This is a genomic window from Bittarella sp. HCP28S3_D9 (assembly GCF_052065655.1).
GTDB classification, from domain to species: Bacteria; Bacillota; Clostridia; order Oscillospirales; family Ruminococcaceae; genus Bittarella; species Bittarella massiliensis.
Genome location: NZ_JBQHTP010000002.1, coordinates 1 through 57328 on the forward strand (window position 1 = coordinate 1; position 57328 = coordinate 57328).

At 64.3% G+C, this 57328-nt stretch carries 51 protein-coding genes and 1 other annotated feature; of the genes, 20 read left to right on the top strand and 31 right to left on the bottom strand.

Features of this window, described 5'->3' with window-relative positions:
* On the bottom strand, window positions 1-1094 hold a 1094-nt coding region (locus ACTNAU_RS01435), incomplete at its 3' end, for a hypothetical protein (protein ID WP_441097316.1).
* Between the two features lie 845 nt (window positions 1095-1939).
* Here ACTNAU_RS01435 and ACTNAU_RS01440 point away from each other — a divergent pair.
* Together ACTNAU_RS01440 and ACTNAU_RS01445 are read left to right on the top strand one after the other, a co-directional pair.
* On the top strand, window positions 1940-3175 hold the full coding sequence (locus ACTNAU_RS01440; protein WP_441097317.1) for an RNA polymerase sigma factor: 1236 nt from the start codon (window positions 1940-1942) through the stop codon (window positions 3173-3175).
* A 191-nt stretch (window positions 3176-3366) separates the two neighbouring features.
* Complete coding sequence (locus tag ACTNAU_RS01445; protein WP_216401859.1) at window positions 3367-3894, top strand: CarD family transcriptional regulator; 528 nt, start codon at window positions 3367-3369, stop codon at window positions 3892-3894.
* Between the two features lie 720 nt (window positions 3895-4614).
* On the opposite strand, the gene ACTNAU_RS01450 is transcribed toward ACTNAU_RS01445, so the two are convergent.
* From ACTNAU_RS01450 to ACTNAU_RS01470, 5 genes are all read right to left on the bottom strand, one after another.
* On the bottom strand, window positions 4615-5481 hold the full coding sequence (locus ACTNAU_RS01450) for a pentapeptide repeat-containing protein (protein WP_256135060.1): 867 nt from the start codon (window positions 5479-5481) through the stop codon (window positions 4615-4617).
* Between the two features lie 21 nt (window positions 5482-5502).
* On the bottom strand, window positions 5503-5832 hold the full coding sequence (locus ACTNAU_RS01455) for a PadR family transcriptional regulator (protein ID WP_185916233.1): 330 nt from the start codon (window positions 5830-5832) through the stop codon (window positions 5503-5505).
* A gap of 402 nt (window positions 5833-6234) precedes the next feature.
* Window positions 6235-7407, bottom strand: coding sequence for a SpoIIE family protein phosphatase (locus ACTNAU_RS01460; RefSeq protein WP_021658153.1), 1173 nt, complete (start codon window positions 7405-7407; stop codon window positions 6235-6237).
* On the bottom strand, window positions 7404-9110 hold the full coding sequence (locus ACTNAU_RS01465; RefSeq protein ID WP_441097318.1) for a [Fe-Fe] hydrogenase large subunit C-terminal domain-containing protein: 1707 nt from the start codon (window positions 9108-9110) through the stop codon (window positions 7404-7406). Before ACTNAU_RS01465 ends, ACTNAU_RS01460 begins: the two co-directional genes overlap by 4 nt.
* A 4-nt stretch (window positions 9111-9114) precedes the next feature.
* Entirely contained in the window at window positions 9115-9369 is a 255-nt protein-coding gene (locus tag ACTNAU_RS01470) for a (2Fe-2S) ferredoxin domain-containing protein (protein WP_044991830.1), read from the bottom strand.
* Window positions 9370-9629: 260 nt separating this feature from the next.
* On the opposite strand from ACTNAU_RS01470, the gene ACTNAU_RS01475 reads away from it, so the two are divergent.
* The 4 genes from ACTNAU_RS01475 (at window position 9630) to ACTNAU_RS01490 (ending at window position 14019) form a co-directional block, all read left to right on the top strand.
* The gene (locus ACTNAU_RS01475) at window positions 9630-9902 is read left to right on the top strand and encodes a hypothetical protein (protein ID WP_143161616.1); all 273 of its coding nucleotides are present in this window, start codon (window positions 9630-9632) and stop codon (window positions 9900-9902) included.
* 7 nt (window positions 9903-9909) lie between these two features.
* A complete protein-coding gene (locus ACTNAU_RS01480; RefSeq protein ID WP_185916236.1) occupies window positions 9910-11394 on the top strand; it encodes a 4Fe-4S dicluster domain-containing protein in 1485 nt (494 codons plus the stop codon).
* A gap of 620 nt (window positions 11395-12014) precedes the next feature.
* Window positions 12015-13004: a nucleoside hydrolase gene (locus tag ACTNAU_RS01485; RefSeq protein ID WP_256135062.1), complete on the top strand. Its 990-nt coding sequence runs from the start codon at window positions 12015-12017 to the stop codon at window positions 13002-13004.
* A 37-nt stretch (window positions 13005-13041) separates the two neighbouring features.
* Window positions 13042-14019, top strand: coding sequence for a nucleoside hydrolase (locus ACTNAU_RS01490; protein WP_441097319.1), 978 nt, complete (start codon window positions 13042-13044; stop codon window positions 14017-14019).
* 651 nt (window positions 14020-14670) lie between these two features.
* Here ACTNAU_RS01490 and ACTNAU_RS01495 read toward each other — a convergent pair.
* The 4 genes from ACTNAU_RS01495 to ACTNAU_RS01510 form a co-directional block, all read right to left on the bottom strand.
* Window positions 14671-15516 carry a hypothetical protein gene (locus tag ACTNAU_RS01495; protein WP_441097320.1) on the bottom strand — a complete coding sequence of 282 codons (846 nt, stop codon included), beginning with the start codon at window positions 15514-15516 and terminating at the stop codon, window positions 14671-14673.
* Between the two features lie 154 nt (window positions 15517-15670).
* Window positions 15671-16648: a nucleoside hydrolase gene (locus ACTNAU_RS01500; protein WP_441097321.1), complete on the bottom strand. Its 978-nt coding sequence runs from the start codon at window positions 16646-16648 to the stop codon at window positions 15671-15673.
* Between the two features lie 29 nt (window positions 16649-16677).
* On the bottom strand, window positions 16678-17781 hold the full coding sequence (locus tag ACTNAU_RS01505; RefSeq protein WP_441097322.1) for a BMP family ABC transporter substrate-binding protein: 1104 nt from the start codon (window positions 17779-17781) through the stop codon (window positions 16678-16680).
* A gap of 466 nt (window positions 17782-18247) precedes the next feature.
* Entirely contained in the window at window positions 18248-19339 is a 1092-nt protein-coding gene (locus ACTNAU_RS01510) for a BMP family ABC transporter substrate-binding protein (RefSeq protein WP_441097323.1), read from the bottom strand.
* A gap of 696 nt (window positions 19340-20035) precedes the next feature.
* Here ACTNAU_RS01510 and ACTNAU_RS01515 point away from each other — a divergent pair.
* The gene (locus tag ACTNAU_RS01515) at window positions 20036-21415 is read left to right on the top strand and encodes an ADP-ribosylglycohydrolase family protein (protein WP_441097324.1); all 1380 of its coding nucleotides are present in this window, start codon (window positions 20036-20038) and stop codon (window positions 21413-21415) included.
* Window positions 21416-21738: 323 nt separating this feature from the next.
* On the opposite strand, the gene ACTNAU_RS01520 is transcribed toward ACTNAU_RS01515, so the two are convergent.
* Window positions 21739-22299 (bottom strand): TIGR01440 family protein, encoded by a 561-nt coding sequence (locus ACTNAU_RS01520; protein WP_185916244.1) that lies wholly within the window; start codon window positions 22297-22299, stop codon window positions 21739-21741.
* 12 nt (window positions 22300-22311) lie between these two features.
* Window positions 22312-22773, bottom strand: coding sequence for an S-ribosylhomocysteine lyase (locus tag ACTNAU_RS01525; RefSeq protein ID WP_216401955.1), 462 nt, complete (start codon window positions 22771-22773; stop codon window positions 22312-22314).
* Between the two features lie 720 nt (window positions 22774-23493).
* Here ACTNAU_RS01525 and ACTNAU_RS01530 point away from each other — a divergent pair.
* On the top strand, window positions 23494-24255 hold the full coding sequence (locus ACTNAU_RS01530) for an ABC transporter ATP-binding protein (RefSeq protein ID WP_185916245.1): 762 nt from the start codon (window positions 23494-23496) through the stop codon (window positions 24253-24255).
* Complete coding sequence (locus tag ACTNAU_RS01535) at window positions 24252-25070, top strand: ABC transporter permease (RefSeq protein ID WP_021660676.1); 819 nt, start codon at window positions 24252-24254, stop codon at window positions 25068-25070. Before ACTNAU_RS01530 ends, ACTNAU_RS01535 begins: the two co-directional genes overlap by 4 nt.
* Window positions 25071-25234: 164 nt before the next feature.
* Here ACTNAU_RS01535 and ACTNAU_RS01540 read toward each other — a convergent pair whose 3' ends face one another.
* The 3 genes from ACTNAU_RS01540 to ACTNAU_RS01550 form a co-directional block, all read right to left on the bottom strand.
* Window positions 25235-25720, bottom strand: coding sequence for an SAM-dependent methyltransferase (locus ACTNAU_RS01540; RefSeq protein WP_441097325.1), 486 nt, complete (start codon window positions 25718-25720; stop codon window positions 25235-25237).
* A 212-nt stretch (window positions 25721-25932) separates the two neighbouring features.
* A complete protein-coding gene (locus tag ACTNAU_RS01545) occupies window positions 25933-26349 on the bottom strand; it encodes a methyltransferase family protein (RefSeq protein WP_441097327.1) in 417 nt (138 codons plus the stop codon).
* Between the two features lie 983 nt (window positions 26350-27332).
* On the bottom strand, window positions 27333-27893 hold the full coding sequence (locus ACTNAU_RS01550) for a DUF3795 domain-containing protein (RefSeq protein ID WP_441097328.1): 561 nt from the start codon (window positions 27891-27893) through the stop codon (window positions 27333-27335).
* Window positions 27894-28078: 185 nt separating this feature from the next.
* Between ACTNAU_RS01550 and ACTNAU_RS01555 the strand changes: the two genes are divergently transcribed.
* The 3 genes from ACTNAU_RS01555 to ACTNAU_RS01565 all read left to right on the top strand — a co-directional run bounded on the left by ACTNAU_RS01555 (window position 28079) and on the right by ACTNAU_RS01565 (window position 31978).
* Window positions 28079-29116, top strand: coding sequence for an ABC transporter substrate-binding protein (locus ACTNAU_RS01555; protein ID WP_185916249.1), 1038 nt, complete (start codon window positions 28079-28081; stop codon window positions 29114-29116).
* Window positions 29117-29965: 849 nt separating this feature from the next.
* Window positions 29966-30538: a TetR/AcrR family transcriptional regulator gene (locus ACTNAU_RS01560; protein WP_441097329.1), complete on the top strand. Its 573-nt coding sequence runs from the start codon at window positions 29966-29968 to the stop codon at window positions 30536-30538.
* Window positions 30539-30640: 102 nt separating this feature from the next.
* Window positions 30641-31978, top strand: coding sequence for an MATE family efflux transporter (locus tag ACTNAU_RS01565; RefSeq protein WP_441097331.1), 1338 nt, complete (start codon window positions 30641-30643; stop codon window positions 31976-31978).
* A 97-nt stretch (window positions 31979-32075) separates the two neighbouring features.
* Here the strand turns inward: ACTNAU_RS01565 and ACTNAU_RS01570 are convergent, their stop codons facing one another.
* From ACTNAU_RS01570 to ung, 5 genes are all read right to left on the bottom strand, one after another.
* Window positions 32076-32225 (bottom strand): hypothetical protein, encoded by a 150-nt coding sequence (locus ACTNAU_RS01570; protein WP_216401872.1) that lies wholly within the window; start codon window positions 32223-32225, stop codon window positions 32076-32078.
* A 78-nt stretch (window positions 32226-32303) separates the two neighbouring features.
* On the bottom strand, window positions 32304-33107 hold the full coding sequence (locus tag ACTNAU_RS01575; protein WP_441097333.1) for a hypothetical protein: 804 nt from the start codon (window positions 33105-33107) through the stop codon (window positions 32304-32306).
* Window positions 33101-33805, bottom strand: a complete 705-nt coding sequence (locus ACTNAU_RS01580) for an ABC transporter ATP-binding protein (RefSeq protein ID WP_185916253.1) — start codon at window positions 33803-33805, stop codon at window positions 33101-33103. Before ACTNAU_RS01580 ends, ACTNAU_RS01575 begins: the two co-directional genes overlap by 7 nt.
* A gap of 1 nt (window position 33806) precedes the next feature.
* The gene (locus tag ACTNAU_RS01585; RefSeq protein ID WP_044993078.1) at window positions 33807-34172 is read right to left on the bottom strand and encodes a GntR family transcriptional regulator; all 366 of its coding nucleotides are present in this window, start codon (window positions 34170-34172) and stop codon (window positions 33807-33809) included.
* Between the two features lie 920 nt (window positions 34173-35092).
* Window positions 35093-35785 (bottom strand): uracil-DNA glycosylase, encoded by a 693-nt coding sequence (ung, locus tag ACTNAU_RS01590; RefSeq protein ID WP_441097334.1) that lies wholly within the window; start codon window positions 35783-35785, stop codon window positions 35093-35095.
* Between the two features lie 220 nt (window positions 35786-36005).
* Here ung and ACTNAU_RS01595 point away from each other — a divergent pair, with 220 nt between their 5' ends.
* From ACTNAU_RS01595 to ACTNAU_RS01605, 3 genes are all read left to right on the top strand, one after another.
* Window positions 36006-37232 (top strand): LCP family protein, encoded by a 1227-nt coding sequence (locus tag ACTNAU_RS01595; protein WP_185916255.1) that lies wholly within the window; start codon window positions 36006-36008, stop codon window positions 37230-37232.
* Window positions 37233-37380: 148 nt separating this feature from the next.
* Window positions 37381-38346 (top strand): NAD(P)-dependent oxidoreductase, encoded by a 966-nt coding sequence (locus ACTNAU_RS01600; RefSeq protein WP_441097335.1) that lies wholly within the window; start codon window positions 37381-37383, stop codon window positions 38344-38346.
* 113 nt (window positions 38347-38459) lie between these two features.
* A complete protein-coding gene (locus ACTNAU_RS01605; protein WP_441097336.1) occupies window positions 38460-39347 on the top strand; it encodes a DMT family transporter in 888 nt (295 codons plus the stop codon).
* Window positions 39348-39785: 438 nt separating this feature from the next.
* On the opposite strand, the gene ACTNAU_RS01610 is transcribed toward ACTNAU_RS01605, so the two are convergent.
* The 7 genes from ACTNAU_RS01610 to ACTNAU_RS01640 all read right to left on the bottom strand — a co-directional run bounded on the left by ACTNAU_RS01610 (window position 39786) and on the right by ACTNAU_RS01640 (window position 48080).
* A complete protein-coding gene (locus ACTNAU_RS01610) occupies window positions 39786-40469 on the bottom strand; it encodes a TIGR00266 family protein (protein WP_185916258.1) in 684 nt (227 codons plus the stop codon).
* 134 nt (window positions 40470-40603) lie between these two features.
* Window positions 40604-42208 (bottom strand): hypothetical protein, encoded by a 1605-nt coding sequence (locus tag ACTNAU_RS01615; protein ID WP_441097337.1) that lies wholly within the window; start codon window positions 42206-42208, stop codon window positions 40604-40606.
* On the bottom strand, window positions 42178-43059 hold the full coding sequence (locus ACTNAU_RS01620; protein ID WP_185916260.1) for an ABC transporter ATP-binding protein: 882 nt from the start codon (window positions 43057-43059) through the stop codon (window positions 42178-42180). Before ACTNAU_RS01620 ends, ACTNAU_RS01615 begins: the two co-directional genes overlap by 31 nt.
* On the bottom strand, window positions 43049-45118 hold the full coding sequence (locus ACTNAU_RS01625; RefSeq protein WP_441097338.1) for a hypothetical protein: 2070 nt from the start codon (window positions 45116-45118) through the stop codon (window positions 43049-43051). Before ACTNAU_RS01625 ends, ACTNAU_RS01620 begins: the two co-directional genes overlap by 11 nt.
* A gap of 79 nt (window positions 45119-45197) precedes the next feature.
* Window positions 45198-45368, bottom strand: coding sequence for a hypothetical protein (locus ACTNAU_RS01630; protein WP_441097339.1), 171 nt, complete (start codon window positions 45366-45368; stop codon window positions 45198-45200).
* A gap of 529 nt (window positions 45369-45897) precedes the next feature.
* Window positions 45898-47799, bottom strand: coding sequence for a hypothetical protein (locus tag ACTNAU_RS01635; RefSeq protein ID WP_441097340.1), 1902 nt, complete (start codon window positions 47797-47799; stop codon window positions 45898-45900).
* 50 nt (window positions 47800-47849) lie between these two features.
* Window positions 47850-48080, bottom strand: a complete 231-nt coding sequence (locus ACTNAU_RS01640; RefSeq protein WP_441097341.1) for a hypothetical protein — start codon at window positions 48078-48080, stop codon at window positions 47850-47852.
* A 14-nt stretch (window positions 48081-48094) separates the two neighbouring features.
* Here ACTNAU_RS01640 and ACTNAU_RS01645 point away from each other — a divergent pair, with 14 nt between their 5' ends.
* From ACTNAU_RS01645 to ACTNAU_RS01665, 5 genes are all read left to right on the top strand, one after another.
* Complete coding sequence (locus tag ACTNAU_RS01645; protein WP_021660698.1) at window positions 48095-48229, top strand: hypothetical protein; 135 nt, start codon at window positions 48095-48097, stop codon at window positions 48227-48229.
* A gap of 188 nt (window positions 48230-48417) precedes the next feature.
* Window positions 48418-48825 (top strand): NusG domain II-containing protein, encoded by a 408-nt coding sequence (locus ACTNAU_RS01650; RefSeq protein ID WP_441097342.1) that lies wholly within the window; start codon window positions 48418-48420, stop codon window positions 48823-48825.
* 118 nt (window positions 48826-48943) lie between these two features.
* Entirely contained in the window at window positions 48944-49834 is an 891-nt protein-coding gene (locus tag ACTNAU_RS01655) for a YitT family protein (protein WP_441097343.1), read from the top strand.
* Window positions 49835-50151: 317 nt separating this feature from the next.
* Window positions 50152-50757, top strand: coding sequence for a pentapeptide repeat-containing protein (locus tag ACTNAU_RS01660; RefSeq protein ID WP_441097344.1), 606 nt, complete (start codon window positions 50152-50154; stop codon window positions 50755-50757).
* 14 nt (window positions 50758-50771) lie between these two features.
* The gene (locus ACTNAU_RS01665) at window positions 50772-51377 is read left to right on the top strand and encodes a sugar O-acetyltransferase (protein ID WP_441097345.1); all 606 of its coding nucleotides are present in this window, start codon (window positions 50772-50774) and stop codon (window positions 51375-51377) included.
* A gap of 78 nt (window positions 51378-51455) precedes the next feature.
* Here ACTNAU_RS01665 and ACTNAU_RS01670 read toward each other — a convergent pair whose 3' ends face one another.
* The 4 genes from ACTNAU_RS01670 to ACTNAU_RS01685 form a co-directional block, all read right to left on the bottom strand.
* Window positions 51456-53957 (bottom strand): AMP-binding protein, encoded by a 2502-nt coding sequence (locus tag ACTNAU_RS01670; protein WP_441097346.1) that lies wholly within the window; start codon window positions 53955-53957, stop codon window positions 51456-51458.
* Window position 53958: 1 nt separating this feature from the next.
* Window positions 53959-55371 carry an alpha-isopropylmalate synthase regulatory domain-containing protein gene (locus ACTNAU_RS01675; protein ID WP_441097347.1) on the bottom strand — a complete coding sequence of 471 codons (1413 nt, stop codon included), beginning with the start codon at window positions 55369-55371 and terminating at the stop codon, window positions 53959-53961.
* 100 nt (window positions 55372-55471) lie between these two features.
* Window positions 55472-55728: a binding site (T-box leader), on the bottom strand.
* Window positions 55729-55804: 76 nt separating this feature from the next.
* Window positions 55805-56566 carry a GntR family transcriptional regulator gene (locus tag ACTNAU_RS01680; protein ID WP_441097349.1) on the bottom strand — a complete coding sequence of 254 codons (762 nt, stop codon included), beginning with the start codon at window positions 56564-56566 and terminating at the stop codon, window positions 55805-55807.
* 127 nt (window positions 56567-56693) lie between these two features.
* Window positions 56694-57314 carry a VanZ family protein gene (locus ACTNAU_RS01685; RefSeq protein WP_441097350.1) on the bottom strand — a complete coding sequence of 207 codons (621 nt, stop codon included), beginning with the start codon at window positions 57312-57314 and terminating at the stop codon, window positions 56694-56696.
* Window positions 57315-57328 lie beyond the last annotated feature (14 nt).

Sequence of the window (57328 nt, forward strand, 5' to 3'; positions counted from 1 at the left end):
CCCGCGTTCCCCGCCGCGTCCACCGCCCGGTAGAGCCCGTTTTGGTCGACGGAGACCCTCTCGCTGGCCTTGCCGTTGCCCTTCTCCGCCCCCTCGGTGGGCAGGGCGAAGATCTCGGCCGCCACCCACTTCTCGGATGCGGCGTCGTACCGCTCCAACTTCCAGATGCCGGAGAGGCCGTCCGTCAAGGTCACCGCCTGGTCCCCTTCATCCAGGGTCAGGGTCGGGGCGTCCTTGTCCACCTTGATGACGTCGTCGTTTCGCACCGACTTGGCCCCGTTCTCGCTGTTTTCCGCCTGCAGGGCCACCGGCGTCTTGGTGTTGCTGTCGTAGACCACCGACTCCCCCTTGCCGGTGAGGGTGGCGTGCACCGTCCCCTCCTCCGGGTCCTTGATGTAGAACTGGTTGAAGTCCCCGGGGTAGAAGGTGATGGCCACGTCCGTGTTGTTCCACCCGTTCTCATTGGGGCTGGTGCGGGTGTAGTGGTAGTCCTTCCCCGCCTCCCCTTCTGGGTCCTCCGGGTCGGCCGGGGTCAGGGGCTGGGCCGGGATCAGCTCGGCCCCCGAGTACTGCTTGGAGCCGAAGAAGTCGTCGCTCATCCGCTGGCCCACCGTGACCGCCTTGCCGTCGGGGTTGTCGATCTTTGCCTTGTAGGTGATGACGTTCCCCGCCGCCGTGCAGCCGAAGGGGATGCCCTCCCCCGACACGTCGTAGGGCTGGCCGGAGGCGTTCGTCACCGCCTTCCCGTCCACCGTCACCGTCTGCTCATCCCCCGTGAGGATGTCCAGGCCGGCGGTGGGGTACTTCTTGACCTTTTCGTCGTCCTCCGGCACCAGGGTCAGGTGGTCGTAGACGATCTCGTTGCCCGCGTCGGGGTGGGTGTTCTTCACCGTGGCGCGGACGGTGACCACGTCCCCGTCCTGCAGGGCCAACTTCTCCTCGTCGCTCATGGTGTTCCCGTCTTCGTCCAACAGCTCGGTGCTCACGAACTGCGGCGTGTAGTGGGTGTAGCGGGCGGAGACAAAGGTGCCGCCGACGCTGTAGACCCTGTCCAGGCTATTGTGGTTGGCTTTTGGCCAGCCACACACACCCATAATGGAAAGGATAGCCTTCTCCTCGTTTTTATGGGGTGTCTGATAGCTGCATTCCGTTCCCCCAAAATTGATTGTCAGAGTTGAGGTCGCTGCTTTATAGCTTACAATAAGTCTCTGCTTTCCGTTGAGCAGACTGTCGCTAAGCTTAGTCGTTGCACAGATGGTGTGGTCGACATTGGTTGGGAAAAATGTTATTTGCGTTCCAGCATTGTATGTCAAATGAGCAACGCGCGCAAAAAAGCAATATGTAGAGCCAGACATCAACCCTATGTTGAGGGTGGTGTAGGTCATTTTATCCATATACTCAATTGAAAAATCCCCTTCAAACTGCCAATCCGCGCGAAGAGAAACCATATTTTTACTGTTTACACTACTGATAACCCCATAGTCGTTGGAATACGCCGATGACCAGTGCGGTATGGCATAACTGGTATCTGCCAGGTACATATCATTTCCACTCACGTATCCTCCTGGAAATCTACCACTGTCATAGTCAAATATCTCTTCCAGGGTGTCGCTCCCCACAAACTCTGAGGAGCTGTCGTCGCCGGAAGGATCTCCCTCCCCCTCTGCCAGGACCTGCAGCGGGACCAGGTTTACACAGAGGGCAATGGCCAGCGCCAGGGCGGCCAAACGCGTCCGCTTTTTCATCTTCTCGCTCCCTTTCCCGCCGCCGGGGGACCGGCAGACGGATTTCTTTACTCATAGGAGGCGGCAAAATCGGCCCCACTGTCACCCATTTGCAAACTTTTTGAAATTATTTTTTCTGGCAAACATTTCTTCCCCGCCCCGCCGAAATCTGTGCTACAATGAATGGCGAAATTTGACGAAAGGGGGCGAGGCAGATGTCCACACTCAACCACCGGCAGCTGGGGGAGCTCCTGGTGCGCGCGCGGGAGGGGGACGAGCGCGCCTTCGACCAGCTCTACCGGGCCACCGCCGACATCCAGTGGAAACAGGCCTACGCCATGCTGCACGACGCCGGGCTGGCGGAGGACGCGGTGCAGGAGACCTACCTCACCCTCTACCGCCACATGGGGCAGATCGACAGCCCCAAGGCCCTGGTGGCCTATCTCAACCGCACGGCCTACCGGGTCTGCCTGCGGCTGGCCCAGCGCCAAAAGCAGGTGCCCCTGGACGCCGCCCCGCCGGAAACCCAGCCGTTGGCCGCCCTGCCCGACGACGACGCCCGCCACCTGCCCGAGGAGGCCGCCATCGAAAGGGAGGAGGTGCGCGCCCTCCTCTCCGCCCTGGAGGAGCTGGACCCCCGCCAGCGGGAGGCGGTCTTGCTGCACTACTACCAGCGCCGCACCGTGGCGGAGATCGCCCAGGCGATGGACTGCTCCCCCTCCACCGCCCAGAGGCTCCTCAACCGGGCGCGGGGGCGGCTGCGGCAGCTGCTGGGCCTCCCCGCCCTCCTGGTGGGGCCGGCGGTGGGCCGGGCGGTGCAAAAACTCCCCTCCCCCACCCCGCAGCCCCCCAAAAGGGGGCGTGCGCTCCCCCTTCCCCTGGCGGCCCTCCTCGCCCTCGCCCTGGGGGGCGCGGCCTTTGCCCTGGGGCGCAGCGGCGGCCCGACCATCACCCGGGCGACGGCCGCTTCCGGCTGGCGCGCCCAGCCCTGCCCCGTCACCATCTCGGTGGCCGGGGCGACCCCCGACCAGGTGGTCCTGGTGGGGCCGGACGGACGCTCCACCCCGGCGCGCCGCCAGCCCGATGGCAGCTACCTGGCCCTGGCGGAAGAAAACGGCCTCTACACCGCCCTCGCCCGCACCGGGACAAAGGAGGCCCGGCGGGAGGTCTCCGTTCAAGCCGTCGACCGGGCGGGCCCCCGCCTCCTCTCCACCCGGATGGAGGGGGGCCGGGCCGTCTTTTCCCTGGCGGACGAGGGGGCGGGGGTGGACTGGTCCAGTGCCGCCCTCACCGGCGAGGGGGGCGCCTCCTTCGCCCTCCTCCGGGTGGACGAGGCGGCGGGCGAGGTGGTCTTTTCCGCCCCCGGCGGCCGCTACACCCTCGCCGTCTCCGACCGGGCGGGCAACCGCTCCACCGGCCCGGTGACCCTCTCCTTTCCCGAAGGGGAATAGGCGTTTTCCCCTGTTTTTGGGCCGCCGCAGAGAATGTGCACTTTTTCGCTACCATCGGCGGCTGAAACGTGGTAAAATAGAGTTGGGAAAGCGCGCCGTTTCGGCCTGGGCGACAGTCCGGCTGCCGGGGGGCGCGCTTTGGCGCAGCCCGAAGGGGGCTCGCCTGGCCCGTTCGGAGAAAAGGAGAGACCATGTTTCAAATTGGGGAGTACGTTGTTTACGAGAACACCGGCGTCTGCCGGGTGGAGAAGGTGGGCCCGCCGGTCGGCATCCCCGTGTCCGACAAGGAGCGGCTCTACTACGAGCTCTCCCCTGTGCGGGGCACGGGCACCATCTTCATCCCGGTGGATGCCGGGGCCTTCATGCGGCCCATCATCACCCGGGAGGAGGGGCTGGCCCTGTTGGCAAAACTGCCCCAGCTGCGGGCGGAGCCCTGTGCCGACCGGGACCAGCGCACCCTGGCCGAGCACTACCACAGCTTCTTCGAGTCCCACGACTGCGAGGACTTGGCGCGGCTGATCTACTCCATCCGCTCCAAGAGCGAGGAGACCCTCGCCCAGGGCAAAAAGCCGGGCAAGGTGGACTTACAGTACCAAAAGCGGGCGGAGGAACTGCTCTGTGAAGAGCTGGCCACCGCCCTCGGCACCACCTTCGAGGAGATCGAAGCCGCCATCCAGGACGAGTTTGAGGGCGTCCCCAGCGGGGATGCCGCCCAGTAAGAAATAGACGGGAAGACAAAAGAGAGGAGAGCGGACGCCGCCCTGCATGGGTGCGCCCGCTCTCTTTTTTTGCCGTGTACCTCCCCACCGCCGCCGGCAGGGGCGACCTGCCCCCTACCGGCAGCCCCAGGCTGGAGCCGCTCCGCCCCGCGCGCAGCCCCACCGGGGAGCGAACACCGGCCCACCCCCAGATGTCGGTTGGGGCCGTACGGCTGCACAAGTCGCGCGGCCGCAAGGGGGGGGGGGGGGGGACCTCTGTCCCCGCCCTCTTGCAGGCGGCAGCAGGCCGCCCTTCCGTCCACTCGGGCCGCCGCCCCCAGTCGACCGCGCCTGGACGGGTCGCACTCCGCCTTCTCCCGCAACGGGCCGTTTCACCCCGCCCTTTCGGCAGCCGCAGGGAGTGAAATTCGAGCGCACCCCGCACACAGAGAGCGGGGACGACCTCCCCCACTCCGCGCCCGCACAAAAAAGCGGCCGCCGCAGGCGAACCGGCAATTTTGCCGTCAAACACCCCACCCGCGCCGCCCGTTCAACCGCTGGAAAGGCCGCCCCCGGCAAGGGCAGCCGGACGCCCGTCCACAGGGCGGCAGTCCCCCGGCGGTCCCGGCCCTCCAACCCTCGGCAAGGCCGTCTCCCTCGCCTGCAAACGCCTTCCAGTCCACGGGGGCAGTCCGCCCCGCGCGCGGCCCCAACGGGGAGCGGGCAACGGCCCGCCGCCCTTTACAGGCAGATGGCCCCGGTCAGGTTTGCCCCCACCCCCCGCAGGGAGTTGTAGGTCAATTTGTCCATCTGCGCGCCGTCAAAACAGATGGTCTTGATGGCGGTGTAGTACTTGTTGGTCAGGGCAAAGGGCGGCTGAAAGGAGACGCTTTGCAAGACCGCCCCCCGGAAGGAGGTTCGCTTCAGATCCGCCCGGCCCAGCGAAACCCCGCGGAAGGTGACCCCCTCAAAGGAGAGCCCCCGCAGGCCGGCGCCCTGAAAGTCGCCCCCCTCGACCACACAGCCGTCCCACTCGGCCCCGCGCAGGTCGGACATCGAGAAGCTGCAGTCCACCAGCCGGGTCTGCCCAAACCGCGTCCCGCCCAGGTCGGACTTGTCAAAGCGGGTGCGCACCAACACAGCCCCGCGGAAGCTGGCCTCCCGCAAATCGAGGACGGTGAAGTTGCAGTCGGTGAGGTCGGCCCGGTCGAAGTTGGCCCCCCGCAGGCTGCTGGCCTTAAAGGAGCCGCCGGTCAGGTCGGCCCCCGAAAAATCAGCCCCCTTGAGGTCGCTGCTGTCAAACTTCCCCCCGCGCAGGGCGAGCCCGGAAAAGTCGCTGTCCCGCAGCGAGCTGGCGCTGAAGTGGTTCAGCACCTGCCGCCGCAGGGCGCCGGTGAGCGCGGCCATCTCGCCCAGGGTCTCCTCGATGTCGCCGATGCTGTCGAGGGTCTCGACCAGGGCGGTGGCCTCGTCCTTGCCCTGGGCCACCAGCTCGTCAAATCGCTCGTCCAAATCGGCCAGGAGGTCGCTCTTGAGCTCCTGGGCGCTCTCCGCCCCGGTGTAGGGGGCGAAGAGACCGTCTATATAGGCGCTGATTTTTTCCTTCATATCGCCACTCTCCTTTTCTCTTTAAAGCAGGTTTTCCAAAACGCGCTTGGCGTATTCCCAATTGCCCTTGTTGCGGGCATAGGTCTCCCTGCCCTTCTCGGTGATTTGAAAGTATTTGCGGCGCCCGCCGCGGCTCTCGTCCCCCCAGTACCAGGTGATGTCGCCGTCCGCCTCCAACCGGCGGAGGCTGGAGTACAGGGTGGCCTCTTTGAGCTGGTACTGTCCGCCTGACCGCTCGCCGATCTGCTTGATCATCTCGTAGCCGTAGCGGTCGCCCTCGGTGAGGAGCCGCAAAATCACGGTGTCGGTGTGGCCCCGCAGCAGGTCGGATGTCAATTTGTTCTCGCCCACAAGCTCACCTCCTGTCCCCATCATACAGCACAGTACTGTGTCTGTCAATGTACTTTGTCAGATTGCTATCCTTTTCCAGCTCCCGCCGACCAGACCGGCGCAACCGCCGTGGGAGGGGCGGCCCGCACCGGCCCCCAAAAGAGCAGCGCCGGCGCATCCCCCCAAGGGGCGTCGACCCCTTCATCGCACTTGCCCCACCGCCAGCGGACCAGCCGTTTAGGGCGCCATCTCGCGCCATCTGTCGCCCAAAGGGTCCCCTCCTGTTTGTCCCCTCGGCCCCCCTTCTCTCGGGAGGCCCCGCATCCGACTCCCCCGGCAAAACCGGGGATCTTGGGCGCAAAAGCCACCAAAAAAGGGGGGCGGCAGAGGCCCGATCGCCCCTGCCGCCCCCCATCTCGGCGGTCAAAAATACTCGATGGTGACCCGCTTGCCGGTCTTGCGGAGCTCCTCCGCCAGCTCGCCGATCAGGCTGAATTTCAGCCCCAGGGAGACGGGCATCCCCGGGTTCTGGTGCGCCTCGTTGAGGGCCTGCCCCACCAGAAAGTGCACCTCGGTGGACTCCTCCATCAGCACCCTCGTCAGCTTGGTGGCGCCGTCTTTTTTCTTGTAGTTGATCAGCTCGTGCTCCCCCCCGGTCTCGTTGAGTTCGCGGATGTTCTCCAGCGCCTTGCGCAGGGTGAGCACCCCCTCGGTCACCAGGTCGACCCCGGGGAGGAGGGCGGTGGGCGGCAGGGCCGGGTTGTCGTAGTCCAGCAGTACCTTCAGCTCCCGCCCGGTGACCCGGCTGACGATCTGCGAGGTGGTGCCGCCGCAGACCACCTTCAGCCCCTTGGAGTACATCAGCCGGTTGACCACCGTGGCGTCCAGCTCCTTCTTGGCGGGGGGGCCCACCATCACGGTGACCGCCCGCCCCTCCCGAAAGCGGATGGCGCAGACGGTGGAGTCGTCCCCCGGCTTGTTCATGTACAGGGTGTTGACGGTGGAGACCATCTTCTTGGCCATCACCCGGGGGGAGATGTCCTTCTCCATGGCCTCCTCGGCGTACTTGACGATGTTGTCGTACTGCCAGCCCAGATCCAGCAGGGAGCCGACCCCGGCGTGGACCACCCCGTCGGAAAACATCACCAGCATGTCGTCCACCTGGGCCTGAAAGGAGGAGGTGTAGATGATCTTCCCGTCGATCTCCACCACCTCCCGCTCCAGCTCCATCAACTTGCCGTCGCGAAAGTAGATGATGAGGGGGTTGTCAAACTCGGCGGTGTAGATCCAGCCGTCGGGCTTGACCTTGACGATGGTGAAGGTGGAGTAGGCCAGCCCCCGCTCAGAGCACTTGGGCAGGGTGGAGGCGATGGTCTCGACGCACTCGGTGAGCTTGGCCCCCTCGGCCATCATGGTGGCGATGATCTTGCTGGTGAGGGTGGAGAGGATGTTGGCCTTGACCCCGCTGCCCAATCCGTCGGCCAGCACGGCGTAGAAGCCGCCCCCCTGGTCGCGGATGAACTCCACCTTGTCGCCGCACAGCTCCTCGCCGTAGTGGTTGATGCTCTCATAGGCGGCGTCGGCAAAGAATTTCATAGGGCACCGTCCTCCCCCTGTTCCATGCTCTTTTTCAGGCTGGTGAGGGCCACCTTGGTCTCGGCGGTGGTCTCCCCCAGCAGGGAGGCGATCTCCTGGGCCACCCGCATCTGCTTGTCAATGACCTTCTGGGCGGTGTCCACGGTGTGCATCCGCAGGGCCTCCAGCTTTTTCTTGTTCTCGTTCTCGGCGGTCATGTCCTTCATGAAGACGATGAACATCCGGTTCTCGCGGATGTAGATCACCGTCTCCTCCACGCTGACGCCCTCGCCCACCACCACTTCGTTCTTCATGGCCGGGCGGCCGCTCTCCCTGGCGCGGTCAAAGGTGTCGTCGCCGAAAAACTCGGGGATGATCTGGCCGACGGCGCTCTCCCGGCGCAGCCCCATCATCTCCTCGGCGGCGGGGTTCAGGTCCAGCACCTCCAGCTCCTCGGTCAGGGCGATGGTGCCGTTGGGGGAGTGCTGAATGACAGTGGAGGAGATGTTCTCCGCCTTCTCCCGCAGGTAGGGCAGGCACATGTTGACGTCGGCCTTCCCCCGGTAGACGGCAATGGCCTTGTCCCGGCAGGTCTCGTAGCCGCAGCCGCCGCAGTTGAGCTCCTGCTCGGGACTGGTCTTGCCGATCTGGGCGAGGATGGCGCGGATCTCCTCCTCGGTAGGGATGGGCTCGGCTTTGGGGGCCCCCCGGAAGAGCCGCAGGTGATCCAGTTCACAGGCGGCCGAGGGGGCGGGCCGGGCGTCCCGGGGCTTGGGCTGGTCGTCGATCTCCATCCGCCCGCGGAAGCTGGAGATCCCCGCCCGGCGCATCACCGGGCCGCCCAGGCAGGCCCCGGCGCACATGTTGGCCTCGATGAAGAGGCCGGTGGGGCGCTCGCTCTCCAGCCAGGAGAAGAGCTCCATGCAGTTTTCCACCCCGTCGACGCAGACCTTGCGGTAGTGGCCGTAGCTCTCCGGCTCGATGCTCTTGAGGATGCCGCTGGGCTTGGGGTAGAGGCGGCTGACCGGGTGGGCGGTGCCCACCGCCTCCCCGTCGGCCTCCCCCTGGGGGGCCCCCTCGATGAGGGCGCGCAGGGCGTTGAAGCTCAGGGCGTAGTCCACGTCCCCCCCGGCCAGGGGGTCCATGGCCTCCTCCTTCTTGGCCAGGCAGGGGCCGATGAAGACCACGTGGATGTTCTGGCCGTATTTCGCCTTCATCATCTTGGCGTGGGCCATCATGGGGGAGTAGACCGGGGCCAGCCACTGGGCGATGGCCGGGTAGTGGCGCTCGACCATCATCACCACCGAGGGGCAGGCCGTGGCGATGATGTTCTCCATCTCGCCGGCGGCCATCAGCTGGGCGTAGGCGCGGGAGGTCTCGTAGGCGCCCACGGCGGTCTCCTCCACCCCGGCAAAGCCCACGGCCTTGAGGGCGGCCGAGAGCTGCTCAAAGGTGAGGTCGGTGAAGTAGCTCTTGTAAGAGGGGGCCAGGGTCACGTAGACCGGGTCGGGCCCCTTCAGCAGCTCCAGCACCTTGGGCCGGTGGTCGGTGGTGAAGCGGGCGTTTTGCGGGCAGACGTCCACGCAGGTGCCGCAGAGGACGCACTCGTCCTCGATGATCTGCACCTTCCCGCCCGAAAAGGAGATGGCCTTGATGGGGCAGTGCCGGATGCACTTGTAGCAGTTTTGGCAGTTTCCCTCGTTGAGTTTGATGATGCTGCTCACCGTTTTATTCCTCCTCTACCTTGGGCAGTACGTACTGGTAAAAAATGTCGCTGGCGTTGGCAAACCCCACATGGGAGATGGGCTCGTCGTCCACCTGCATGGAGATGCCGTCCAAACAGCGCCCCATGCAAAACGAGGCCTTGAGGGCCACCTTGTCCTCCAGCCCCCGCTCCTTGATGATCTCCTGAAAGGTCTTGATGACCTGGTAGGAGCCCTTCATGTGGCAGGAACTGCCCACACAGACTGTCACTGTAACCATCGTCTCTCTGCGCCTCCTCGCGTCAAACTGCCGGCCCCGCCGCCCCGCCGGGCAGGGGGGAGGGCATGACTTCTCTATTTTATCTATTATACACGATTGCGCAGGGCGGGAAAAGGCCGCGTTCCTGCCAAAATCGGGTGGAAAAACTGTCGATAAATGCTATTGAAATGGCGGTATGGCCAGTGTATAATAGGTTAGATTGTTAATTCGGTATCAAGCCGCCCAACCCGCAAACCAAATAAGAGCAGGAGTGAACAAAGGTGAAAACGATGAAATCCATCCGTGTGGTCGTCTGCGTTTGCACCCAGTGCATCATGAATGGCGCCATGGACATCATTGAGTCGGTGGAGAGCCTGAAAAAGCTCAAGTACGAGATGCGCCACGGGGTAAAAATCGAGGTGGAGACCCAGGTCTGCCACACCGAGCACGACCACAGCCAGGTCTGTCCGGTGGTCTTTGTGGACGGCCAGCAGATCGAAAAGGCCACCAATGAAGAGGTCATGACACGCATTTTATCGATTGTGAGGAAGTGATTGCAACGTGAGAGGAGTTTACACACCCGTCACCAAAATTCGCCGCCAGATCTTTACCGAGATCGCCCGGCTCGCCTTTGAGGGGTGGAGCCATGAAAAGGTAGAGGAGCTGCCCTACAAGATCATCTCGGGCGAAATTCCCCAATACCGCGACAGCGTCTTCAAAGAGCGGGCCATCGTCGGCGAGCGGCTGCGGCTGGCCATGGGCCTGCCCCTGCGCGACATCAACGACAACGCCCCCATCTCCAAGGGCCTCAGCGACGACATGCTCATCAACCAGGCCTACGAGCTGCCGCTGATCAACGTCATCCCCTTTGCCTGCAACGCCTGCCCTGAGACCTCCTACATGGTCACCGACAACTGCCGCCACTGCCTGGCCCACCCCTGCGTGTCGGTCTGCCCGGTGTCGGCCATCCAGTTCACCGCCGAGGGGACGGTCATCGACCAGGACAAGTGCCTCAAGTGCGGCCGCTGCAAAGAGGTCTGCCCGTACAGCGCCATCGTCAAGTACGACCGCCCCTGCGCCGCCGCCTGCGGGGTAAAGGCCATCGGCAGCGACCACCTGGGCCGCGCCAAGATCGACTACGACAAGTGCGTGGCCTGCGGCCAGTGCATCGTCTCCTGCCCCTTCGGCGCCATCACCGACAAGTCCCAGCTCTTCCAGCTGGCCACCGCCCTCAAAGAGGGGGTGCCGGTGGTGGCCGAGGTGGCCCCCTCCTTTGTGGGCCAGTTCGGTCCGGCCGCCACCCCCGACAAGGTGAAGGCCGCCCTCAAACTCATCGGCTTTGCCGACGTGGTGGAGGTGGGCTGGGGCGCCGACCGGGGCACCGTGGAAGAGGTGCACCACTACGCCAAGCACGTGGCCACCGGGGAGGCCCGGTTCCTGGCCACCTCCTGCTGCCCGGCCTGGTCGGTCATGGCCAAAAACGAGTTCCCCGAGATCTCCCAGTACCTGTCCCAGGCCTACACCCCCATGGTGGAAACCGCCCGCCACGTCAAAAAGACCCACCCGGACCACAAGGTGGCCTTCATCGGCCCCTGCTCCGCCAAAAAGCTGGAGGCCATGCGCCGCACCATCCGCAGCGACGTGGACTACGTCATCACCTTTGAAGAGCTGATGGGGATGTTCGCCGCCAAGGACGTGGACTTCGGCGAGATCGAGGGCGAGCCCTTCGCCGACGCCGCCCCCGAGGGGCGGGGCTACGCCGTCTCCGGCGGGGTCGCCGGGGCCATCGCCAGCGGGGTGCACAAACTCTACCCCGAGGTGGAGGTCAAGATGGACCGGGCCGAGGGCCTGGCCAACTGCAAAAAGATGCTGGCCATCGCCAAGGCCGGCAAGCGCGAGGGCTACCTGATGGAGGGGATGGCCTGTGTCGGCGGCTGTGTCGCCGGCCCCGGCACCCTGCAGCCCATCAACAAGGCCACCGCCGCCGTCAACAAGTTCAAGGCCGAGTCCCCCATCGACCTCTTTGAAGGGGAAGAGGGCCAGTAGACCCCATCCGGGCAAACGCCCGCCAACAGGATAGGACCCACCAGAGAGCCGGTTCCCGGGCAGCGCCCGGGCCGGCTCTCTTTTTTGCGCCCCTTTTGCCTTTCTCTTCTGCTTCTCCCCCTCCCCTCTCCTTCGCCCCCTTTCTCAAGCGCCCAAAACCCGCCACCCGCCCTTCTCGGCCCCCTCCCTGCCCTGCCAAGCCGGCAACCCCCGCCTGCTGCCGGTATTTTGGCAAGGCGGCGCTCCCCTCCCCCGCCCCTTCCGCGCCCGAAACACCCTCTCCTTCGCCATCCCTCTCCAGGGGTGCAGCACCGCCCTCTCCCCTCAAATTCCCCTCTTTCTCGCTCCCCCTGGCCGGGGCGGAGAAGTCTCCCCTCTCCGACGCCCTCCCGCCAAGGGGAGCGCCGTCCCCCCCTTCCCTCAAGCCGCCGCTCTCCCTCACCCGGCGCCTCCCCCCAAGGCGGCAAACTGCCCGCCTCTTTCGTTAAATCGCGCAAGAATAACTGCAATGTTTGTCTATTTCTTAGGGCAATTGTCCTTCCCCCGGAGGGGGAGAGCGCCTATACTTGGGGTAAACAGGAGGGAAACCCCCTCCACAACAGCGACAGGAGGAAGGTTCTATGGACAAGCGGAAAGTCATTCTCGACGTGGACACCGGCGCGGACGACGCGGTGGCCATCATGCTGGCCCTGTTGGCCCCCGAGCTGGAGGTCATCGGCATCTGCTCGGTCAACGGCAACCGGGAGGTCCGCCTCACCACCGACAACACCCTGCGGGTGCTCGACTTGCTGGGCCGGGGCGAGGTGCCGGTCTACCGGGGCTGCGAGTACCCCATGGTCTCCACCCTCAAACCGGGGCGCAAGCCCAACATCCCCTGGCGGGAGGGGATGATGACCGGCGTCGAGGCCCTGGTGCACGGCGACCACCTGGAGATCCCCGAGACCGACCTCAAGGAGCAGGAGGAGTGCGCGGTCAGCTACCTGGTGCACGCCCTGAAAAACGCCAAAGAGAAGATCACCCTCATCCCCGTCGGCCCCCTGACCAATATCGGCATGGCCCTGCGGGTGGCCCCGGAGATCGCCGAGAACATCGAGGAGATCATGATCATGGGCGGGGGCTTCCTCACCAACAACTCCTCCGCCGTGTCCGAGTACAACGTCTGGGTCGACCCCGAGGCGGCCGAGATCGTGATGCAGTCGGGCTGCAAGATCACCTGGGTGCCCCTGGACGCCACCCACGAGTGCTACCTCACCACCGAGGACGCCGCCGAGATCCGCAAGCTGGGCACCAAGACCGCCGACGCGGTGGCCGCCATCATCGAAAAGCGCACCAGGGGCTACTCCAACGACGTGGACATGAAGGAGTACTCCGGCGCGCCGGTACACGACGCCCTGGCCGTCTGCGCCCTGCTGGACCCCACCGTCCTCACCGAGGTGGAGGAGGTCAATTGCCACGTGGACATCGCCGCCGGGTACGCCGACGGCCAGACCTGCCTGGACCGGCGGATGCGCACCAACAAGGAGGCGCCCAACTGCCGCTTCGCCATGCACGCCGACCGGGAGAAGTTCCGCTCCATGGTCATCGACATCTTAAAGCTGGCCGACCGCTAGACGCCGGGCCAGGCGAGATAGAGGAGGAGACAACACCATGCCCAGAAAAGTGATTTTAGATGTGGACACCGGCACCGACGACGCCGTCGCCATCATCACCGCCCTGCTGGCCCCCGAGCTGGAGGTCATCGGCATCTGCTCGGTCAACGGCAACCGGGAGGTCCGCCTCACCACCGACAACACCCTGCGGGTCAAGGCCCTCATGGGCTCCGACGTGCCGGTCTACCGGGGCTGCGAGTACCCCATGGTGGCCACCCTCACCCCCGGGCGCAAGCCCGGCATCCCCCACCGGGAGGGGGAGATGACCGGGGTGCGCTCCCTGGTCCACGGCGACCACCTGCCCCTGCCCGAGACCGACTTGAAGGAGGAGCCGGAGCCCGCCGTCACCTGGCTCATCGACACCCTGCTGCACGCCGAGGAGAAGATCACCCTCATCCCCGTCGGCCCCCTGACCAACATCGGCATGGCCATCCGCGCCGACCCCCGCATCGTCGAGCACATCGAGGAGATCATGATCATGGGCGGCGGCTACCTGATCAACAACACCACCCCCATGGCCGAGTACAACGTCTGGGTCGACCCCGAATCGCTGGAGGTGGTGCTCCAGTCCGGCTGCAAGGTGACCCTGGTCCCCCTGGACGCCACCCACGAGTGCTACCTCACGGTGGAGGACGCCGCCGACCTGCGCGCCCTGGGCAACAAAGCAGCCGACGCGGTGGCCACCCTCATCGAACAGCGGACCAAGGGCTACTCGATGGACGCCGACATGAAGGCCTACCAGGGCGCCCCCATCCACGATGCCCTGGCCGTCTGCGCCCTGCTGGACCCCACCGTCCTCACCGACGTCCGCCCGGTCTGCTGCCACGTGGACATCTCCGGCGGGTACGCCGACGGCCAGACCTGCCTAGATCTGCGGGCCCGCGTCGACAAGGAGGAGCCCAACTGCTTCTTCGCCTTCCACGCCGACCGGGAGAAGTTTGCCGCCATGCTCAAAAACATCCTGGCAAGGGGCTGATCCCCTTCCCCTTTTAAAATGCGAGAGATCCGGGAACGCCAAAGGCGTACCCGGATCTCTTTTCTCTTCCCTCCAAGCCGGGTGGCAGTCTGTCTACCCCATGGGTACATGGGGTAGACAGACTGCCACCCGGCGATGCCCCCAACGGCCAGCACGCCATCAGCAGCGTGCCGACTCCAAAGCCCCACCCCGCCCCCTTGGGCACCCCCGGCTCCAGACCCAGCCATCCCCTGCACCCGCGAGGCGGGCAGGCCGCTGCCCAGCTACACTCCCGCCACCAGCAGGAAGCTGACCCCGGGACCCCACTCCGTCGCCCTGAGCTCTCAGCGCCAGGCCAACCGCCATCTGGCGAGGGCAAAAAAGGGGCGGTCCCCCTCCTCGCCGCCCTAAAGGGATCCCCGAAAAGCCTGCGTTTCCACCGCCGGAGGCCCCCCTCCCGAAGCCCCGTCGCCGGCGACGGAAAGCCCCGCCGAAGCGGGCTTCCGGGCGCTGGCCGCCCTGCTGGGCGCAGAGGCGGGCATCTCTGCCGAAACCCGCCGCAAAACCCGCTGGCCCGTCAAAAGGGGCGCGCCGTCAGCTGTTTTCAGCCTGACAGCGCGCCCCTTTTTGCGCCTGCTTTTCACTTTGTTTTGACCCTGCATCCAGCCCCCTCTAAAAGGACAATTCACTCTCCCGCCGTTCGATCTCCCCCGTCGAGGAGACCGACCAGTAGACAAACAGCTCCAGCGCCCCGCCGGTGGCGGCCAGCTTGTAGGGCTGCCCGGCAAAGAGGTAGTAGGCGGTGTTCTTGCGCAGGGGAAGGATGCGGTCGGGGAGGAGCAGCAGCCCCTCGCCCCCAACCACCAGGGCCATCTCGTCGGCCCCGTCGTTTTGGCAAAAGCCCCCCGCAAAGGCCGCCTCCGGCCCCACCAGCGCCCGGGCCGAGGTGAGGCCGGGGCTCTCGCAGGTCAGGGTGAGCCGGCAGCCCGGGCCCCAGCCGTCCCAGTCCGGCCCCTGGCCCGCCGGCAACACCCGGTAGCCCCCCTCCTCGCGGTAGGGGACATCCGGCTTCCACTCCCCCCGACTCTGACCCAGCTGGCCGGGGTATCGCTCGCTGTCGGTGCCATTGAGTCCCACGCAGAGTTCCAGCCCCTCCCCGCCGGTGCAGAGCAGCCGGTGGGGCTGCCCCTCCCGGTGGAAGAGACAGTCCCCCGCCGCCACCGGGTGGCTGCTCCCGTCCGGGTAGGAGGCGACCCCTTCCCCCGCGCTCAGGTACTCGATTTCGGCCCGGCGCTCGTGAAAGACATAGCCGGGCAGCTCGGGGGAGCAGACCCCCGGCTCCTGCAGGGCCCGCACCAGGGACATCCGCTCCTCGTCAAAGATCACCTTGCCCAGGTTGCCCGGGTCCACCGGGCAGCCCGAAAAGCTGGGGGCCGCCGCCCACCGGCAGCCGGGCAGGTACTCCCCGCTCACCAGATCCAATCCCCGCTCGCTGTCTACCACCTTGTACAACTGCAACCCTTCCCTTCCTCTGCGCGCCTCTGTGGCCGCGCCTCTGCGCCCATTGTACCACCTCCGGCGGCGGGGTTCAACGCCCCCCGCGCAGACGGGCAAAAGGGGGGAAGCGCAGGGCGGTTTCCCGCTGCGCTTCCCCCCCTGGGGAGCCAATTCATCAGCCGTTTTTTAGGATTTTTTTGAGGGTGGCGGCAAACTTCTCCCGGTCGGCGTGAAAGGCGAAGAGGCAGTTGGGCCCCTCCTTTTCCAGCCGGGCCCGCAGGTCCAAACAGGTCTGCCCGTCGGCGTACCCGCCGGCGATGTCCACGTGGCAGCAGACCGGCCGCAAATCGGTGAGGATGCTGGGGTCGATGGCGGCGCAGACGGCCAGCGCGTCGTGGACGGGGACCCCGGGGTAGCCCTTCATGGCCGGGTCGTCCCGGTAGTCCCGCAGCCACTCGTCCACCAGAAAGGCCACCGCCTCGGCCCCCGGGCCGCCAAAGCTGCGGATCTCGTCGGCGTCCGCCTGGGTGAGGTAGCACTCCATGGTGGCGTCCAGGGGCACCACCGTCACCTTGCAGCCCGACTGCAGCACCACCTCCAGCGCCTCGGGGTCGACCCAGACGTTGTACTCGGTCATAGGGGTGGTGTTTTGAACGCGGTGCCCGCCCCCCATGAGGACGACCTCCTCGATGTGCTCGGCAATGCGGGGGGCCGCCCGCAGGGCCACCGCCAGGTTGGTCAGGGGGCCGACGGGGATGAGGGTGATCTTCTCCTCGGCGTGTAGCAGGGTGTCCACCAGCCAGGTGACCGCCGGCTCCGGCTCCTCTGCCAGGTCGGTGGCGGGGAAGGGGAGGTGATCCCCCTGGATGCGGGAGCCGGTGGGGCGGATCTGCCCCTCCCTGCGGGGGATGCCCGGCCGCCGCCCGGGGGTGAGGGTGGCCACCAGGGGGTACTCACAGCCCCGGTAGACCGGCACGTCGGCCCCCATCAAAGCCTTGACGCGCAGGGTGTTGTCGGTGGTGAGGGCCACCTCCCGGTTGCCGTTGACCGAGCAGATGCCCACGACCTCCAGCTCGGGGGCCAGCAGGGCGGCGATGATGGCGACGGCGTCATCCGGGCCGGTGTCCACATCCAATATCACTTTCTTTGGCAAACGATCGCCTCATTTCACGAAACTTGCCGTTAGGCCTTGACCTTGTTTCTCATCGCGTTTAGGGTGTCCTGGTCCATGCCGTAGGCAGTCGACACCTTGATCTCGCCGCTGGTGACTTTGCTCTCGCACTCCTTGACGTAGTCCTGCACATCCTGCGGGGTGTTTTGTTTGTAGTAGTCGTTCTCCACCAGGACCACCACCCCTTCGGGGATGCCCCAGGTCTCGTTGGTGCCGTAGAAGTCGGCGCTGCCGTCGCAGGTCTTTTCAATGATGTCGTAGAGGGTGATGTCGTTGCGCTTCATCATCGAGGTGAGGATGACGTCGGCCACCTCGGGCTTGGAGTCGATGAAGAAGTTTCGCTGGTCGGCGTCCACGCCGATGGTCCAGGTGCCCGGGTTGTCGGCCGCGGCCTCAAAGACACCCAGCCCGGCGCCGGCGGCCACCTGGTGGATGACGTCGGCCTTGTTCTGCTGGATCTGCAACAGGGCCAGCTCCTTGGCCTTGGCGGTGTTCACAAAGTCGCCGATGTAGGAGAAGGCCGCCTTGCCGCTGGGGTCAGCGTGCTGGGCGCCCTCGATGTAGCCCACCAGGAAGTCGTTGATGACCGGGGACTCCCGCCCCGCCACATAGCCGATGGTGCCGGTCTTGGAGATTTTGGCCGCCAGGGCCCCGGCCAGGAAATCGCCCTCGTTCTGGGCATAGGTCAGGCAGAAGACGTTGGGGTGGCCCGCCTCCTTGGTGGGGTCGATGTCAAAGCCCACAAACTTCACGTCCGGGTAGTCCTCGGCGTAGCGCTGCACCACCTCCAGCAGCTCGCCGCTGTAAAAGAACACCAAATCGAAGTTCTCGGCCGCGTCCAGCATGGAGGGCTCCATCTTCGACTTGTCGGTGCCGTACTCGATGGTCTTGACCTCCAGTCCAAAGTCCTTGCCGGCCTTGACCAGCCCCTCGTTGGCGATGTCGGAGAAGGACTTGTCCCCCAACATGTCGGTGACGTAGCAGACGCTGGCGATCTTCTTCTCCCCGCCGCTGCTGCTCTCACCGCCCTTGTTCCCCTCGCCCTTTCCACAGCCGGTCAGAACGGCGGACAGCGCCAGCAGGGCAGCCAGTCCAGATGCGATATACTTTCTCACAGGAAAGCCTCCTTTTTTCCCGCGCCGCCCCGGTGGGACGGCTGCGGCTCTTGCTGTTTTCTAAGATATCTGCCGCCCCCCTCCCTGTCAATAACCCTTCATTTATTTCTACCAAATGGCCACAGGTAGATTTGTTTATTTGTACAAAACTCCTCCTCGCCTCTTCCCACCCTCCCAACCGGTTGTGCGCTCCCCACAAAGAGGGCGGGGCATTTTTTCCCTCTCTTCAGGCGGCTTTCCCCTTGCCTCAAATAGTGCACAAAAAGTCTGTTTCTCTCTTGTGCACCATTTCACAACGCTGCCTTTTAGGCCCTCTTTCATGCGCAGTTTTGACAGTCCACCCCCCTTTTCCCTGTGCAACCCTGCCAACAGACAGGGCACCTCCCTGCCTCTCCACTCCCCCCGCCACAGCAAAAAAGGCGGCTCGTCGCCGCCTTTTTTGTACAGGGAGAGGGATCTTGCCCCGCTAGGGCCGGACCCGGTTGCGAATTTCGTCCACAGTGGACTGCTCCATCCCGTAGCCGGTGGAGACGGCGATCTCGCCGCCGGTGACCTTTTCCTGGCAGTCGGCGATGTAGTCGCGCACCTCCTGCGGGGTGTTTTGCCGGTAGTACTCGTTGTCCGCCAGCCCCACGGCCCCGGCGGAGATGCCCCACTTGGCGCGGGTGCCGTAAAAGTCGGCAGTGCCGGCGTAGGTCTGTTTGACCAGGTCGCAGAGGACGATGTCGTTGCGCTTCATCATCGAGGTGAGGATGACGTCGGCCACCGCCGGCTTGGTGTCCACAAAGAAGTTTCGCTGGTCGGCGTCCACGCCGATGGCCCAGACCCCCGGGTACTGCGCCACCGCCTCGAAGACCCCCAGCCCGGCGCCGGCGGCCACCTGGTGGATCACGTCTGCCCCGTTTTGCTGGATCTGCAGCAGGGCCACCTCTTTGGTCTTGGTGGTGTTGGTGAAGTCGCCGCTGTAGGAGATGGCCACCTTGATGTCGCTCTTGACGTGCTGGGCCCCTTCGATATAGCCCACCATAAAGTCGTTGATGACCGGCGACTCGGTGCCGGTGACAAAGCCCACCGTCCCCGACTTGGACATCTTGGCCGCCAGGGCCCCGGCGAGAAACTCCCCTTCGTTCTGGGCGTAGGTCATGCAGAAGATGTTGGGGAACTCGGGCTCGATGTCCGGGTCGATGTCAAAGCCCACGAACTTCACGTCGGCGTAGTCGGCGGCATAGCGCTTGATGATCTCCAACTGCTCGCCGGTGTAAAAGAGGACCATGTCGTAGTTGTCCATCGCGTCGAGGATGGCCGGCTCCATCTTCGACTTGTCGGTGCCGTACTCGATGGTCTTGGTCTGGATGCCCAGTTCCTTCCCCGCCTTGGTGAGCCCCTCGTTGGCCAGGTCGTGGAAGGACTTGTCCCCCAGGGCGTAGGTCAGGTAGCAGGCGCTCTGGATCTGCCCCTCTTTCCCCTCTCCGCCCGCGCTCTCCTTCTGGCCGCAGCCGGTGGCAAACAGGCCCAGCGCCAACAGCGCCGCCAGACAGATGGATGCATATTTTTTCATTTTACTTCCTCCCTCTTGGGGCCGCGCCGCCTCTCTGGCCGCCGCTCGCCCCGTCTGCCACCAGGGTATCCGCCCGCCCCGCGCCCTGTCAAGAGAGGTGGGGGCTTTTCTCCCTATTGGCCACCAAAGGGGGGCGCTTGGTGGGCAATTCGCCCCCGGCGACGACAGGGGGGCGGAGGGCTGCCCAAATCGGGCCCCGCCCTTTTTGTCAGCTTGCCATCCGGCCGCCCTCCCGCCAAAAAAGAGGGCCGATACAGCGCCGTCATTTTTGTATAAACAATCCATACCGCAGAGAGCTCCCCCGCCTTTTTTACAACCCGCAGGCAACATTTTGGAGGGGGTGCACGATCTTTTTAAGGGGTCTAAAAAGTTGCCCATCCCTGTCTGTCGTTTTTTGTCGATTTTGCCGTTTTTTCCGCTCCCTCTCTCCTCCTCCCCTTCAAACTGTCCAAAGCCAGGCCGCCCTTTTTGCCCCTTTTTTCGGCGTCAGCGCCCCCGCCGCAGAAAGACGTCCACTCCTTCCCCACCCATTTGGGCACTTTTGCCGGTGAAAGCGCCCCCAATTCTCCATCTCCCCCCTCTCCCCACAAAATCTTCCCCTCTGTTTTGGCCCTTTTGCCAGTGGATTTTCCAGCCAAAGGGCCGCACAATGGGCTCAAAGAGAACCCAACGAGGCGAAAAGAGGAGGGAACCCCCTTGAAAAGAGCTTGGGAAATCACCACCGCGGCCAAAGAGGCCGCCGTCCCCCACCTGAAACCGAAAGCCGTGCGGGGCCCCGCATTCGCGGAGCAGCCGACGCCGGAACAGGCCATTCGCAAACAGATCTCCGACCCGGTCGCCGACTCGGGCGGGCCGCAATTGCAGCTCTTCGGCGCCATTCAGGCCGTGGGCAACCGGGGGCGGGACGTCCGCGCCGCCGAGGCCCTGATCCCCGCCGTCTGGCAGGCCTACGAGGCGGGGGACGACGTGGAGCTGGCCAAGCTGGTGGCCCAGACCTACGCCCTGTTGGAACAGGCCCCCAAGGACCCCCAGAGCCCCTACTGGTCCTACCCCGAATACCGCAATTTTGAGGACCTGCTGGCCGAGGTCGCCTTCCCCGAAAAGACGCCCCTCTCCCTCTCGGACGACGAGCTGTTCGAGCGGCTGCACGCCGGCTGGCAGGGGCAGATCGCCGGGGCCGCCGTGGGCACCATGGTGGAGGGGTACTGCACCCCCCAGCTGAAAGAGGCCTTTGGGACCATCGACGGCTTCCTGCGCCAACCCACCACCTTCAACGACGACGTCCTCTACGAGCTGGCCTTTTTGGAGGCCGTCTTGAAGCGGGGGCGGGCGGTGACCAGCGCCGACATCGCCCTGGAGTGGGTGGGCCGCATCCTCTACACCTGGGGGGCCGAGCGCGCCGCCTACCAAAACCTGCAGCGGGGTCTCTTCCCACCGGAGAGCGGCCGGCAGCAAAACCCCTGGGCCGAGTGGATCGGCGCCCAGATGCGGGGGACCATCTGCGGGATGGTGGCCCCGGGCGACCCGGCCGAGGCAGCCCGGCTGGCCTTTCTGGACGGCCAGATCTCGGCGGTCAACAACGCCATCCTGGGCGAGGTTTTCAACGCCCTGCTGGCCTCCCTCGCCTTTGTGGAGAGGGGCATCCGCCCCCTGCTCCAGCGGGCGGCCTCCCTCATCCCGCCCCGCAGCGAGTACGCCTCGGTGCTGGCCTTCGCCCTGGGGCAGTGCGAGGCCGCCGACGGCTGGGAGACGGCGTGGGAGGCCTGCCGGGCCAAATACCGCCGCTACAACTGGATCCACACCTACCCCAACGCCGCAGCCGAGGTGGTGGCCCTCTACTTCTGCGACGACAGCTTCGACGCCTGCATGTCCATCATCGCCCTCTGCGGGGAGGACGTGGACTGCAACGCCGGCCAGATCGGCACCCTCTTTGGGCTGATGTACGGCTACCCCGCCCTCGCTCCCCGCTGGACCGAACCCTTCCACGACGGCTTCGACAGCTTTTTCCGCGGGTGGGAGCACACCACCGTCACCCACCTGGCGCAGGAGACCCTGCGCGCCGCCAAACAGTTTTGACATCCTCCTCCACCCAAAAGGGAGAGGGCCGGGCGGATTTCGCCCGGCCCTCTCCCTTTTGGGGACGGTCGCTCTAATGCCCCCCGCCGGGGGCGTCCAATTGCGCTCGACCCTCTCTAAACGAAAGGGCGCAAAGTCACAAAAACCCGCTCTCCGCATACCCGCGACGGGAGACGGCCTCCCGGATCGCCGGTTTGCCAGGGGCAGCGGGTGCCATGCGCCCACAAAGCGCAGCCCCTTGCGGGGCAACACCTGCATGACGCCCTTTCAAAGCCGGCGCAGGCCGCCCGCTTCCCCGGCGGTTTTGCCCCCTTTCCCGCCCATCACCCCAGGGCGGGGTCGTAGTGGGCGCGCTCGCCGCCGATGTACCGGGGCCGGGTGCGGGCGCAGACCAAATTGGCCTGGCCGATGGCCCGCAGGCTCAGGCGCACCGGCACCGCCACCGGCCGCAGGTGCATCCCGATGAGGGTGTCGCCAATGTCCATCCCCGCCTGGGCCTGCACCCGCTCCACCGCCACCGGGTGGGAAAACTCCCGGTAGGCCGCGGTGGCAAAGGCGCCCCCCGCCTTGGGCTGGGGGACGGCGTTGACCACCTCCAGCCGGTGGGCGCGGGCGGCCTCCTCCTCCACGATGAGGGCGCGGTTGAGGTGCTCGCAGCACTGGGCCGCCAGGTAGACCCCCCGCTTGGAGAGCACCGGGAAGATGCCCTCAAAGAGGGCGTCGGCCACCTGGGTGCTGGAAAAAGAGCCGATGGCGTGCCCGGTCACCTCGCTGGAGGAGCAGCCCACCACCAGCAGGTCGCCGGGGCGCAGGGCCGCCGCCTCGCAGAGTTCCCGCGCCGCCCGGCGCGCCTGTTCGGTCAGCTCTGTCAAATCCCATTCCAAAGCCGTCGCCCCCTATCCCTCGTAGTCCATCCGCTCGGGGGTCCAGCCCTCGAGCACCTGGCAGATGGTGCGGGCGTAGGCCTTGGCCTGGTTCAGGTCGTGGTCCAGGTAGTTGCCGCACTCGGGCTTGCTGGCGCCGGGGATCTGGCCCACGAATTCCGAGATGAAGAGGAAGGCCTCCCGCAGCAGATCCAGCACCTGCTGGCGGCTCATGCTGTCGCGGGCAATGAAGTAAAAGCCGGTGCGGCAGCCCATGGGCCCCACGTAGACGACCTCGTCGGAGTGGGCGCTGTTGCGCACATAGGTGGCGAAGAGGTGCTCAAAGGTGTGCAGCCCCGCATTTTGCAGGTAGATACCGCCGTTGGGGGTGCACATGCGAATGTCGTAGGTGACGCAGTCCCCGTCTACGCGGGACAGGTAAAGTCCCTTTTGCAGCTTGGTGTGGTCGACCTGAAAGCTCTTGATGGTCTTCATCGGTTCTCTCATGTGAACTCCCCCTTTTGTTCTCTTCTGATTTAAAACTTACAAATCAAAGTGATTATACCACAAATCGCCCTCTTTCGCAATTTGCCCCTCCCCGTTCGCCGCCCGCCGCAGCGGACGGGGAGGGGAGCGCCGCGCTCCAATCAGGTGTTTGCCCCCAACAGGGCGGACCGCGGGAGGGGGAGATTTCCCCTGCCGAACCCGGCGGGCCAAGGGGAGAAAGGCCCGCGCCGGCAGTGTGCCGCCACTGGGCAGGGACGCCCCTTCAGGGAAAAAAGGTCTCCCACGCCACACGGCCCAGCCGGAGCAGGCGAGCGCCCGCGCAGAGCGACTCGGCCAGCCCCAGGCAAACAAAATCCCAGCCCTTCCCGCCCGGCAAAAACGACACCGTGTCGCCACCGGGCGAAGACCGTCTGTTCAGGCGCCAAGGAGCCGCCGCCCCCCACACGGCCCAGGCGGGGCAGACAGCCGCCCGCACAAAGCGGCCCGCCAAGCCCCAGACGAGCAAACCCTCCTCCCCGCGCGGAGGGGCAATGCCCGAGCGCCCACCCGGGCAAACGCGCAGGCCCCCTCCAGCGCCCCCTTCCCTTTGCGCCCCTCGACAAGGCCCCCCGCAGAGAGAGGCCCTCGCAGCGCAAACCGGCAAGGCCCTCCGCTGTGACGCGCAGGGGAAGCACCGTATATACTGTGGTAAACAATCGAGGTGATTGCATGGACGCGATATTGAAAGTGGACCGAGTGTCCCAGACCTACCAAGCGCACAACGGCGAAGTGACTGCCATTGAAAATGTCAGCTTTCAGGTAAAAGAGGGCGAGTTTATCAGCATCGTCGGCCCCAGCGGCTGCGGCAAATCGACCCTCCTCTCCATCATAGCGGGGCTGGAGCAGCCCACCCACGGCACCGTCAGCATCGAGGGCGAGCCGGTGAGCGGCATCAGCGGACAGATCGGCTACATGCTGCAAAAGGACAATCTGCTGGACTGGCGCACCATCTGGCGAAACGCCACCCTGGGGCTGGAGATCCGAGGGATGCTGGACGAAAAAAGCCGGGAGCGGACCATGAAACTCCTAAAGACCTATGAGCTCTACGAATTCCGAGACAAGTACCCCTCGCAGCTCTCGGGGGGGATGCGCCAGCGGGCGGCCCTGATCCGCACTTTGGCGGTCAATCCCCAGATCCTATTGCTGGACGAGGCCTTCTCCGCCCTGGACTACCAGACCCGACTGACGGTGACCGACGACATCTACCGCATCCTCAAGAAGGAGGGCAAAACCACCCTGATGGTGACCCACGACATCCCCGAGGCCATCAGCATGTCCGACCGGATCATCGTCCTCTCGGCCCGGCCCTCGGTGGTCAAGGCGGTGCACCAGGTGGAGTTCGACCAGCCCGACCTGCCCCCCCTGCAGCGGCGCAACAACCCGGCATTCAGCCGCTACTTCAACCTGATTTGGAAGGAGTTGAACCAATGATGACAACCACTGCGGCCATCTCCAAAGAGCGGGCCGTCTACCTGAAAAAAATTCGGCGCCGGAAGGTGAACATCCGGCTCTGCCAGGTGCTCATCCTGGTTTTTCTTTTGGCCCTGTGGGAGGTGTTGGCCCGCGTCGGCGTCATCGACGCCTTTGTCATGAGCCAGCCGTCCCGCATCGTCAAGACGCTGATGAACGCGTCCAACAACAACCTGGCCCTACATATCGGCGTCACCTGCTACGAGACGCTGATCGGCTTTTTGCTGGGCACCGGGTTGGGGGTGGGGCTGGCGGTCCTGCTCTGGTGGTCCCCCTTTCTCTCCAAAGTCTCCGAGCCCTATCTGGTGGTGCTCAACTCCCTGCCCAAAATCGCCCTGGGCCCGGTCATCATCATCTGGGTGGGGGCGGGCACCCAGGCCATCATCGTCATGGCCCTGGCCATCTCCCTCATCGTCACGGTGATGGAGATGCTAAACGGCTTTCTCAACACCGACAAGGAGACCATCAAGATGGTGCGCACCTTCGGGGCCACCCGCTGGCAGCTCTTTTCCAAGGTGGTCTTTCCCTCCAACCTGCACACCCTCTTCAACTCCCTCAAGGTCAACATCGGCCTCTCGCTGGTGGGGGTCATCGCCGGCGAGTTCTTGGTCTCCAAGGCCGGGCTGGGCTACTTGATCGTCTACGGCGGCCAGGTCTTTCAGATGGATCTGGTGATGACCGGCGTCTTCATTCTGGCGGTGGTGGCGGCCCTGCTCTACCAGTGCGTCGTCCTGCTGGAAAAATGGGTCGACCGGCGGCTGCAACACACCGCGTGAAAAGGCGGTGCGTCCCCCTCTCCGACCGAGCAAACGGCGGGCAGATCCCCTCTCACAGGGATCTGCCCGCCGTTTTTGTCCCTTGCCGCACCGGGCGGGGGAAGCCCCGCCCCCCCTGCCCCCGGTGGCGCGGTGCCCAAGCGGCAGGGCCGCGGGCGCACCAGCTAAAAGGAGAACTCCGCCCCCCAGTCAAAGTCGCCGCTCTCCTCCACGCTGGCCGACCAGTGGGCGCACCAGTCGGGCACGCCCGGGGTCGCCACCCGGTCGAGGCTGGGCAGATAGGGCTTGATGTCGAGCACCGGGCTGCCGTCCTCGGCGTCCAGGTAATCCAGGATGAGAACGCCCCTCTCCCGGTCTATCCCCAACACCCCCGCACAGGAGAGGGCGATGGGGTTGGGCCGCTGGGGGGAGCGGGTGGCGAAGGTGCCCAGCAGGGCCGGTCCACGCCGGTAGGGTGCCTCCTCGGTGCGGCTGGCGCGGGAACGCGCGTCCTCGCAGCCGGAAAACCACCAGAGGATCTGCAGGTGGGAAAAGCCCTCCAGCCCGGCGAGGGCAGGGCGGTAGGGCGGCGCCACCTTCAGGCGAAAGGCGCCGCTCTCGGCGCGGACAACGCCGATGGGCGACAGGGTCAGATGGGTTGCATTTTGCACGGTCATTTCCTCCCAATTCGTTTTTGAGCAGCGCCGCTACTGCCAGTATAGCGAAGTGTGGGAACACTACAACCCCCTTTTCAAAAAACTCCTCCCTGCACCGCGACATGCCAAAGAAGGCGGCCGTGGCAGCGGACCGCCAAGGGCCGTATCTCCCCCCCACCCAAACGGAGCCCCTTTCACAGCTGTGAAAGGGGCTCCGTTTTTTCTCTCTAGCGCGGCCGCCGCCTGCCCAGGTAGCGGCAGACCCGGCTGCGGTAGCGGGTGTAGGCCGGGCCAAAGGCGGCGGGGAGAAAGGCCTCTTCCTGCAAGATCTGCAGGTGCAAAAGCACCGCCGCCAGGCAGGAGAGGGCGAGGAGGAGGGGGTTCCAAAAGGCCAGCAGCAGCCCCAGATAGGTCAAGTCAAAACCGAGAAAGGCCGGGTTGCGGCTAAAGCGGTAGATGCCGGCGGTGACCAGTTCGGTCTCCCCCTCCCGGGGGATGTCCGCCCGCCAGCTGTCGCGCATGGTGTAGACCGAGGCGGCAAACACCCCGACCCCCGCGGCCGCCAGACCCAACCCCAGCCAGCGCAGCCAGGTGGGGGCGCTGTTCCAGTCGGCCAGGGCGCAGGCCGCCTCGGCCAAGGCCACGGCGCAGGTGACCCCCCTTGAGCAGCAACTCGGTCCAGAAGAGCCGCCCCCTCTTGTTCCCCCGGGCCATCTGGTCGGTGCGGATCCCCCGCCTGCGCTGGGCCAGCATCTTGCCCAGGTAGACGCCGTAAAAGGCCGCCAAGATCGCCAGGGCGGCAATTTGAATGGCCATCCCCTCTCTCCCGCCCCCCGCAGAGGGGCGACTGGCAAAGCGCCGCTATTGTCCAAACGTCGCCTCCTCTCCCCCGCACCGGGGGGGCAATTTGCGGCGGAGGGCACCGCGATATCAGCGTTCGCACTTTCATCCACATACCCGTGTGGGATGCGACGCACCGAACTGGTTGCGCCGCCCCAAGTGCGGCAAATTTCGATCCGCCCCCCCTCGCGTGGGAGACGACGCCTCTCTCCACCATCGCGCCCTTGCTCTCGAAATTTCGATCCACGCCCCCGCGTGGGGGACGACCCGCCATCCAGGGAGTAGGCAATCAGCAGGATTTCATTTCGATCCCCACCCCCGCGCGGGGAATCGTCGAAGGCACAAGACCCACACCCCGGCACCATGTTTCGATTTGCCCCTCCCGCAGAAGGAGACATCGCCGGGCGATGCGCACACCGGCAGTTTAGGCATTTTAACCTACCCTCCCGCGGGAGACAGGAACAGCGAAAAGACTTCCACCGCCGGCAAAAAATCCTCCTCCCCCCAGCCAGGAGAGAACTGTCCCGCACACCGCAGGCCCCGGCCGCATCCCAGCCGTTTTGCCCGCCCGTCCCCGCGGAGGAGCGAGACCATGGACGCGCAAATTGCACGCACAGCCGACCGCTCTTTCGACCCACCCCGCGCAGGAGAGAGTCCCCCTTCCCGGTCATCGGTTTCGCCGGGGTGCCATTTCGACCCACCCGCCCCGCGCAGGGGGACGACTCGCCACCTGCCCGCCGGGCAGCAATCGTGGACATTTCGATCCACATCCCCCCGGGGCGACCGCCTACCCCCTCTTCTCCCGGGGCTTGCGGCGCAACTTGAGGGTCACCCCCTGGCGGGCGGCCGCCCCCTCCAACAATTCCACCGCCAGCGCAGCCCGCTCCTTGAGGGGCTGCCGGGGCGATGTCTCCTCCCGCAGCCGCGCCAGCGCCCGGCGGATCTCGCCGCACTCCAGCAGGTTGCAGGCCAGGCAGAAAAAGGTCTTGCGCCGGCCGTCGTTGTAGCCGGCCAACAGCTCGTCGAGGGCGGCCCGCCGCTCCTCCTGCTCGGCGCGAAAGGCGGCGGCGCCGCTCCCCCGCACCCGCTCCAGGTTCTCCCGCCGGTTGCGGTGGGTGACAAAGGAGTCAAAGGGCTCGGGCTGCGCGTACCGCCGGCAGGGGTACTCGTCGCAGAGGGAGCAGTAGGCCACCCCGCCGTGCTCCCCACTGCAGCGGGCAATGGCGCAGGGCTGGTTGCCCGGCCCCCCGCCGCAGCCGGGGCAGTGGCCGCCCAGCTGCATCGGGCAGAGGCCGCAGCACAGCCCACAGAGGGAGAGCAGCAGGTCCTCTCTGGCAAAATCCTTCACGGCGATCGCTCCTTTTTGGCGCCCCGGCGGGCGGATGTCTGTACCAAAAAGGATACTCCCTTTTCCCCCAAAGGACAACCGATCGGTCGATTTTCCCGCCAAAAGGGGAACCCCGGGGCCCATTTTTACATAGACTGCGTCGTAACCCCGCTTCACAAATCCAACAGGAAAGGGAGATACATAGTATGCAGAAAAAAAGCTGGCAAACCCGCACCGCCCGCCTGGCCGCGGGCACCCTGGCAGCCGCCCTGGCGCTGGGCGCCTTCACCGGCTGCGGCGAGAAGAAGGGCGAGGGCGACAAGGCCCTGACCAAGGTCACCGTCAACGAGGTCACCCACTCGGTCTTCTACGCCCCCCAGTACGCCGCCATCAACCTGGGCTTCTTCGAGGAGGAGGGCATCGACATCGACCTGTCGGTGGGCCAGGGCACCGACAAGGTGATGACCGGCGTCCTCTCCGGCTCCATCGACGTGGGCTTCGGCGGGCCGGAAGCCGCCATCTACATCTACAACGAGGGCAAGGAAAACTACAGCCAGGTCTTTGCCCAGCTGACCAAGCGGGACGGCTCCTTCCTGGTGGGCCGGGAGAAGGACGACAACTTCAGCTGGCAAAAACTCAAGGGCACCACGCTGCTGCCCGGCCGCAAGGGCGGCGTCCCCTACATGACCCTGGGCCACGTCCTGCGCCAGAACGGCCTCACCCCCGGCACCGACCTGACGCTGGACGACAGCATCCAGTTCTCGGCCATGGCCGGCGCCTTCACCGGCGGCAACGGCGACTACGTCGCCCTCTTCGAGCCCACCGCCTCCATGCTCGAAAAGGAGGGCCGAGGCTACATCGTGGCCTCCATCGGCGAGGAGAGCGGCGAGATCCCCTACACCGCCTACTTTGCCAGCAAGGACTTCATCGAGAAAAACCCCGACCTGGTGCAGCGGTTCACCAACGCCGTCTACAAGGGCCAGCAGTGGGTGCAGAGCCACAGCGCCAAAGAGGTGGCCGAGGCCATCGCCCCCTCCTTTGCCGACACCGACGTGGAGCTTTTGACCACCGTGGTGCAGCGCTACAAGGACATCGACGCCTGGTCCACCGACCCGGTGATGGAGCGGGAGTCCTTTGAGCGGCTGCAGGACGTGATGACCGAAGCGGGCGAGCTCAAGCAGAAGGCCGATTACGACAAGCTGGTCAACAACACCTTCGCCGAGACCGCCAAGGCAAACGGCTGACCCCTCGGCAGATGCGCTCTCGCACCCTTTTTCCCGCACCGTGCGGCCGGATGGGGCGCAGAGAAACGAGAGACAGGCGGAGATCTCCGCCTGTCTCTCGTTTTGCCCGTCCCCCGCTCCCCCCGTCGTTCGGCTCGGGACACGTCCCCCGCGGGCAAAGGAGGGGGGGCAGGCACAGCCGACACCCCGCCGGCCGGCAGGTGCGGGCGGACAGCTTGCACCCCTCGCCCGGGTCCTGTGCAGGGACCGAAAAAACGCCGCCGCCAGCGCGGGCCTCCCCCCTGTCCCACACCTCTCTGCAGGAGTGCCGTCCCCCCGCGAGCGGAGGCCTCCGTCCGCCCCGCCGCAGACCCCAGTCACACCGCCCAAAAACGCGGTCCCCCGGCCAGAGATCTTTTCTGTGCCCCCATTCGGCGACCGCCCGGTCGAAAGGGCTGCCCCCGCAGGTCGTCCCCACCCCCTCGGCCGCCCTCCGAAAAAGCGCCGGGCAGGGCAAAGGGCGAGGGCAAGGGAAGGGGAAGCGCTCACCCGAAAATCGCTCCCCCGCCGGGGCCGTCTGCACCGCCCAAGGCGCCCGCCCCCGCCGCAGATATCCCGTTTTGGGGGATGCGCTCTCCCCCACTCCGCGGCGGCCCCTCTCTCCACTGCCCCCCTTCCCAAGGCGTTATAGGCCCCCGCCGTCCTCTCCCCCGTCTCCCCAGATCCGCCGCGCCCTCGCCAGACCGCCGCATCTCCCAAAAATTGCCCCTTCCCCCGCAAATCAAAAAGCAATTTATCTGAATGAATATCATTCATTGACAAGTTCGGCCGGATGTGCTATCCTGTAGAGGCAGAAAGGGGGCGAGGCAGATGCCGCGCGTCAGCAAGGAGCCGGAGGAGCGCCGCAGGGAGATCCTCGACACCGCCATCGAGCTGTTTTACAAAAAGGGGTTCTCCCACACCTCCATTTCGGACATCGCCCAAAAGGCGGGCATCTCCCAGGGGCTGTGCTACCGCTACTTCCCCTCCAAAGAGGCCATCGCCGACGCGGCGGTGGACCGCTACGCCCAGATGCTCCTGGACAAGACCACCCCCGTCCTCTGCGCCCCCGACCGCACCCTGCGGGAGAAGCTGCGGGACACCCCCAGCGTCCTGGAGACCGAGACCGACGACAACTTCTACTACAAATTGGCCCACGCAGCCGAGAACAGCGCCGTTCACCAGCAGGTGATCGCCCGGCTCTCGGCCCTGCTGGTGCCCCTGGTGGCCCAGCAGATCCGCCTGGCCAACGAGCGGGGCGAGACCTGTATCGCCGACCCTGAGACCACCGCCGACTTCTGCATCTACGGCCAGCGGGGGGTCTTTCTCCGCCAGGACATCAGCCGGGAGGAGAAGATCGCCCGCATCGCCGCCTTCCTCGGGCAGATGCTAAACCTCTCTTGACCCCACCCCTCACCCCACGCCCCTCCGCCCTCGAAAGAGGGCATTGATTTGGCTCTGTAAATGAATGATGTTCATTCACCATTTTCAGAAAGGAGTTTTTCTGTGTCTGCGACCATCGACTTTGCAGGGGAAAAGACCCTGCCGGCGCTGCTGAAGATGTCGCTTCCCATGATGGCGGCCACCTTTTTGAGCATGGCCTACAACCTGGTGGACAGCCTCTGGATCGGCAACCTGCTGGGGGAGGAGGCCATGGCCGCCCTCACCTCCTCCACCCCCGTCATCCTGCTGCTCAACGCCATCGCCATGGGCACGGCGGGCGGGGGGAGCATCCTCCTCTCCCAGGCGGTGGGGGCGGAGGACAGGGCAGCCAGGGAGCGGCTGTTGAGCACCTCGTTTTTCGCCTCCCTGGGCCTCTGCCTGCTGCTGACTGCGGGGAGCGAGGCCCTGTTGCCCCTGCTGCTGCGGGGGCTGGGCACTCCGGCGGACATCCTCCCCCTGGCCCGGGACTACCTGGCCGTCTACCTGCTGGGCTACCTCTCGGTCTTCCTCTACAACTACTTTGCCGCCGTGCTGCGAAGCTATGGCAACACCGCCTTTCAGGCCATCGCCATGCTCCTCTGCACCCTCCTCAACGCGGTGCTCGACCCCCTCTTCATCCACTGGCTGGGCTTTTCGGGCGCCGCCGTCGCCACCGTCACCTCGCAGATGACCGCCCTGGCCATCATGCTCGTCTACCTGGCGCGCAAACGGCTGTTTTCCTGCCACATCCGCCAATTTGACCGCGGCCTCCTCCTCTCCCTGTGCCGAAGCGCCCTCCCCTCGGTGGTGCAACAGGGCGTCCCCGCCGTCAGCACTGCCTTTCTCACCGGGCTCGTCAGCGGCTACGGGGTCTCGGCCATTGCCGGGTATGGGGTGGCCTGCAAGCTGGAAGTCGTCCTCCTCTACCCCGCCGTCTCCCTGAACATGGCCCTGATGGCCATTGTCGGCCAGTGCATCGGCGCCGGGCGGCCCGACCGCGCCCGGGACTACCTGCGGGCCTCTCTCCTCTTCGGCAGCGGGCTGCTGGCAGCTCTCACGGCGGCGGTGCTCCTCCTTGCGCGGCCGCTGGCCGCCCTCTTCCTCTCGGGGGAGGCAGCCGTCTCCCTGGCCGCCCGCTACCTGCTGGTGGTGGGGGTGGGCTATCTCGGCAACGGGCTCGCCAACTGCTTTTTGGGGGCCGTCAACGGGGCGGGCCGCCCGGGGACGGGGATGCTGCTGACGGCCCTGTACCACCTGGGCGCGCGCATCCCCCTGGCCTGGCTGGCCAGCGCCCTGGGCTTCGGCCTCACCGGCATCTGGTGCGCCGGCCACCTGGTGGCGGCACTCTCCACCCAGATGGCCGCCCGCCGCCTCTTGTGGGGGGAAGGGGTCCCTTCCCTGCCGGCAGCGGCGAAAAAGTAGCCTCCCTCACTCGCACACAAAAACTCGCCCGGCTCAGCACAGAGACCGGCCTTCGAACAAAGGCCGGTCTCTGCATATTTTTCAGGGGAGACCCCCCCTATTTTCGCCCCATGAGGGCCAGATTGGGGGCCAACATCACCCCGCAGACCAAGGCGCAGAGGAGCAGCCCCCCCGCCGAGACCCGGGCCGAAAGCAGGGCCCAGATGCCCAGCGCCAGCCCGGCGACGCCCGCCAGGGCGGCCAGCAACTGGGTCAGCCGGCGCAGGGCCGACAGCTGTATCCGCTTCAGGGAAATCCCCTCCTCTCTCCGCTGTATCCCGATACCCTACTCCAGATTGAGCTTTCTGGAGAGGATGAAGTTGGAGCCCACGTAGAAGCAGCCGCCGAAAAGGACGTTGAGGCCGATGGAGAGGGCGAAGACCATCCGCAGGAAGCCGGCCATCTGCCCCAGGGGAACGTCGCCGAAGAAGTCCAGCCCGGTGAAGAGGCAGGCGATGAGCAGCGCCACGGTGGAGATGCTCTGGATCACCACGTTGAGGACCAGGTAGGCCCCCACCGAGGTGAGGATCCGGTGGCCCCGCCCAAACTGCCCGATGGAGATGGAGAGGTAGCACATGAGGTTTGTCACCACCAGCGAGACCAGGACCGTGAAGATGGTCCAGAGGAGGAGTTCGCTCATCCCCATCCCCAGTTCGCCCTTCATGGCGGCATCGGCCATCTGCAGGGCGTCGGGCAGCTTGCTGATGATGCCGTGTCCGACCCCCATCAGCAGCAGGGAGCCCACCGCCACCAGACAGGTGCCCACGCTCCAGACGGTGGAGACCACCGTCTTTGCCAGCAGGTGGGTGCCCGCCTTGACCGGCAGGGTGAACATCAGGTAGCCCTCATCGCAGATGAGGTTTTTGTAAAAGCGGGAGATCACCACAAAGAAGGAGAGGGCGAAGGCCGCCACCATCAGGGCCACGTAGGCGAAGATGAGGACCCCCTGGGCGAACTTGAGCACCGGCAGCTTGCCCTGCAGCGTCAGCCCCAGGTTGACCACCCCGCCCATGAGCAGCAGCGCCCCGTACACCGGCAGCAACAGACGACCGGTGGCCTTGAACTCGTATTTGATCAGTTTCCCTAACATCTGAATTCCTCCCTGAACAGCTGGTCCACCGACACGCCCCGGCTCTCGCGGATGTCGTCCACCGAGGACTGCAGGACCATCTGGCCGTTTTTGATGAAGACCACCTCGTCGAGCACCTTTTCAATGTCCGAGATCAGGTGGGTGGAGATGAGGACGGTGGCGTTCTCGCTGTAGTTTGAGATGATGGTGTCGAGGATGTAGTCCCGGGCGGCGGGGTCCACCCCGCCGATGGGCTCATCCAGCAAGTAGAGCTCCGCCTCCCGGCTCATGACCAAAATCAACTGCACCTTCTCCTTGGTGCCCTTGGACATGGTCTTGAGCTTGTCTTTGAGATTGATGCCCAGGCGGGCCAGCATATCCCGCGCCTTGGCCTCGTTGAAGTCGGGGTAGAAGTCGGAGAACATCTCCAGAATGCCCTCCACCCGCATCCAGTCGTTGAGGTAGGTGCGCTCGGGCAGGTAGGAGACGATCCGCTTGCTCTCCACCCCCGGGCGGTGTCCCCCCACCAGCAGTTCCCCGGCGGTGGGGGTCAACAGTCCGCTGACCAGTTTGATAAAGGTGGTCTTGCCGCTGCCGTTGGGCCCCAAAAGCCCCACGATCTTCCCACGGGGGATCTCCAGGGTCAGCCCGTTTAGGGCCAGCTTGTAGCTGTAGCGCTTTTGCAGCCCCTGACAGCTGATAATGGCGTCTCTGTTCATCTCACTCCATCTCCTTTTCCGCCCGCTCCAGCAGGGCAATGACGTCCTGCCGGGAAAGGCCCATCTCACTCATCTTCTTCAAAAATATCTGCACCTGCTCGGCGGCCAACTGCTCTTTCATCTGTTCCAGCCTCTCTCTGTCGTCGGTGATAAACCGGCCTGCGGTGCGCTGGGCGTACACCAGGCCCAGCCGCTCCAACTCCCCCAGGGCCTTTTGCATGGTGTTGGGGTTGACCGCCGCCTCGGCGGCCAGGTCCCGCACCGAGGGGAGCTTGCCCCCCGGCGGATAGACGCCGGTCAGGATCTGCTGCTGCAGGGTCTCCACCAGCTGCAGGTAGATCGGCCGGTCGCTCTCAATTTTCCACATATCCCCGCTCCTTTCCACCCATTGTACCACTGTACTAAGTCGTTAATACAATAATACACTCTTGTGAATCATCTGTCAACCTCTGGGCGCAAATCATTTTATTTTTTTGAAGGGAGCGGTTATCCCCCCTCCCCCACAGCAGGCACCTCCCGCTCGACCCGGCTCCCCCCTGTTTCTCCCTGCGGCTGCGCTCTTTTGGCCGCGCCTGGGCAATCGCCAGGTCAAACCAGCTGTTCTCCCTCCCAGCGCAACCCCCACTTTAAAAGAAGGAGTGCCAACACAGCGCAGAGACAACGGCCACAAACCCTCTAACCGCCGCGGCGCCGGGAGGGGGGAAAACGGCCCACGAGCAGCACGCCGCCCCTTGCAAGGCGGGGAAATCAAGGCCGGACAAACAGCCGCAGAGCACAAACCCAGCCGCCCTCTCGGCGTCCAACTCGCCCGCACAGCAAGCCGGCCTTTTTCCCCTCCCCGCGGCAAAAAGGGCGCTATAGCGCTCCCGCAGTCAAACCGAACTCCAAAGCACAAAAAGGCGCGGGGAAGGGCGAAGACTCCTCCCCTCTTCCGCCCGCCGCCAAGCGAAAACCCGCTCCCCCCCCCTTGGCGATCCAATCCCTTCCCCAGCGCAAGCCATTTTTCGCACCTGCAAAGCGATGCGGCGGCGCTGGGCGCTTGGGGCCACCCTGCACCCTGTCGCCCGGCGCCGTTACCCTCTGCCTTTGCAATTTTCCGCCGCTGGAACAGCCTTTCCCCAAGCCCTCTTGGTGGACTTTCAGGCCGCCCCTTCAGCCCCTACGCGAAATCAAGAGGAGGCGAGGGCCGCGCCCCACTTCCCCGGCCAAGCGGCCGCGCCACCAGGGCAAAAAAAGAGCCCCGCCTCCATGGGCAGGGTCCTCTTAAAAGGCAAGTTTTTCCGCCGGCTACTGCGCCGGCTCCCAGGGCGGGTGGGAGAGATCCCAGTCGATGCCCTGGCCGTAGTGCTGCTGCAAAAAGGCGTTGGCCTTGGAGAAGTGGCGACAGCCGAAAAATCCCCGGAAGGCCGAGAGGGGGCTGGGGTGAGGGGCCTGCAGGATCAGGTGCTGGGGCCCCTTGATGAGGGGCACCTTGGAGCGGGCGTCGGCCCCCCAGAGCAAAAAGACCATGGGCGCCTCCCTCTCCCCCAGCTTTTCGATCACCGCGTCGGTGAACTGCTGCCAGCCCAGGGCCCGGTGGGACCCCGCCTGCCCCCTGCGCACGGTGAGGCTGCTGTTCAAAAGGAAGACCCCCTGCTCCGCCCAGGGGCCCAGGTAGCCGCTGGTCGAGGGGGGGATGTCCAGGTCGTTCCAGAGCTCCTGATAGATGTTTTGCAAAGACGGGGGCAGCGGCACGCCGGGGGGGACCGAGAAGCTCATCCCCATGGCCTGGCCCGGGCCGTGGTAGGGGTCCTGCCCCAGCAAGACCACCCGCACCCGCTGGTAGGGGGTCATCAAAAAGGCGCGAAAGACGCTCCCCTGCGGCGGGTAGACGGTGGCGGTGCGGTACTCCTGCTGTACCCGCCGCACGAGTTCCCCAAAATAGGGCTTGGCAAACTCGCCCTTTAACACCTGGCTCCAATCGCCCAATTTTTCAAACACCGGCGTCCCTCCCCTGCCGACCCAACACCCCGGGCCGGCTGCGCTTTTCTGATCCCTATCTTACCACAGGGGAGGCGGGGCTGTCCATTCCCCGCCGCCGGCGATTGTTAAGAGAACCTTCATAAAAACGCCCGGGCCGCCGTTTGCCTTTTTGCAGAAAATGTCGTATACTAGTTGCCATGTGTAAACCCTGTATCGCGCGCACAAGGAGGTACAGCAGATGGCAAAACCCATTCGCGGAGACGATCCGTTTAACATCTTGGACTTAGACGACATCCCCAAGCCGGGGCGGGACATCCCGGCCCGGCCCGCCCCTCGCCCCCACTCCCCCAACCTGTTGGAGGAGGACGAGGTCCCCTCTCGCACCGGCAAGGGCGAGGAGAAAAAGAGCGCTGCCCCCCGCCGCGCAGCCGGCCAGGGGCAGGAAGCGGACAGGAATGGAAGGGAGGCGTCCAACATGGGCAAAAAAGAGCCGAAACGGAAGAAAAACGGCAAGAAAAAGATGAAGCTCTGGCTGAAGATCCTCATCCCCGTGCTGGTGGTGCTGGGGATCGCGGGAGGCACCGCCGCCTATGTCCTGATGGACATCGCCGGCAGCTACGACCCGGTGGAACTCAACGAGGCCGAGCTGGGCTTTGACTCGGTGATCGACAAAAACGTCAAGAACATCGCCCTCTTCGGCGTCGACAGCCGCAACGGCCTCCTGGACAAGGGCACCCGCTCCGATTCCATCATCATCCTCTCCATCGACAAAAACCACAACAAGGTCAAGCTCTCCTCCATCATGCGGGACGCCTATGTCAACATCCCCGGCCGGGGGATGGACAAGATCACCCACGCCTACGCCTTCGGCGGGGCCGAGCTGGCCGTTCGCACCCTCAACGAAAACTTCGATCTGGACATCACCGACTTCGCCACCGTGGACTTTGCCAACATGGCCGAGATCGTGGACGCCGTGGGCGGGGTGACCATCGACGTGAAGGACAACGAGGTGGACAATCTCAATGCAAGCGTCAGAGAGCAGGCCGCGGCCACCGGGAAACCGGCAACGTACGTGAAATCGGGCGGCACCCAGACCCTCAACGGCATCCAGGCCGTCGCCTACTCCCGCATCCGCTATGTGGGCAACGGCGACTTCGAGCGGACCGAGCGGCAGCGCACCGTCCTGATGCAGCTGTTCAACAAGGCCCTGGCCATGAACCCCACCAAGTACCCCCAGCTGGCCAAAGACCTGCTGGGGCTCACCAAGACCTCCCTCGACTTTGGCACCCTGATGGGCTACGCCCCGATGGCCCTGCAAAAGCCCACCATGGTGACCACCCGCTTCCCCACCGATTCGGACTACAAGGGGGAGAAGATCAACGGCACCTACTACATGACCTTTGACGACGCGGTCACCACCCAGAAGCTGCACGACTTCATCTACAACGACATCATGCCCAGCTGAGGGCACTTTGAGCAACGGCGCTCTCCTCGCCGCCTGACGGCGGCAAAGGGGAGCGCCGCTTTGCACACTGATTTCACCGGGCAGCCCCCCGCCCCGGCATAGGGCGCGGCCATTCTGCCCATCTTATCTGCAAAAGGAGTGATGTTTTATGTCGCAACCGACCGTGCTCTTCACCCTCCCCTACGGGGATGAGGCCTTTGCCCGGGTGGAAAAGCTGGGCTACAGGGTCCTCTACATCGACGAAAAGCGGCTCCCCGAAGCGGCGGCCCCCCTGGCCATGGCCGCCCGGGAGGCCGAGGTGCTGGTGGGGTACGACCCCTTTCCCCACCTCTCCCTGGCCGACTGCCCCCAGCTGCGGCTCATCCAGCTGGTGAGCGTGGGCTTTGACCACCTGCCCCGGCAGGAAATCGAGTCCCGCGGCATCGCGGTGGCCCACAACGCGGGGCAGACCAAGATCCCCATCAGCGAGTGGGTCCTCTTTCAGCTGCTGGAAATCTTTAAAAACGCCTGCCTCTTCCTGCGCCAGCAGGCGGAACACCGCTGGCAGGTGCAGACGGACATCCTGGAGCTCTGGGGGAAGACCGTCCTCTTTTTGGGGGCGGGGAACATCGCCAGCGAGACCGCCAAGAAGTGCAAGGCCTTTGGCTGCACCACCCTGGCAGTCAGCCGCAGCGGACGCCCGGCAGAGGGGATCGACCAGGTCTCCCCCATCGGCCAGCTGGAGGCCCTCCTCCCCCGGGCGGACGCCCTGATCTGCACCCTGCCCGCCACCCCCGAGACCCACCACCTGCTAAACGGGCCCCTGCTGCAAAAGACCAAGCCGGGCTGCGCCCTGGTCAACGTCTCCCGCGGCTCGGTCATCGACACCCAGGCCCTGACCCTTCTCGCCGCACAGCACCACTTTCGCGGGGTGGCCCTGGACGTGTTCGAGGAGGAGCCCCTGGGGGCGGACAGCCCCCTCTGGGACCTGCCGGGGGTCTACATCACCCCCCACAACGCCATCTTCTCGGACAACTGCGACGGCCGCATCTTCGAGATGGTCTGCCAAAACCTAAAGGCCTACGCAAAGGGGGAGCCCCTGGCCGACCTGGTGGACTTCTCGCAGGGCTACTGATACAAAGGGGCGCGTCCACCCAGGGCGCGCCCTTTTTTGCCGCCCTCCGCTTTACAAAGGGCCCCATAGGCGCTATGATGGGGGCTGACAAGCAGTGGAGAGGGGGCGCAGCGATGGGCGCGCGGGGAAGGATGTTGGCGGCGATGGCCGTCTTTGGCAGCATTGGCGCCTTTGTGCGAGCCATCCCCCTGCCCTCGGCGGAGATCGCCCTCTGGCGGGCGGCGATCGCCACAGTCGCCATCGGGGCGGTGCTGCTGGCGCGGCGGCGCCCCCTCCCCCTGGCGCAGATCAAGGGGGAGCTGCCCCGGCTCCTCCTCTCCGGGGCGGCCATGGGGTTTAACTGGATCCTGCTCTTCGCCGCCTACCGCTACACCTCGGTCTCGGTGGCGACCTTGAGCTACTACTTCGCCCCCTCCCTGGTGGTGCTGGCCTCCGCCCTCCTCTTTCGGGAGCGGCTGACCGCCCGCAAGGGGGTCTGCTTTCTCCTGGCCACCGGGGGGATGGCGCTGGTCATCGGCACACAGGGCCGCAGCGAGGGCGCAAACGACCGGCTGGGCATCGCCCTGGGACTGGGGGCCGCCGTGCTCTATGCGGCGGTGATCCTGCTCAACAAGGGCATCCGCTCGGTGAGCGGGGTGGACCGGACCCTGGTGCAGTTCGCCGCGGCCATCCTGGTGCTGGCGCCCTACCAGCTCCTCAGCGGGGGCTTTCACCTGGGCGCGCTGGACCCCGCCGGCTGGGCGGCGCTGCTGGCGGTGGGTCTGGTGCACACCGGGGCGGCCTACTGCCTCTACTTCTCGGCCCTCAAGGAGCTGCCGGGCCAGACCGCCGCCCTCCTGAGCTACCTGGACCCGCTGGTGGCGGTGGGGGTGTCGGCCCTCTGGCTGGGGGAGGCCATCGGCCCCTGGCAGCTGGTCGGGGGCGCGGTGGTGCTGGGCTGCTCCCTTTTCAGCGAACTGGGCGGGGGCAAGGACAGCGAGGGCAAGAGCGGGGCCCCTTGACGCGCCCCCGCGGGGCGCAACTGTCTCCCCCCGCGCATCCCCGCAGAGCGCGACCGCGCACCTCGGCGACGATTCTGGCGATATCGATCACTTCCCCTCACGCCCTCACATTTGAACCAAAGCCACCAGTGAAACGGGGGATATACTCCCCCCCTAAAAGGGCACTGCCCAGGCTCCGCCCCCAAGGGGCGTCGGGATTTTAGGGCTGCCTTCCACCCACTGCCACCGGCAAGCCGGCGATCCGGGACACCGTCTCGTGCCCCTACCCCCGAAGAGCGCCCTTCTTTATTGCGCTCTTGGCGCCCATCCTTTCGGAAAGTCCTATGCCAAAGCCAATTTGTTTCTCGTACAAAATCCTATCTTTTTAGCATTCTATCTACAACTAAAAAAGGGACCCGCCGGAGCGATACCGGCGGGTCCCTTTCCATCTGTTGTCTCTCACTGGCTGTTGCTGCTTATAAAGGGCGCCAGGGCGCTGGCAAACCCGCTGACCGGCATGGTCTGCAGGGTGACCTTGCCCGGCCCGGTGATGACGGTGTTGAAGAGCCCCTCCCCGCCAAAGAGGACGTTTTTGACCCCCTTGACCGACTGGATGTCCAGCGAGCAGGTCTCGCTCATCATGGCCAGGTTGCCGGTGTCCACAACGATGGATTGACCGGGGCCCAGCTCGTACTCCACCGCGTAGCCGTCGACCTCTACAAAGGCCATGCCGGAGCCGGAGAGCTTCTGCATGATAAAGCCCTCGCCGCCGAAGAAGCCGGCCCCCAGCTTTTTCTTGAAGTGAACCGACAGCTCCACCCCCGACTCGGAGGCCAAAAACCCGGATTTCTGGACGATCACGCTGTTGCCCGGGGTGATCGGCACCGCGCGGATGGAACCGGGAAAGCTGGAGGCAAAGGCGATCATCCCCGCGCCGCCCAGGGCGGTGTAGCGGTTTTGGAACATGGCCTCGCCGGCAAACATCCGCCCAAAGGCCTTGCCCAGCCCGCCGCCGGAGGTGGTCTCCATCTTCATGTTGGGGCTCATCCAGCTCATGGAGCCCCGCTCGGTGATCATGGTCTCCCCCGGCTGCAGGTCACAGACCACCACCGGCAGGGGTTCCCCTACGATTTTATACTGCATTCACATCTCCTCCTCTATATCTGGGGAGGCGTCCCAAGAGCCGCGGCCCCCCTTTTCTTGAGTATACCTGCTCGGAGGGAGAAGGGCAACTGTTTTTCTGCGCCTGCCCACAAGTGACCGCTCCGGGCACTTTTTCACCAATTTCGCATCTCCCAACTCCATATTCCCAAATGGGCGGTGAGGGAGGTGTAACGGGCATTTCGCTGTTCCTGGGAGGGGTCCGCGTTGATCGCGGCAACAAGGGCGTCCAATGTGGGGCCAACCTCTCCCAAGCGCCGATTTCCCAACTCCTTCCAGTCGGGAGCCGAAAGCCCCAACTCCTCTGCCCGCTGCGCTATATAGAGGAGGCGGGCATACTCCAATACCTGGAGTTTTTGAGCCACATTCAAGCCCTGGGCCGCATAGACCAAATCCCTGTCGAGAGAAAGTCTCTCTGCCGACCAAGCACTCCCCTCCTCCAGGGGAAAGGCCCCTTCATCCAGTGCCTCCAGCGCTTTTGTCTCCAATTGTTCAAACGTCAGGTTCTCCACCACCTCCCGATAGTACTCCCACTGCAACATTTGCTGAGATGCAACTTCTGTGCAGAGCTCCCTGCGGAAGGTGTCGTGAAGGGTCCGTCCGGTGTATTTTGCCGGTGCGCCGTTCCAGAGGAGCATGGTCAAAGACCCCGTGGAGGTGTCCATGTTGGCAGAGAGGTCCAATACCGGGTCTTCCCCCTCTTTAAACGCATTGTACCGCTGCGTTTTGAGAACAATTTCGTAGTAGTCGAGAACCGCCTTTTGTTGATATTCATCCCGGATCTTGCTGTCGTAGATGGGAACATCCCCCAGGCTTGCCAGCTCAGCATACTCGCGATAGGGCTCACTGCCAGGAACAAGGTCAATGCCATTCCTCGAGAGCAGATCAGAGGCCAACTTCTGCGCCTCCCGATACGTATAACTGGTTTTCTGCGGCTTTACTGCCTGGTAAAGCCCCCACCCTCCCAGCAGCGAGGCCACAACGAGTCCAGCAACCCATCGGCGGCGGTGGGGGCCATAAAACACCAGTCGAATGGCGCCGCCTACCCTGTCGGTCCCACGGCGAACTGCAGAAGAGCACCAGACGCCTCCGGCCACTGCGAAGAGCGTCCCCATCCCCAGCGCCCAAAGGGCTTTGGGAAATACCGTTTCCCAGCTCAGAGGAAAATCATAGAAATAGAGATTCCAGGTGGCGGTGGAGCCCACGTGGATAAAAAGGCTGGAGAGATGATATCCCAGGCATAGAAGAAGTCCCGGCAAAGTGGTGTGGAAGAGCGAAACGCAGAGGACAAAAAGTGCCTCTAACATCCAAAAATGAGCCGCGTAGCGCAGAAAGATCGCGGCGGCCTCGCCCAGGTAGGGACGATAGAGAAAGAGGAGCGGGGCAATCATCAAAAGGGAATGCGCCCAGACGAGAAGGGCCTCGCCCGGCAAACTGTATCGCCCATTCTGATAGACTGAAAAGAGCTCCTCTGCTCCGGTGTCGTACTTTTCTCGAAAGAATAGGTAGCTGTACCAGATGATGACAAGGGGAAAAAACTGCTCCGTCAGGTTGCGAACAAAGGGAAAAAAGGCATCTTCAAAGTAGAGTTCCCCTATCAAAGACATCTTTCTAAAGTGCACCATGGCTGGCAGCAATAGATAACACAAGATCCAAGGGGCAAAATAGCGCCCTTTCATATTTTTAAAGTTCAGCCAAGAGAGCTGCCATCTGGCCGCCATGACGACACCTCCCTTACCAGTGAAAAGTAGCCATCTTCCAAGTTGGGTGCGACCGCCTGGCAAGGTTGGGGCTCTGATGAGAGGATCCGGATCCACTCCTCTCCACCCTCTTCAAAAATATTTTCCAAGCTCCAGTCGCCGACCAAATTTTTTTGCAGATTGCGGGGCAGGCAGTAGACAAGCCCCTGCGCGCATCGGCAAATCGCCTCTTTTTTCCCCGAAGCAAGCAGCCTCCCCTGAGAAATCACCAAAATGTGATCGCAGACCACATCGATATCATCCACGATATGGGTGGAAATGAGAATGGTCCGCCCCCCTTTCACCTCCGCAACGATATTTTTGAAACGCATCCTCTCTTCTGGATCCAGACCGGCCGTAGGCTCGTCGAAGATAAGGAGAGGGGGATCTCCCAACAGAGCTTGCGCGATCCCCAAGCGGCGGCGCATCCCCCCAGAAAGAGCGCCGACCTTTTTCTTCTCCTCCCCCAAAAGATTGACTACCCGCAGACAGCGGTTCGCCTCCTCACTCCACTGCCGTCGAGGGATTTTTTTAAGGGCGCAAAAATAAGCAAGCACCTCCCTACATGTCAATTCGTGGAAGAAGTCAAAACTCTGGGGGAGATATCCACAGTGGGCGGATAGGGAATGGTGTTTTCCCATCTTTTGACCGTCCACCAAAATGCTTCCCCCACTGCATTCATAGCGCCCGAGAAGGCAGCGCATCAGGGTCGTCTTCCCCGCGCCATTCGGGCCCAAAAGTCCATAGACACCCGTGTCGATGGACAGGGTGAGTCCGTCCAGCGCCCTCTTCTTCCCAAAGCGCTTGCTCACGTCTTGAAGTTCAATCTTCAAAATGTCCCCCTCCTCCCTCTATTGACACAGAGGATAAAAACCGACTTTCCAGTTCGGCAAAGAATTGGGCAGAGGTGCGCTTGTCCTCTTCATCGGTGAGATATCGATAAACCTGACGATAGACTGCCGGCTCTCCCCACCGCCCAGTTGCCTGTAAGAGCCGGTAATTGGGATTGCCGTCTGAGGGGTCTCGCAAAGCAGTGGCGCGAAAGACATCTGGGTCTTCAAATTGGGCGCGCAAAGCTTGCCAGAGCAGATGCTTCTGCCGCAAGCTTTCAGGATCGTATCCCTCAAGCATCATTTCCGCCGTGATATCCTTCCCCAAATACTCAAAAATTGGCCGCAACTCCGCACGCGTTTCAAAAAGAGCGGTGGCAGCGTAGGGGCTGTATCTGGGGTCCAACAAAAACCAGTGGTCCGAAAAAGGATATGCCGGATCGCCCGCAGGGACCGTTTCCCCCACCTGAAACACCTTGCGGGGCCGCTTTAAGTCGTTGGCCGCACCGCACCAGTCGCAGAGGCGGGCGTAGTCCTCGTAAACATCGCCGGCAGTGCGCCTCTGATTGGCTGCATCAAATGCCTTGACCCCAAAACCCGGGTCCTCTCCCAGCACCGGAACAATGGGGGTGACCACCGCTATCCCGTCCTCCTGCCTCTCCTCAATCAGCCCGGCAAAGAGGGAGACCGACTCGCTTTCACCCGCAAAACAGCTGTCGCCGCCAGTTGGCAAAAGGCTGCAATTGAGATTGGGGGCGTCCGTGTGAACGGTCACTTCAAACTGTTTTTGCGACCGATCGATGGGCGTCATAAAGCCCAATCCGTCGTTGACCACCTTCTCTCCCGGCATGGGGTAAAAGGGGAAGTATCCCGGCAAAAAAATCCCCTGTCGGTTGCTGTAAAACATATCGCCACTGCCGGAATAGGAAAAGCGGAAGGCGGTCGTCCCAGAAACAACAGGAGAAAATCGGATCCAATCCCCCTCCTGTTCCCAAGACAACTGGTTTCCCAGATGGTCGGTAAGCGTTTGCAGGTGGTAGCCCCGATAGAGGGTAAAAACATACTCCTCCTGTTCCTGCGCATCGGAAAGCGTCACCGTCACATCGGCGTGCAACTCTCGGTCGATCTTTAGCTCCATCTGGTATCCCTCGACCGAAAATTTTGCCGGTACCTCCTCCCTCTCCTCAGAAGACAGATTTCCAATTTTGGACAGAGTGGTCTCTAAATTGTATCCATAGTACAGATAACTTCCGCCCCGACTGTACTGCCACAGAGAAACCCCCGTCAACACCGCCAGCAGGGCAGCTGCCGTCTTTCCCTGCCACCTGCTTGCAGGCAGCGCGCGCAAGGCCCAAAAGAAGAGAAAAAGTGCGATGGAAAACCCGATGCGATCCCAGCGGATCGCCTCGTTGGGAATGCCGTAGGAAGGGAGGTCAAAGCGCACGATTGGGGTTCGCAGCTGGATGTGAAACAGGTCCAAAAGCGGGGAGAAATTGGTATCGGGAGATGAAAAACTGCTCAATACCATCTGGGGAGCTGGGGAAAAGAGGATCGCTGTTCCCAAAAGAGTTACCGTACCCGCAGTCGGAGACAGCCAGATGCCGATGGCGCTCCCTGCAGAAATCCCCAACAACCCCACCAAAAAGAAGTCCAGCACCGTCACCTTTAAGAGGTGGAGAAGGAGCAGAGAACTGGAAACGCCCATTTTCGCATAGGCGATGAGAGGATAGAGGAAATAATTACAGGAGACAAGCAGGCAAACGCTGACCATAACCGCCAGTTGGCAGCACTCCTGTCGGGCCCGCACACCGTTGCCCTGCCCCAGCGACTCCCCCACCTGGCGGCCAGCCGTCTGCACGCAAAAAAAGGAGAGGAAGAGAAAGCCGAGAAAGAGGATGAGGTTGGATGGGATGTCGTTTTGCAGCATGGCCAAAGGCTCTCCATACTGGTGGAGAGAAGAAACCCCCAACGCATTGACAAAGAGAAAAAGAGCCAAAATGGTCGCCAGCGGTATCGGGGAGCGGACCAACCGTTTTAAATTGCATTTATACAGTTCCCACACCAACAATCCCCTCCTTCACCATAATCGAAAGGGAGGCGACTGAATTAGTCGCCTCCCTTCCCAACAATCTAGTTCGTCGTCAGCCGACAAACTGCACTACTACCAGAGTATGCACAATACCCCGCTGTCCGCCATCTGGTCCACAGACCGCTGCTGCTGCCACTAAAGTTTTTAGTGGTACCACTTCCAGTTGTATCGTATACACTTGTTGATCCGCCATTTGTCCCATTATTATATTGAAAATATCCATACACCGCACCAGACCTTGGTCCACAAGAAATATAGCCGTAGCAACTGGTGGCTGTATCTGTTGTATAAGAACCATACGTCATACTCGTTGTATAAATATTTGCAGTAGATGTCTGTCCACTTGCAAAGGCCGGGACAATCGCACCTATTGCAATTGCCGCGACCGCCAGAAGGGCGATAACCATCTTTTTTATCTTTGTAATAGTAACCTCCAGAGCGCAATAAGCTCAAACTACTTGGTCACCCTACTCATTCCATTTTTTTAAAACATCGGAATCCCCTCCCAATATAAAAACTAATATTTTAAACATAGTACATATTTTTTATTGTCTATATTGTACTCTTATAAAATAGCAATTTCAATTGTCAATAAACACAACAAACCATTCAGTAAACTGTTACAGCAAATTATTAAAAAGCATTGTTTTCGACGCAATTCGATAACAATGTGATTTGTTTACTTTGTAACAGCAAGCCGCCCCCGGCCTTTGACAGGTCGGGGGCGGCTTACAGAGAGGGGGAAGCGGTGCTTACTCCCCCATGATCCGCCGGCGCTCGTTGCGGTAGAAGCACTCGGTCGCCGGGTCCAGGGGACGGGGGTTGTCGGGGTCCTCCTGGGGAATGGGAGGCCGCGAAACAGGGCGGTCTTCCTCGGTCTTGGCACAGCCGCAGTGGGGGCGGAAGCTGTTGTGTTCAAAGGTGTTGTCCTCACAGGGGAGGTGCTTGCCACAGCGGCCGTTTAAGTTGTAGGAGCAGTCCCGCTCGTCACAGTAGATGCGGGGGTAGCAGATGTAGCTGCAGTCGCAACACGCGCCGCAGGCAAAGGGGCTCTCCCCCCGAAAGCTGCCGCAGCCGCAGCCGCTGGTGATGCTGGTCTCCACCGAATCCCCGTCGGTGCCGCCGCTGAACCCGCCGGCGCCGACACAGCCGCCGCCCTCGCTGCGGCCACAGCCGTTATAGGCGTTGCCCGGCTCGCCGCCGGCGTCACAGCCGCAGCCCGTCTCATTTCCGCAGCCCTCGTCGCAGTGGGGGCAGCAGCTGGTGCAGCCGGTGTCGCCGCAGCCGCATCCACAGCCACACCCACAGCCGGTGCCGCCGGTGTTGCCGCCCGTCCCGCCGGTGCCGCCCGTTCCACCGGTACCGCCGGTGCAGCAGTCGCAGGTGCAGGTGCAAACGCACCCACAGCCGCCGCCCGTCTCGCCACCGGTGGCGCCGGTGTCACAGCCGGTGGCGTCGTCGCCACAGCAGAAGGCGTCGCAATCGCAGTACTCGCTGCACAGGCAATGCTGCTCGCAGTCGCAGCCGGAGCACCCGCTGGGCTGGCCGCCGCTGCACCCGCAACCACAGCCGCAGCCACGGCCGCCGCTCTCCCTGCCGGTCTGGCCGCTGCAGTGACAGAAGGAGGCGCAGTCGCAGTACTGGCTGCAGTCACAGCACTCGTCGCAACCGCCGCCGGTCTCTCCGCCGGTGCCGCCGGTCTCGCCGGTCTCGTCCCCGCAGTGGCAGACGCCGTTTTGGTCCCAGTAGCCGTGGCAGTACCCGTTTGCATCCAGGCAGCCGCTGCCGCCGGTCTCTCCGCCGGTGCCCCCGGTCTCGCCGGTCTCGTCCCCGCAGTGACAGACGCCGTTTGCGTCCCAGTAGCCGTGGCAGTACCCGTTTGCGTCCAGGCAGCCGCTGCCGCCGGTCTCCCCGCCGGTGCCCCCGGTCTCGCCGGTCTCGTCCCCGCAGTGGCAGACGCCGTTTTGGTCCCAGTAGCCGTAGCAGTACCCGTTTGCGTCCAGACAGCCGCTGCCGCCGGTCTCCCCGCCGGTGCCCCCGGTCTCGCCGGTCTCATCCCCGCAGTGGCAGACGCCGTTTGCATCCCAGTAGCCGTAGCAGTACCCGTTTGCGTCCAGACAGCCGCTGCCGCCGGTCTCTCCACCGGTGCCCCCGGTCTCGCCGGTCTCGTCCCCGCAGTGGCAGACGCCGTTTTGGTCCCAGTAGCCGTAGCAGTACCCGTTTGCGTCCAGACAGCCGCTGCCGTCGGTCTCTCCGCCGGTGCCCCCGGTCTCGCCGGTGGGACAACCGCACCCACAGTCGCAGTCGCGCGCGGGAACCGGCGCGGCCGGAACAGCGTCCCGAACGCCCCATTCGCTTGCAGCCGGGGCAGATCCCGGTTTTTCCGCCCGCGGGGCCTCCGGCGCCAGTTCCTGGGCCGAGTAGTAGCGGTCAAAGCCCGCCTCTTCGGCCGGGCGCTCCGCCTCTTGCAAAATGTCGTCGAGCTCCTTGTCGGCAGCCCGCTTGTAGAAGCGGTCCCGGTCGCCAAAGCTCTTGATCTCATCATACACGCTCAACAAGAGTGAGCGCATCTTCCCGCCCTGCCCCGGGTGGCGGGCGGAACTCTCTCCGGCCAGGGCATAGGCCAGCGCAGGTCTCTGGAAAAACGGAATCATAGCAATCACCTTTTTCAAAGATTGGGGTTCACTCCCTGCCCGTAGTCTATTCACATCCGCCCGCCGCGGTTCCCCCCGAAAAGGGGGCAAAAGGGGGTCGCCCCCCCTTTTTTCGCTTGGCGACGCCGTTTGTAGTTCTTTTGAAACCTTTGTTTCCATTTTGTAATCTGTTGTAACCAATTCTTCACTTGATTGTAAGCGGCCAGTAGTTTTATTTCTGCGGCGATGTAGTATACTGAAAGTACAGAAGAAAAGACGAGCGGCGCAGCCGCCGGTTTCAAAGGAGGTCGCAAAGATGAAAAAGTTGATTGGTCTGCTCACAGCGCTGTTGGTGATCGGCTCGCTGGTCGCCATTGCGGGGGATAAGCCGGCGGACCGCTTTTACTCTGGCGGCAGCCAGATGACATCTGCCTGCGACCTGCGAATCTAGCACCCCATTTTTCCATACCTGACCCGGTGGGAGGGAGTCGGCGCACGCCGCTCCCTCCCACTTTTTCTCCCCTTCGGCCGGTCCACAGGGGGCGCGCCGGCCCTTGCCAAGTGAGAATTTTGTGGTATACTCGTAAAGAGAGCGAGGGCAAACTGGCCCCGCCGGTCTGAAACTGCGAGGTGTACCTTTTGAAGTCCAAACCATTTATCATATCCATGGCCCTGTTGGGGGTCATCCTCATCGCCTCGGCGGGGGGGCTGCTGTTCAAGCCCAGCCAGTACGAGGGGTTGATGGTGGTGGTGGAGCACGACGGCAAAAATATTCTGGAGATCCCCCTCAACGGGGAGCCGGCCACCTTCACCGTCAAGGGGGAGAACATGGAGCAGCTCGACGAGAACGGCGAGCCCATCCTCAATGAAGACGGTTCCACCAAGACCTACAACACGGCCACCTTGGTGCGGGACGAAAACGGCGTCAAGTTTGTCGATTCCAAGTGTCCCGACCACCTGTGCGAGCAGTACGGCTACATCAACAAGGTCGGGGAGTCGGCCATCTGCATGCCGGCGCTTTTGTCTGCTACCGTCGTAGAAGAGTAAAATGGGAGAACGGGCCCGCGGGAGACCGCGGCGGCCGTTCTCTTTTTTTGCGGGCTTTTGCGGCCCGCGCCAGCGCCGCCCCGACAAACAGAGGGCGGCAGAAGGAGGATACAAGAAGATGAAACAAGCGGCAAAACAGATCCGCAGCGTCGGGGTGGTGGTGCTGGGCAACGCCATTTTGACCTTTGCCATCGCGGCCTTTGTGCTGCCAAACCGGCTGATCTCCGGCGGGGTCACCGGCATCGCCCTGGTGTTTGAACACTTTTTCGCAATGGATGTGAGCGCCGGGGTGGCGGTGGCCAACGGGGTGCTCTTCCTCGCCGGCGCGGTGGTGCTGGGGAAGAAATTCGCCCTGACCACCCTGCTCTCCACCGTCCTCTACCCGGTCTTTCTCTCCCTCTTCCGGCAGCTGGATGTCCTGCAACACCTGACCCAGGACACCCTGCTGGCCGCCCTCTACGCCGGCATCCTCATGGGCGCTGGGATGGGGCTGGTCATCCGCGAGGGCTCCTCCACCGGGGGGATGGACATCCCCCCGCTGATCCTCAACAAGTACTTCGGCTGGTCGGTGCCGGCCCTCATCTACGTCTTCGACACCGCCATCCTCCTCACCCAGGTGCTCTTCTCCACCAGCGAACAGGTGCTCTACGGCATCGCGGTGGTGCTGGTGACCTCTTTGGTGATGGACCGGGTGATGGTGATGGGCAAAAACCAGACCCAGGTGACCGTCATCACCCCTCGCTACGAGGAGGTGGCCCAGGCGGTGCAGGAGAAGCTGGACCGGGGCTGCACCTTCCTCGAGACGGTGTCGGGCCACCTCCACCGCCCCGGCCGGGCGGTGATGACGGTGATCTCCCAGCGGGAGCTGGCCGCCCTGAACAAACTGGTGCAGGGGATCGACGGGGAGGCCTTTTTGGTCATCAGCAAGGTCAACGAGGTGCGGGGCCGCGGCTTCTCCATGGGCAAGCGGCACACCGAGGCCGTCTCCGACCAGGCGGCGCAGGGATAGCCCCTCCCGCCGGGGGACCGCCCTTTTGGCACAGAAAAAACCGCCTGCAGTGGGGGCTGCAAGCGGCCTTTTCTAAAAGAGGAGTTATATGAAACAAAAGATGAGAGGATATCGAGTGTCATCAGGTTTTCCCTGTGCTTATAGAATACCCCAACCCCGCCCCCATTTATACCGGTAGCGGGTAAACAATTTGTGGCCGTTTTGTGACAGAGCGGCCCCCGCTTCCCCGTTTGTCCAAACGCCGTTCACATTTGGCCCGGTTGCCTTTGCCCGGCGGTTGTGGCATACTGGGAGGGCGAGAAAAAGGGGGGAGTAGGTTGTTTTCTGCAACACAGGAACACTTTGTCGGGGAGACCTTTTTGGAGGAGGACCTCTCCGATCTGGCGCTGGAGAGGCTGACCTTTGAAAACTGCACCTTTCAGTCCTCCAAGATGGACTGTCTGCAGGCGGTGCGCTGCCAGTTTGTAAACTGCGCCTTTCAGTTTTGCCAGCTGGACGGGGCCAGCTTTACCCGCTGCGTCTTCACCGGCTGCAAGTTTCGGGAGTGCGGCCTCTTCGGGGCCCTGTTCGCCCAGTGCAAGTGCATGGGCGGCAGCTTTGTGGGCTGCAACCTGGCCGGGCTCGCCCTGCAGGGGGGCAACTTCAGCTACACCGCCCTGCAGGGGGCGGGCTTTCGCAACCAGGACCTGCGGGGGATCAACTTCGAGCGGGCCGACCTGCGGGAGTGCGACCTGCGGGGGGCCGACCTGCGGGAGTGCAACCTGACCCTCTGCTACCTGCAGGGGGCCAAACTGCAGGACTGCGACCTGCGGGGCGCCCGCATCGACGGGGTGGACCTGCGCGCCTGCAAGATGAAAAACACCAAGCTGGACCTGGAACAGGCGGTGGTGATCGCCGAGTCCCTGGGCGGCGTGGTGCGCTAGGGGGAGAAAACGCGATGACAGAGAGAGAAAAGATGCTCTCCGGGCGGCTCTACCGGGCCGACGACCCGGAGCTCACGGCCATGCACCGGCGGGCCCGGGCGCTGGTGGCCCGCTTCAACGCCCTGCCCGCAGAGGACGACGACGGCCGCCGGGCGGTGCTGCGGGAACTGCTGGGGGCCCAGGGGGAACACTGCGCCATCGAGCCGCCCTTTCACTGCGACTACGGCTGTTTTTTGCGGGTGGGGGAGAATTTCTACGCCAACGCCGGGCTCACCGTCCTCGACTGCGCGGCGGTGGCCATCGGGCGGGACGTCCTCATCGGCCCCCGCGTGGGGCTCTTCGCCGCCGGGCACCCGGTGGACCCCGGCCTGCGCCGGCAGGGGGTGGAGTACGCCTTTCCCATCACCATCGGCGACGGGGTCTGGATCGGCGGCAACACCGTGGTCAACCCCGGGGTGACCATCGGCGAGCACACGGTGGTGGGCTCGGGTAGCGTGGTCACCAAGGACCTGCCCGCCGGGGTGGTGGCCGCCGGCAACCCCTGCCGGGTGCTCCGCCCCATCGGCCCCCAGGACAGGGCCTTCTACTTTAGAGGCAGGCCGGTAAAGGAGGAGGGGTAGTCCCCTCCCCCCGCCGGCAGACGAAAAAAAGGGCCCCCGGCCGAACTGGCCGGGGGCCCTTTTTGGGCGGGGCGGGAACTACCCTTCCAGCCCCAGCTTTTTGATGGCGTCCTCTCTCATCTTGTACTTGAGGATCTTGCCGGCCACGTTCATGGGGAAGCCGTCCACAAAGTCGATGTAGCGGGGGACCTTGTGGCGGGCCATCTGCGCGGCGATGAAATCGCGCATCTCCTCCTCGCCCATCTGCTCCCCCTCCTTGAGGACGATGCAGGCCATGATCTCCTCGCCGTAGCGCGGGTCGGGCACCCCGATCACCTGCACGTCCTGCACCTTGGGGTGGGTGAAGATGAACTCCTCGATCTCCCGGGGGTAGATGTTTTCCCCCCCGCGGATGATCATGTCCTTGAGGCGGCCGGTGATCTGGTAGTTGCCGCTCTCGTCCCGGCAGGCCAGGTCGCCGGTGTGGAGCCAGCCCTCGCCGTCGATGGCGGCGGCGGTGGCGCCGGGCATCTTGTAGTAGCCCTTCATGATGTTGTAGCCCCGGGCCACGAACTCGCCGGTGACCCCGTCGGGGCACGCCTCCCCGGTCTCGGGATCGACGATGCGGCACTCCACGTTGGCAAAGGCGCTGCCCACCGTCTCGGTGCGCACGGCCAGCGAGTCGGTGTAGCTGGACATGGTGCAGCCGGGCGAGGCCTCGGTCTGGCCGTAGACGCTGACGATCTGGCGCATGTTCATCACCTCGGCGGCCTGCTTCATCAGGTCCGCCGGGCAGTTGGAACCGGCCATGATGCCGGTGCGGATGTGGGAGAAGTCGGTCTTTTCAAAGTCCTCGTGCTGCATCATGGCGATGAACATGGTGGGCACCCCGTTGAAGCAGGTGATCTTCTCCCCGTTCACGCAGGAGAGGGCCGGCTTGGGGGAGAAGTAGGGCAGCGGGTACATGGTGGCCCCGTGGGTCATGGAGGCGGTCATGGACAGCACCATCCCAAAGCAGTGGAACATGGGCACCTGGATCATCATCCGGTCGGCGGTGGAGAGGTCCATCCGGTCGCCGATGTACTTGCCGTTGTTGACCACGTTGTAGTGGGTGAGCATGACCCCCTTGGGGAAGCCGGTGGTGCCGGAGGTGTACTGCATGTTGCAGACATCGCCGGTGTCCACCCGCGCGGCTAGGCGGTAGACCTCCTGCAAAGGGACGGCGCTCGCCCGCTGCAGCGCCTCCTCCCAGGTGAGACAGCCGGGCAGCTTGCAGCCCACGGTGATGACGTTGCGCAAAAAGGGCAGGCGCTGGGCGTGCAGGGGCTCGCCGGGACGGGTCTTTTCCAGCTCGGGGCAGAGTTGCTGGACGATCTCGGTGTAGTGGGAGTCGCGGTAGCCGTCCACCATGATGAGGGTGTGGGTGTCCGACTGGCGCAGCAGGTACTCGGCCTCGTGGCTCTTGTAGGCGGTGTTCATCGACACCAGTACCGCCCCGATCTTGGTCACCGCCCAGAAGGAGATGAACCACTGGGGGATGTTGGTGGCCCAGATGGCCACGTGGCTGCCCGGCCCCACCCCCAGGGAGATGAGGGCGCGGCAGAAGCGGTCCACGTCGTCCCGGAACTGGGCGTAGGTGCGGGTGTAGTCGAGGGTGGTGTAGACAAAGGCGTACTGGTCGGGGAACTCCTCCACCATCCGGTCGAGCACCTGGGAGAAGGTCAGGTCCACCAGATCGTCCTTCTTCCAGACGTAGTGGCCGGTGTGGGCGTCGTTTTGGTAGAGGTGGCGGCGGGCCCGGGAGGGGCTGCCGAAGCGCTCCATATAGGTGACAAAGTGGGTGAAGATGACCTCCATCTCGGTGAGCTCCATCATCCAGCGGGGGTCCCACTCCAGGGAAAGGTAGCCGTCGTAGTTGATGGAGGCCAGGGCCCCCATCATCTCCCCCACCGGCAGCGTCCCCTCGCCGATGAGGCAGTAGCGGACCCGGCCCCCCTCCTCCACCACCGAGTCCTTGACGTGGACGTGGCGGACGTAGGCGCCCAGGTTCTGGATGGTGGTCTCGGGGCTCTCCCCCCGGTCCCGGTAGGGGTGGTGCAGGTCCCAGAGGGCGGCCAGCCGGTCGGAGGCAAAGCGGTTGAGGACGTCCCGCAGCCGGGCGGTGTCCGAAAAGGCGCCCACCGTCTCCAACAGCAGGGTGACCCCCCGCTCCTCGGCCAGGGGGACCAGGGGGGCCAGGCAGTCGGCGGCAGCCTCGGCCGCCCCCTCCCCCTCCCCGGTGGCGTGAATGCGCACATAGGGGACCGAGAGGTTGCGGGCGATCTCCATACAGGCGGCGATCTCGCGGCGGTTCTCCCCGCAGGCGCCCCGGTCGGAGAGGTCGCAGACCGCGTCCAGACAGGGGATCTGCAGGTTTTTCTCAAAGAGGCTGCGGGCGGTGGCCGCCGTCTGGTGGGGGTGGAAGGGGCCGCCCCGGGCGTCGAGGGGGGTGCCGTGGACCCCCCGCAGTTCGATGCCCTGCATCCCCACCTCGAGGGCGGTCTGGACAAAGTCCTCCCAGCTGTAGCCGTCCCAGCCGTTGATGGAAAAAGACAGTTTCATCTCACATCTCCTCGTAGACGATCTTGTTGAGGGCGTTCAAGTAGGCCTGGATGCTGGCGCCGATGACGTCGGTGGAGATCCCCTGGCCGGAGTAGAGCTTACCGCCAGAGCGCAGCCGGATGAGGGCGGCGCCCATGGCCTCCCGCCCCTCGGTCACGGCCTGGATCTGGTAGTCGTCCAGTTCGTAGTGGTGGCCGACGGCCTGCTCGATGGCCAGGAAGGCCGCGTCGATGGGGCCGTCCCCGGCGCAGATGCCCTGCAGGGTCTCCCCCTCCCTCTCCAGCTTCAGGTGGGCGATGGGGGTGATGACGTTGCCCGAGTTGATGAGGTAGCTCTGCAATTGGTAGGAGGGGGGCACCTGCAGGGCGTTGCTGGCGACGATGACGTCCAGCTCCTTGGGGCTGACGGTCTTTTTCTCAGCGATCTTGACAAAGGCCTCGTAGACCTTGGCCATGTCCTCCTCGGAGAGGTCGTAGCCCAGCTGGCGCACCGCGCGGGCGACGCTCTCCCGGTCGTCGTGGGCGCCCAGCTCGCCCCCCGCGGGGGCGGCGGCCGCCCTGTTGCCGTCAAAGGGGGAGCTGGCGCTGCGGCCGGGCTCGGTCATCCAGCGGATCTGGGAGACCGCCCGCTGCAGCTCGGTGACCCGCAGGTCGGAGTAGACCCCGCAGGCGTCCCCCCGGGAGCGGACGATCTGGGACAGGGCGTCCAGCGCCGGGCAGTCGCCGCCGTCCGCGGTGACCTTCACCTCGTCCGCCCCGGCGCGGATGGCGGCCACCGCGCAGGCGAGGGCCATCTTCAGCCCGTCGCTGCACTGCACCCCCCAGGCGCAGCCGGCGGCCTCGGGCACCTCGGCCCGGACGGCGGAGAAGAAGGCGGCAAACTCCTCGGGCAGGCTGGCGCCCGCGGCGTCGCAGAGGGTGATGACCGAGGCCCCGGCGGCCGCGGCGGCGGCGATCGCCCGGCGCAGGAAGGCGGGCTCGGCCCGGGTGGCGTCGTCGGCCACAAACTCCACCTCGGCGCAGCGGGCCCGGCAGGCTGTCACCAGGGCGGCGATCATCTCCAGCACCATGGGGGGCTTTTTGTGGCAGCTGTACTCCATCTGCACCGGGCTGGTGGGGACGATCACCTGCAGCCGGGGGCGCTTTGCCCCCTTGACGGCCTCCCAGGCGCGGGCGACCCCCTCTTCGCTGAGCCCCACCGGCACGCTGACGGCCGCCGTCTCGGCCAGGTTGGCGATGGTTTTGACCACCAGGGCGTCCACCTGGGCGTCGGTGATGGGGGGCGTCTCGATCACCGGCACCGCCAGCCGGTCCAGCAGCTTGGCGATCTCGATCTTCTCTTTGAAGCTGGGGGCCCCCTCGGGCCGGACTCCGGTCATTCGCAGGGTCACGTCGGCAAATTGCAAGTTGCGCATCGCTTTCCTCTCCTTCTCTTCTCTGGTCTGCTTCTACTTTGTCGCTCTGCGGGGCGATGGGGGGCGGAGACAATCAAAAAAGCCCCTGAAGCCAACTGGCTTCAGGGGCGAAAACTCTCTTCCGCGGTACCACCCTGGTTACCGCCCGACCGCTGGCGCGCAGCGGGGGCAGTCCCTCTTGTTCGGGACTCCAACAAGTCCCTATCCTGTAACGGGGAAACCGGAGCTCCCTACTCAATGGGGTTCAGGAGCTCTGCTCGGGAGGCAGACTGCACAGGGACCTTCGGCACCGGCTCGCACCACCCGCCGGCTCTCTGGAGCGCTCTGGTCCAGGCATAATTCCGTCAAAGCATTTCACTGTTTTTGGGGATGTGCTATCAACATACTCCCCCCGGGCCCATTTGTCAAGACCCATTTTTGCGGGCCGGGGGCGTCAGCCCTCCATCCACTCCGCCCGGTTCTCCATCTGAAAGCGGACCCGGTCGGCCACCCAGAGGGTGGAGGAGTACTCCAGCGGCGTCTCCCCCTTCAGGTAGGAGATGCCCTTGACAAAGATGAGGGGGCTGTCGCGGGTGATCTGCAGGTCCTGGGCGTCGGTGTGGGTGGGGCGGATGATCTCCAGCGAGTCGGCCACCCGGTAGGGGGAGAGGCCGTACTCCCCCTCCAGCAGCCGGACGATCCGCCCCCGGGGGAGGGTCTTTCCCTCCATCCCCGGGACGAGGGCAGCCGGGATCCAGGAGCGGGCCAGGGCCAGGGGCACCCCGCCGGAGAAGAAGAGGCGCTTGTAGTAGATCACCCGGCCCTGCAGCCCAAACTCCTGCGGCAGGTTGGGGAAGGAACCGGCGTCCCGCAGGCCGCTGTCGAGCACCTCTACCTCCATCTGCTCGCGCTGGTTTTTAAAGCGCAGGGAGGAGGTGAGCATGTACTTCATGGGCTGCAAGTCGGGGGTGGGCCGGTCGGTGAGGAAGGTCCCCTTCCCCCGCTTTTTTAGGAGGATGCCGTCCTTTTCCAGTTCGGCCAGGGCCTGGCGCAGGGAGATGCGGCTGACGCCGTAGTACTCGGTCAGCTGGTGCTCCGAGGGGATCTTTTCGTTGGGCTTCCACTCCCCCTGCTGGATGCGGCTCTTCAGGTCGCAGGCCACCTGGTAGTACAGGGGGATGGGGGCGCTCTTGTCGACGGGCGGTTGAGACGGCATATGTTCCCTCCTCTGCGGGCGGCGGGGCCCCTTCTATGGGGCGGGCGGCCCTCGTTTTTCTGTCCCCATCTTCTCACAAATCGCGCCAAAAAGCAAATCTCCCGCCCCCAGGGGGCGGGAGAGGGGGTCACCGGGCGGCCTTTTTTCGGCACCTGCGCCAGATGGCGCGGCAGAGGGCAAAGAGCAGGTAGCAGACCACGCAGCCCGAGAGGTTGAGGATCAGATCGTCGACCTCCACGGTGCGCACCAGGGAGCCGCAGAGCAGGTTGAGCAGCAGCTGGCTGCCCTCGATGCCCAGGGAGATCCCCCCCGCCAGCAGCGCCACCCGCCCCAGCTTCCAGCGGCGGGGCCAGAGGGCCGGCAGCAGCACCCCAAAGGGGGCGAGGAGGAAGAAGTTGCCCACCACCAGCCGCAGAAAGGGCCAGTAGTTCTGGATGGAGGCGCAGTTTTTGTAGATGAGGAGGGAGGACTCCAGCGGCCGGTACTGGATGCTTGCCAGCACGTACTGGACGTTGGCCCCCGGATGCCACTGGCTGGGAAAGGCGATGGGGATGGTGAGGGAGAAGACCACCCCCGCCCAGAGAAAGAGCAGGGCCAGCAGCAGGAGGCGGCCCCCGCCCACCTCCCGCCCGCAGCGGGTGAAGCGGCGGCAGAAGAGAAAGGCCAGCGCCCCCAGGACGGCGCCCCCCAGCGGGGTGAGGGAGAGAAAGCCGGGCAGATAGCTGCCCAGCGGCGTGATCACCGGCATGGCAAAGTTCCTCT

Excerpts from the sequence above, each read along its gene's own strand:
- ACTNAU_RS01680 (WP_441097349.1), bottom strand. The coding sequence starts at position 56,566 with ATGCCGTCTCAACCGCCCGTCGACAAGAGCGCCCCCATCCCCCTGTAC.
- ACTNAU_RS01645 (WP_021660698.1), top strand. The coding sequence starts at position 48,095 with ATGAAAAAGTTGATTGGTCTGCTCACAGCGCTGTTGGTGATCGGCTCG.
- ACTNAU_RS01670 (WP_441097346.1), bottom strand. The coding sequence starts at position 53,957 with ATGAAACTGTCTTTTTCCATCAACGGCTGGGACGGCTACAGCTGGGAG.
- ACTNAU_RS01630 (WP_441097339.1), bottom strand. The coding sequence starts at position 45,368 with ATGGATATTTTCAATATAATAATGGGACAAATGGCGGATCAACAAGTG.
- ACTNAU_RS01510 (WP_441097323.1), bottom strand. The coding sequence starts at position 19,339 with ATGAAAAAATATGCATCCATCTGTCTGGCGGCGCTGTTGGCGCTGGGC.
- ACTNAU_RS01535 (WP_021660676.1), top strand. The coding sequence starts at position 24,252 with ATGATGACAACCACTGCGGCCATCTCCAAAGAGCGGGCCGTCTACCTG.
- ACTNAU_RS01600 (WP_441097335.1), top strand. The coding sequence starts at position 37,381 with ATGTCGCAACCGACCGTGCTCTTCACCCTCCCCTACGGGGATGAGGCC.
- ACTNAU_RS01685 (WP_441097350.1), bottom strand. The coding sequence starts at position 57,314 with ATGCCGGTGATCACGCCGCTGGGCAGCTATCTGCCCGGCTTTCTCTCC.
- ACTNAU_RS01530 (WP_185916245.1), top strand. The coding sequence starts at position 23,494 with ATGGACGCGATATTGAAAGTGGACCGAGTGTCCCAGACCTACCAAGCG.
- ACTNAU_RS01595 (WP_185916255.1), top strand. The coding sequence starts at position 36,006 with ATGGCAAAACCCATTCGCGGAGACGATCCGTTTAACATCTTGGACTTA.
- ACTNAU_RS01485 (WP_256135062.1), top strand. The coding sequence starts at position 12,015 with ATGGACAAGCGGAAAGTCATTCTCGACGTGGACACCGGCGCGGACGAC.
- ACTNAU_RS01675 (WP_441097347.1), bottom strand. The coding sequence starts at position 55,371 with ATGCGCAACTTGCAATTTGCCGACGTGACCCTGCGAATGACCGGAGTC.
- ACTNAU_RS01605 (WP_441097336.1), top strand. The coding sequence starts at position 38,460 with ATGGGCGCGCGGGGAAGGATGTTGGCGGCGATGGCCGTCTTTGGCAGC.
- ACTNAU_RS01635 (WP_441097340.1), bottom strand. The coding sequence starts at position 47,799 with ATGATTCCGTTTTTCCAGAGACCTGCGCTGGCCTATGCCCTGGCCGGA.
- ACTNAU_RS01665 (WP_441097345.1), top strand. The coding sequence starts at position 50,772 with ATGACAGAGAGAGAAAAGATGCTCTCCGGGCGGCTCTACCGGGCCGAC.
- ACTNAU_RS01560 (WP_441097329.1), top strand. The coding sequence starts at position 29,966 with ATGCCGCGCGTCAGCAAGGAGCCGGAGGAGCGCCGCAGGGAGATCCTC.
- ACTNAU_RS01525 (WP_216401955.1), bottom strand. The coding sequence starts at position 22,773 with ATGAAGACCATCAAGAGCTTTCAGGTCGACCACACCAAGCTGCAAAAG.
- ACTNAU_RS01445 (WP_216401859.1), top strand. The coding sequence starts at position 3,367 with ATGTTTCAAATTGGGGAGTACGTTGTTTACGAGAACACCGGCGTCTGC.
- ACTNAU_RS01580 (WP_185916253.1), bottom strand. The coding sequence starts at position 33,805 with ATGAACAGAGACGCCATTATCAGCTGTCAGGGGCTGCAAAAGCGCTAC.
- ACTNAU_RS01655 (WP_441097343.1), top strand. The coding sequence starts at position 48,944 with ATGAAACAAGCGGCAAAACAGATCCGCAGCGTCGGGGTGGTGGTGCTG.
- ACTNAU_RS01615 (WP_441097337.1), bottom strand. The coding sequence starts at position 42,208 with ATGGCGGCCAGATGGCAGCTCTCTTGGCTGAACTTTAAAAATATGAAA.
- ACTNAU_RS01575 (WP_441097333.1), bottom strand. The coding sequence starts at position 33,107 with ATGTTAGGGAAACTGATCAAATACGAGTTCAAGGCCACCGGTCGTCTG.
- ACTNAU_RS01555 (WP_185916249.1), top strand. The coding sequence starts at position 28,079 with ATGCAGAAAAAAAGCTGGCAAACCCGCACCGCCCGCCTGGCCGCGGGC.
- ACTNAU_RS01440 (WP_441097317.1), top strand. The coding sequence starts at position 1,940 with ATGTCCACACTCAACCACCGGCAGCTGGGGGAGCTCCTGGTGCGCGCG.
- ACTNAU_RS01490 (WP_441097319.1), top strand. The coding sequence starts at position 13,042 with ATGCCCAGAAAAGTGATTTTAGATGTGGACACCGGCACCGACGACGCC.
- ACTNAU_RS01450 (WP_256135060.1), bottom strand. The coding sequence starts at position 5,481 with ATGAAGGAAAAAATCAGCGCCTATATAGACGGTCTCTTCGCCCCCTAC.
- ACTNAU_RS01470 (WP_044991830.1), bottom strand. The coding sequence starts at position 9,369 with ATGGTTACAGTGACAGTCTGTGTGGGCAGTTCCTGCCACATGAAGGGC.
- ACTNAU_RS01610 (WP_185916258.1), bottom strand. The coding sequence starts at position 40,469 with ATGCAGTATAAAATCGTAGGGGAACCCCTGCCGGTGGTGGTCTGTGAC.
- ACTNAU_RS01585 (WP_044993078.1), bottom strand. The coding sequence starts at position 34,172 with ATGTGGAAAATTGAGAGCGACCGGCCGATCTACCTGCAGCTGGTGGAG.
- ACTNAU_RS01460 (WP_021658153.1), bottom strand. The coding sequence starts at position 7,407 with ATGAAATTCTTTGCCGACGCCGCCTATGAGAGCATCAACCACTACGGC.